Below are 54,877 nucleotides of genomic sequence, written 5' to 3'. Positions count from 1 at the left end.
GAAGAATTTACCGTGAACATCGCCCTGATCGAAAACGGGCGGGTGGTGTTTGGCGTGGTCACGATGCCGACCAATGGCCGCTTCTATGTCGGCGGTGCCGCTCTCGGCGCGTGGCGTGGGGACAAAGGTGGTTCGCCGGTGGCGATTCAGGTGCGTGACGTGCTCGCGCCCGGTGAAGCGTTCACCGTGGTGGCGAGCCGTCGGCACTCGAGTCCGGAGCAAGAGCGGCTGCTTGCCGGTCTGAGCGCCAGTTTGGGCGAGTTGCAACTGGCAAACATCGGCAGTTCGTTGAAGTTTTGTCTGTTGGCCGAAGGGGCGGCGGATTGCTACCCAAGACTGGCGCCGACGTCGCAATGGGATACCGCTGCGGCGCAGGGCGTGCTCGAAGGTGCTGGCGGCGAAGTGTTGGATCTGCAGGGCGAAGCGTTCTGTTATCCGGCGCGGGAATCGCTGCTCAATGAGTTCTTTCTGGCGTTGCCGGCGAAGGCGGCGTGGCGCTCAAGACTGTTGGAGCTGGCTCGGGGGTAAGTGGGTGGATTCTCGATTCCCCTCACCCCAGCCCTCTCCCGGAGGGAGAGGGCGCCGATTGGGGGATGCTGGTGAGGTTCACCGACTTGAGCCAGTTCTACTGAATCCATAATCGCTGCCGATCTTTCAGGTCGATGCCTGACGCAAGACGCCTCGGTCAGTCCGTTCTCCCTCCGGGAGAGGGTTAGGGTGAGGGGCTGTTGACGTTCAGCGGTGCAGAACGTATTGCCCGCTGAACGTCACTGCATTCTCATCACTGCCGGCGTTGACGATTCGCGTATTGAGCGTCAACCGTGCGCGCCCATAACGCTGATACATCGCCAGAAACTTCTTCCAGACCGCCGCTTCCGGTGGCGGACAAATCGCTGTGGCATCATCGGTCACGGGCAGCGGATAACTGATCTGGCCTTCCTGAATCACGATGTGCCCGTCGTCGATGCCTTCTTCCTTCAGGCGCAAATGCAGCCAGCCCCAGCCCGCCAGCACCGCGCCACAATAGAGGCTACCGCCGAACATGGTGCTTTTGTGATTGACGTTCGGCTCCAGCGGCAGGTGCAGGCTCAACTGCTGCTCGTGCCAGGCGAGGACCTTGAGGCCCATCTCGCGGGTCAGGGGAATGTCGTGATGCAGCACCGACTCCAGATAGCGACTGTCGCGGCTCATTCGGCTTCGTCTCCATTGGCGTTACTGTCGGCGAAATTCAAGCCGTGCTTGCGCAGTTTGTCGTGCAGGGTCTTGCGCGGAATACCCAGGGCTTCGGCGAGGCTGCGCACCGAACTGTGCGAGCGCGCCAGCTCGGCGGCAATCAACGACTTCTCGAAGTTTTCCACTTGCTCGCTCAGGCCACCACTGATGACTTCCACGCTGGTGCCGCCGCTTTCGCTTCCACTGTTGTCCAGCGCCAGTTCCAGACCGAGGGCGAAACGCTCGGCAGCGTTCTGCAGTTCGCGCACGTTGCCCGGCCAGGTGTGGCGCAACAGCAAGGCGCGTTGCGCCGGCTGCAGTTCATGCGGTGGCAAGCCATGTCGGGCGCTGGCTTCGTCGGCGTAATGCTGGAACAGCACCAGCGCATCTTCGCCGCGTTCGCGCAGTGGCGGAATACGCAGCGGTGCGACGTTCAGGCGGTAATACAAATCGGCGCGAAAACGCCCTTGATCGGCAGCCTGACGCAGGTCTTCCTTGGTCGCGGCGATGACGCGGATGTCCAGCGGGATCAACTGATTGCCACCCAGACGTTCGACCACGCGCTCTTGCAGCATGCGCAGCAGTTTCACTTGCACGTCCATGCTCATGCTTTCGATTTCATCGAGGAACAGCGTGCCGCCGTTGGCGAATTCGAACTTGCCGATCCGGCGTTTCTGCGCGCCGGTGAACGCGCCCGGCTCATGCCCGAACAGCTCGCTTTCGACCACCGATTCGGCCAGTGCCCCGGCGTTGATCGCCACGAACGGGCCGTTGCGCCGGCTCGACAAATCGTGCAGCGCACGGGCCACGACTTCTTTGCCCGCGCCGGTTTCACCGAGGATCAGCACGTCCGCCTTGGTCGCCGCCAGCGCGCCGATCTGCTCGCGCAGGCGCAGCATCGGCGCCGAGTGGCCGACCAGTCGTGCGCTCAGTTCGTTGCGATCGCTCAGGGCCAGGCGCAGGCTGCGGTTGTCCAGCACCAGCCGGCGCAGAGCCAGGGCGCGGCGCACGCTGTCGAGCAGCGCGTCGCTGGCGAACGGTTTTTCCAGAAAGTCATAGGCGCCGGCACGCATCGCCTGCACCGCCAACGGCACGTCGCCGTGGCCGGTGATCAGCAGCACCGGCAGCTCCGGATCCTGAGCGTGCAATTCGCTTAACAGTTCCAGGCCGTCCATGCCCGGCATGCGGATGTCGCTGACCACCACGCCGGGCCAGTCACGCTCCAGTTGCCCGGCCAGACCTTTGGCTTCGGACAGCGGAAGGATTTTCAGCCCGGCCAGGTCCAGGGTCTGGCCGAGGGCCTGACGCAGGTGCGGATCGTCGTCGATCAACACCACCTGAATGCGATTGTCGATGGTCATGCACTTCGATCCTCGGACGGTTGCAGGCTGACCCCGGGCGCACCGGCGCGCAGCCGCAGGGTGATCAAGGCGCCACCTTGCTTGTGGTTGGCGAACGACAGTTCACCGCCGAAGGCGCGCATCAGGGTTTCACAGATGGCCAGCCCCAGACCAAGGCCCTGAGTACGGGTCTTGGTGGTGTAGAAGGGCTCGCTGGCGCGGCCGAGGGCTTCCATGCAGAAACCCGGACCGTTGTCGCGAATGTACAGATTGACGCCCTCGGCGGTGGATTCGGCACTCAGCCACAGTTTGCGCGGCGGGCCTTTTTCGGTCAGCGCATCGAGGGCGTTGGCCAGCAGATTGCCGAGCACCTGACGCAAACGGGTTTCCCCGGCCTCGACCCACAGCGTGGCGGCGGGCAGATCGCGGATCAGCTCGACTTCCATACTGCGGCGCCGTTTGGCCAGCAATGCGAGCGCATCGTCCAGCGCCGGTTGCAGGGCCACGCTTTCCGGGGCATGGCGGTCGCGGCGGGCGAAGGCACGCAGGTGAGCGATGATCGAGGCCATGCGCCCGGTCAGTTCGCTGATCAGTTTGAGGTTGCCGCGAGCATCGTCGGTGCGTTGATGATCGAGCAGTACTTCGGCGTTTTCCGCATAGCTGCGGATCGCCGCCAGCGGCTGGTTGAGCTCGTGGCTGATACTCGCCGACATCGTACCCAGCGCCGAGAGTTTGCCGGCCTGGACCAGATCGTCCTGAGCGCGCACCAGCTCCTGCTGGGCCTGTTCGCGCTCCAGCACTTCCTGCTTGAGTCGGCGGTTGAGGCCTTCCAGATCGCTGGTCCGCTCGGCCACCCGACCTTCCAGTTCACGACGGGCCTTGGCTTCAAAGGCGATGCGTTCCAGATAATGCCGACGGCGCTGCATCATCAGCCCCAGCAACAGCATCACCACCAACAGCGTGGCGCCGCCGATTGCGACCACGGTGCGCACCGGACGATCGATCAGCGTGCGCGGGGCAAGAATACTGACGCTCCAGCCGGTTTCGGCGATATCGACGGTTTGGGTCAGCCAGGCGCTGTCGCTGAGGTTCAGCGGACGTGGCTCGCGGGTCGGATAAGGCAGGATGGCGGTGATTGCCGAGCGCTCGGTGTCGCTCAAAATGCGGGTTGAACGAAAGCGCCATTCCGGGCGCGAGGTGAGAATCACCACGCCGTTGTGGTCGGTTACCAACAGTTGTTCCGGGGTTTTGCCCCACAGGCTTTCGGTGTGGTCGAGATCGACTTTGATCACCAACACGCCGATGATTTTTTCGCCGTTGCGCACTGCGGCGGCGAAGAAATAACCGCGTTTAGCCGACGTGGTGCCGAGGCCGAAGAAACGCCCCAGACGTCCGGCCATCGCTTCGCTGAAATACGGACGGAAAGCGAAATTGCGTCCGACGAAACTGTCGTGTTTGTCCCAGTTCGACGCCGCGAGAGTCTGGCCGCTGGTGTCCATCAGGTACATGACCTCGGCGCCGGTCTGTGCGGCGATGTTTTTCAGCAGGCGATTGGCGTTGCCCTGGGTGACACCGTCGTCCGGTGCACCGAGCACGGCGCGCAGGGCCGGCAGGTCGCCGAGAATCTGCGGCAACACTTCATAACGGTGCAGGGTGCCCAGCAGGTTGGCGACGTAGAGGTCGAGGGTCTGGCGGTTTTGTCCGGCCAGTTCACTACGGTAATAGCGCTCGGCCAGATGCTCCAGCGGCCACAGCAGCGGCGCCAGGCACAGCGCCAGCAGGGCGAGGCTGCGCCAGCGGGGTCTGCGGGGAAGGGTAGGTTTCATGAGCCGGATGCGCCTGAGTGAACAGGCGCATTATGCCTAGGCTCAGGCGAAGACGTCAGCGTCCTTGAGCAGCGCCCCGACCTGATCCTTGGCCGACAGCTTCGGCGCTTCGTCCAGTTGCCAGTCGATGCCCAGAGCAGGGTCGTCCCAGCGAATGCTGCGTTCGGACGATGGATCGTAGTAGTTGGTGGTCTTGTAGAGGAATTCGGCGAACTCGCTCAGCACCACGAAACCATGGGCAAAGCCTTCCGGAACCCACAGTTGACGGTGGTTCTCGGCCGACAGGCGTACAGCAACCCACTTGCCGAAGTGCGGCGAGCTGCGACGGATGTCCACGGCTACATCGAGCACTTCGCCGGCGGTCACCCGAACCAGTTTGCCCTGGGTATTTTGCAGCTGGTAATGCAGGCCGCGCAGCACGCCTTTCTGCGAGCGCGAATGGTTGTCCTGAACGAATTGAGTGTCCAGACCGGTTGCATCCTGGAACGCCTTGGCATTGAAACTCTCGTAGAAGAAGCCGCGCTCGTCACCAAATACCTTGGGTTCGATGATCAGAACACCGGGCAGATCGGTGGTGATTACATTCATGAGGTTTTTTCCAGATAGGGGTGAATGGCCGACATTCTTGCGCAAAGTGCCGAAGGATGCGAGCGCTTGAATATCTCCGGTCGGGGGTTGCGCATCCACTGCAGCAATGGCGATATAGGCACCTGATAAAATCTCAGGGGTCGTCCCATGCCGCTCGCCACGTTGATTCATCGCGCCAGTTTGCCCAGCCCGCAGGTTTCTGAAGCGCAGGCCCGGCAGTGGTTGGCCGAGCATTACGGGCTCAGCGGCACGCTACAGGCGCTGGGCAGTCAGCAGGACCTGAATTATCGGGTCGACAGTGAGCGTGGGCGCTTTGTCCTGAAAATCTGCCGCGGCGATTATGCACTTGTGGAGTTGCAGGCTCAGCATGCAGGCCTCAAGTACCTTGCCGAGCATTCGTCGGTGCACGTGCCCAAAGTGGTCCCGGCCAGTAACGGCGAGGATCTGTTGTCGCTGGAAGCCGACGGCGAGCCGGTGCACGTGCGGTTGCTGGATTACATCGAAGGCCAGCCGCTGACCCATCTTGAGCATTTGGGCCATGACGTGGTGGCCGGATTCGGTCGGTTGTGTGGCGAGATGGACCTGGCCCTGGCCGGCTTCGATCACCCGGGCCTTCAGCGCACGCTGCAATGGGACGCCCGCCACGCCAGTGCGCTGATCAGCCATCTGCTGCCGGTGATTCAGGATGAGCGCCAGCGCACCTTGATCGCGCATGCCGCCGAACAGGCCGAACGTCGCTTGCAGCCGTTGCAGGACAAGCTGCCGGTGCAGGCGATCCACATGGACATCACCGACGATAACGCTGTCTGGCAACGCGATGCCAAGCGTCATTGGCAATTGCAGGGCGTGATCGACTTCGGTGATCTGGTGCGCACCTGGCGTATCACCGATCTGTCGGTGACGTGCGCGGCGCTGCTGCACCATGCCGGCGGTGATCCGTTTGTGATTCTGCCGGCGGTGCAGGCCTATCACGCGGTCAATCCACTGCAACATGAGGAATTGCTGGCGTTGTGGCCGTTGATCGTGGCGCGGGCGGCGGTGCTGGTGCTCAGTGGCGAGCAACAGGTCAGCATCGATCCGGGTAATACCTATAGCCGCGACAACCTTGGCCACGAATGGGAAATTTTCCACGTGGCCAGTTCTGTACCCCTGGCGCTGATGGAAGCGGCGATCCTCACGTCAGTCGGCCAGCGTCTGCCGACGGTCGGCAGCGAGGGTTTTGCGCCACTGTTGCCAGAGCTGGTCGGGCGCGAATTTGCGCTGATCGATCTTGGCGTCCTGAGTCCGCATTTCGAGGCGGGCAACTGGGAGCAGGAGGGTATCGATCAACGACTGCTCACTGAAGCCGCGTCCGCGCATGGCTTGGCGGCCAGTCGTTACGGGCAATATCGCTTGTCGCAGACGCGAGTGGACACAGCAGTGGAACCGGAGACGTTCCCGCTGCACGTTGAGTTGCGCGTGCCGCAGGGCTCGGCGGTGGAAGCGCCGTTTGCCGGTGTGCTGCATCGCGCGGCGGATGGTGTGCTGCAACTCGACGGACCACAGCTCAGCGTGCGCTTATGGGGCGTGAACGCCTCGCTGCACAGCGGCGCGGCGCTGGTCAAAGGTCAGGTGCTGGGTTCGGTCGACGGTCCGTTGAAGGTGCAGTTGAGCCGCGTTGCATCGCTGGATGCGCCATTGTTCTGCAGTCCTGCGCGCGCTGCAGCGTGGCAGGCCCTGTGTCCATCGCCAGCCACTTTGCTGGGTCTGGCCTGCGATGCCGAGCCGGAGCTGGATGCGAAAACCTTGCTCGAACGACGCGACGCCAGTTTCGCCCGCACGCAAAAACATTATTACGTCGACCCGCCGCGCATCGAGCGTGGCTGGCGCAATCACCTGATCGACATGCAGGGCCGTTCCTACCTCGACATGCTCAACAACGTTGCAGTGCTCGGCCATGGTCATCCGCGCATGGCTCAGGTGGCGGCGCGACAGTGGTCGCTGCTCAACACCAACTCGCGTTTCAACTATGCAGCCGTGGCGCAGTTCTCCGAACGCTTGCTGAAGCTGGCGCCGGAAGGCATGGATCGGGTGTTTCTGGTCAACAGTGGCAGCGAGGCCAACGACCTGGCGATCCGTCTGGCATGGGCCTACAGCGGCGGGCGCGACATGCTCAGCGTGCTGGAGGCCTATCACGGCTGGACGGTCGGCGCCGATGCGGTGTCTACGTCGGTTGCCGATAACCCTCGTGCTCTGGAAAGTCGTCCGGACTGGGTGCATCCAGTCACCGCGCCGAACATCTATCGCGGTGAGTTCCGTGGCCTCGATTCTGCGCCGGATTATGTACGCAGCGTCGAAGCGCAACTGGCGCATATCGCCGCGCAGGAGCGCCAATTGGCCGGTTTCATCTGTGAACCGGTGTACGGCAACGCCGGCGGAATTTCCCTGCCGCCCGGTTATCTGAAGCAGGTTTACGCATTGGTGCGGGCCCAGGGCGGGGTGTGCATCGCCGACGAAGTCCAAGTCGGTTACGGGCGCATGGGTCACTTTTTCTGGGGCTTCGAAGAGCAGGGCGTGGTGCCGGACATCATCACCATGGCCAAGGGCATGGGCAACGGCCAGCCGCTCGGCGCGGTGATTACGCGTCGGGAAATCGCCGAGGCGCTAGAGGCCGAAGGCTATTTCTTCTCGTCGGCCGGTGGCAGCCCGGTGAGCTGCCAGGTCGGTATGGCGGTGCTGGATGTGATGGAAGAAGAAAAGCTCTGGGAAAACGCCCAGGTGGTTGGCGGGCATTTCAAGACGCGGCTGGAGGCGTTGATCGATAAACACCCGCTGGTGGGCGCGGTGCATGGTTCCGGGTTCTATCTGGGGGTAGAGCTGATCCGCAACCGCGAGACGCTGGAGCCGGCCACCGAGGAGACCACGTTGTTGTGCGATCGCCTGCGCGAGCTGGGGATCTTCATGCAACCGACCGGGGATGACCTGAACATTCTCAAGATCAAACCGCCGATGGTCACCTCGCGGCGCAGCGTCGACTTCTTTGTCGACACGCTGGATCGGGTACTCGAAGAAGGTTTGTAAACGCTGCTTTTGTGGGAGCGGGCTTGCTCGCGAATACGGTTCTTCATTCAAAGGTGATATCGACGGATGTGCCGCCTTCGCGAGCAAGCCCGCTCCCACATGGGGGGGGCAGTGCTAATTCGATTTGTATCGGTATTTAACTGTTTTTTTTAGACGAGCGTCATTTTAAAGCATTTAAAATACGATATTTATCGGTTATAAAGTCGCCATCGCTTTGCAACCCTTCGACGGTTCCCAGGAGTCCTGATCCGATGACCACTTTGAAAAGTACCCCGCGTGACGATGGCTTCTACATGCCGGCCGAGTGGGCGCCGCAGACCCAGACCTGGATGATCTGGCCAGAGCGTCCGGACAACTGGCGCCTGGGTGGCAAACCGGCACAGGCCGCGCACGTTGCAGTGGCCAAGGCCATCGCCCGTTTTGAACCGGTGACGGTTGCCGTGTCGGCCGGTCAGTACGAGAACGCACGCGCACGTCTAGACGTGCCGAATATCCGCGTGGTCGAGATGTCCAGCGATGATGCCTGGGTACGTGATACCGGCCCGACGTTCGTCATCAACAAAAGCGGCGAAGTGCGCGGTGTGAACTGGGATTTCAACTCCTGGGGTGGTTTTGAAGGCGGTCTGTATTCGCCGTGGAACCGTGATTCGCAGGTCGGTGGCAAGATTCTCGAAATCGAGCGCAGCCCGCGTTATCGCACCGAAGGTTTTGTGCTTGAAGGCGGTTCGATTCACGTCGACGGCGAAGGCACGCTGATCACTACTGAAGAGTGCCTGCTCAATCACAACCGCAACCCGCACCTGGGCCGCGAAGAGATCGAAGCGGTGCTGCGCGACAATCTGTCTGTGGATAAGATCATCTGGCTGCCGGATGGTCTGTTCAACGACGAAACCGACGGTCATGTGGATAACTTCTGCTGCTACGTGCGCCCGGGCGAAGTGCTGCTGGCGTGGACCGACGATCCGCAGGATCCGAACTACCCGCGCTGCCAGGCCGCAATGAACGTGCTGCAAAGCAGCACCGACGCCAAGGGGCGCCCGTTCACGGTGCACAAGATGCCGATTCCGGGGCCGCTGTACGCGACCGAAGAGGAGTGCGCCGGTGTCGATCCGGTCGACGGTACGCAGGAGCGCAACCCTTCCGTGCGCCTGGCCGGTTCCTACGTGAATTTCCTGATCGTCAACGGCGGCATCATCGCGCCGAGCTTCGACGATCCGATGGACGCGCCTGCGCGGGAAATCCTGCAGAAGCTGTTCCCGCAACACGAAGTGGTGATGGTGCCGGGCCGTGAACTGTTACTGGGCGGCGGCAATATCCACTGCCTTACCCAACAACAGCCAGCCCCGCACAAAGAGTGAGTTGAGACGTAACAGCTTGAGTTGATTCATAAATCGGCCAGGCAAAGATTAGCTTGCTACACATTCAAACAAGCCCGCGGCCCTGTTGGACCGCGGGCTTGTTTGTATCCGCCTGTCGACAAATCGGAAACCTTGGCATAGCTCTTGTATCGGACAAAGTGCACTAGGGAGAGGGGGGAACTTCAACAGTTCTGTCATATACCTTGGATAACGTAGCCGCTCACGAACGGGGAGAGAGCGCTGAAATGAACGCCGAAGTGAACGTAGTCAGCGAGCGGACTTTGCATCCCATGGCCGTCAACGGCGAATCGCTCCAGATTGTCGCGCACTTTTTGAAGTCCAATGGAACGCGTCAGATCAGGGAACCTGATCCGCGCCGGATGATGATCGAGCGCTACCCCGCTGGCCTGTTCAGCGAGGCCGAACTGGAAGCGTTATGGGCTGTGATGGAAGGATAAGAAAAACAACAGGGATTGGTAAAAGCGCTGCCGGGATGGCGGCGCTTTTTTATGCACGACACAAAAACCATTGCGAACATTGAACCTGTGGGAGGGGGCTTGCTCCCGAATGCAATCAGTCAGTGACGATGGTGTTGCCTGACATGACGCCTTCGGGAGCAAGCCCCCTCCCACAGGATTTGTGTGCATTCAGAAACTGTAGGTACCGGTCATCACCACACTGCGCGGTGCGCCTGGCTGGATCTGATATTGGCTGGTGGCCGAGGCGTAATACTCGCGGTCGGTGATGTTGTTCAGTGCCGCGCGCAAGTCCCAGTCCTTGAAACGGTAGCCGACCAGCGCATCCCAGCGGCCGTAACCCGGCAGCACGGTGGTGTTGGCGTTGTCGGCATAACGCTGGCCGACCAGGGTCAGACCGGTTTCGCCGTACCAGCCCATCTCCGGTTTCCAGGTCAGAAACAGGCTGCCGTTGTGTTTGGCCACGTTGTTGACGCGTTTACCTTCCAGGCCGTTGTTATCCTTTTCGATGGTGGTGTCCTGCACGCCGACGCCACCGCGCATGTACCAGTTGCCGACCAGTTTGCCGGTGGCGGTCAGCTCCACACCCCGTGAGCGCTGAAGACCGGTCATGACGGTCAGGGTCGGATCGTTCGGGTCGCTGGTGCGGCGGTTGTAGAGTTCCAGGTCGTAGACCGCCAGCGTGGTGCTCAAGCGATCATCCAGCCAGTCGCTTTTCACGCCGATTTCTTTCTGTTTGGTCAGCTCCGGACTCAAGTCGTTGCTATTGCCGGCAGCCCCCGGGGTGATGCCGATCAGGCCGCCGCCAACCGGCGAGAAAGTCTTCGACCACGAGGCATAGAACGAATGATTCTGCAGCGGCGTCCAGACAATCCCGAAGCGCGGGCTGGTGCTGTGGCTGTCACGATCCTCAGTGAGGTTCTTGAGCTGGTTGGTCGACTCGATGTCGAACGTGTCGTAGCGCAGGCCGGCCAGCAGTTGCCATTGATCGTCAAGGCGCAGTTGATCCTGCACGTAGACCGCGCGACTTTCGACTTCGGTGTGGCTGTCGCTGAACACCTGCATGCTGCCGGTATGACGGAGCTCGCGGTTGGGGTTGAACAGGTCAAGGGAAGGCACCGACTGCGCGCCCGGGGTCCTGCCGGTCGCGGCGTTGTACAACTTCGGATCGCGGCGCTGGCTGCCGATCTCGACGCCGGTCAACAGGCGATGCTCAAGGCCAAAGGTATCGAAACCACCTTCCAGGTCGAGGTTGTTGTAGACGTTGCGGGTGGTCAGATCCTGCTGCCAGTGCTGGCGCGCGACCTTGTTGGTTTTCGGATCGAAGCTGGTCAGGTAGGTGTTGTCGAAATCGCTGTCGAGCTTGAACACGCCGAGGGTCTGGCGCAGCTGCCAGTTGTCGTTGATCTCGTAGGTGAGTTTCGAGCGCAGGGACTGCGCCTTATCGTCGATGAAATCGTGATCGTTGCCGTAGGTGGTGTCGCGACCGACATCCGCCGGGCGGCCATTCACACCGGGAATGCCGCGATCCGGTGTGCGGTTGTAGCGGCTGTATTCGTATTGCACCAGCCAGTTCAAGTCTGGGGTCAGTTGCCAGCTCATCGACGGCGCGAACAGCTGGCGGTTGCCGCTGACGCCGTCGCGGAAGCTGTTTTCATCCATGTTGCCCATGTTCAGGCGCAGGCTGAGGTTTTCGCTGGGGTCGGTGCTGAGGTCGGCGTACAGGCTGCGCAGGTCGTCGCTGCCGCCCTGGGCCTCGATGGTCGAACGACGACCGAACTCGGGCAGCTTGCTCACGCGGTTGACGATCCCGCCCTGGCTGCCACGGCCGTAAAGTACCGCCGCCGGACCTTTGAGCACTTCGACCCGCTCGATGTTGTGCAGGTCGCGCTTGTACTGGCTGTCGTCGCGGATGCCGTCCAGATAGAAGTCGTTGCTGGCGTCGAAGCCGCGGATGCGCAGGCTGTCGAAGCGCGTGTCAGCGCTGCTGCTGACGTTGGGAATCCCGCTCAGGGCGTCACCGATGTCATTGGTGCCGTAGTCGGCGACGTTCGTGGTCTTGATCGAGTCGATGGCCTGCGGCACGTAACGCACCGGGGTGGAGGTGCGAGTCGCGGTGTTGCTGATCTTGACGCGCGGGTCCTCGGCTTGTTCTTCGGCGCTGATCGCGGTGGCGGGCAGTTCGGTGGCGGAGTAAGCAAAACCGCTGGACAGAAAGGCAGACAATCCAAGGGTGACAGGCGTGAGGCGGAACGGGGCAGGCATGGAAAAGCGCATCCGAAAGGGTAAGGAAATTCAAACGCGCGAATGGTAATGCTTTGCATTTGCTCCCGTAATTTATTCCTGAGAAGTTCCCCTGTCAGATTGTTTCAATTTATGTCGATTTCGATACATCCTGACCGGTCGATCCATTCGACCGATTCTCGAAACAGTCTGAGAGCCATTCCGGCGTTTTTCCCCAACACGCGCAGGAATAGTCTGCCGGCATCGAATATTTCTACTTTGTTGCCGGAGTTCTCCCATGATCCTTCACTACATCTACGACCCATTGTGCGGCTGGTGCTACGGCGCCAAACCGCTGGTGCAAGCGGCGCAGCAAGTACTGCCGGTCGTCGCCCATGCGGGCGGAATGATGAGCGGCGCGAATCGCCAGCAAGTTTCGCCGCAACTGCGCGATTACGTCATGCCCCACGACCGGCGCATTGCCGAATACACCGGACAACCCTTTGGCGAAGCGTATTTCGAAGGTCTGCTGCGTGATCACTCGGCGGTCTTCGATTCGACGCCGCCGATTGCGGCGGTGATGGCGGCAGAGTCCATCGACGGTCGCGGTTTGCAGATGCTCGGACGTTTGCAGACGGCGCATTACGTGGAAGGACGGCGGATTGCCGATGAATCCGTACTTTTCGAACTCGCCCGGGAGTTGGGCTACACCGAGGACACCTTTGCGGCTGCGTTTAAATCCGTTGATACGACAGCGCATGTAAAAGCCAGCCGAGAACTCTTGGCACAACTGGGCGGCCAGGGATTTCCGACATTGGCGCTGGAGCGGGACGGGCAATTCACCTTGATCGACATCAGCCCATGGCTTGGCAAACCGCGGGCCTTCGCCGACTGGTTGGGGCAAGCGGTTGTCACTGTTGAGTCGGGGCAATCCCCCGCGCAATGCGGTCTCGACGGTTGCGCGTAATCGCACTGGATTCACTGGCTGAGCGCATTTCCGAGCAATACGCTATCGCAAAATTTACGATTCTTAGACGATTTTTACCTATTTAAAGACGATTCTTGAAATTGACACATTATTGAGGGCGCGGCTACGATTCGGCCCAACGCCTGTGGCCAACCGCCATGACTCAAAAATAATAAAAGGGCCCGACACGGTTTTGCCGTGGGTGGGTCTTTTTGTTTCGGGGTGAAAAAAGAGTGCAATAGCGCCGTTTCAGCCGTTCGACACAGCGCGTTTCAACCCGTAATAAGGAAAACAAAATGTTGAACAAGCGAATCAGTCTGATCGCACTGGGGATGTTGAGTGCCACTTCGGCAATGGCTGACGGCCAAGCCGAATCCAAGGGTTTTGTAGAAGACAGCAGCCTCAAAGTGCTGCTGCGCAATGCCTACATCAATCGTGATTACAAAGACGGCAACCCGGACAAAGCCGAGTGGGGCCAGGCGGCCATCGGTACGTTCTCTTCCGGCTTCACCCAAGGCACCGTGGGTGTGGGTGTCGATGCTTTCGGTCTTTACGCACTGCGTCTGGATGGCGGCAAGGGCCGCAGCGGCGCCGGTGGTATCGACTTCTTCAAACAGGGTGACAGCGGCAATGCGGCTGACGACCTGTCCAAGGGTGGCGCTGCGGTCAAATTCCGCGTGTCCAACACCGTGCTGACCTACGGCGACCAGATGCCGGCCCTGCCGGTGCTGAACTACGATAACTCGCGTCTGCTGCCGGAAAGCTACACCGGTACCTTGATTACCTCCAAAGAGATCAAAGGCCTGCAACTGGACGCCGGTCGTTTCACCGCCGAATCGCGTAAAAGCGCTGAAGGCCGTGACAGCGGTGGTCTGAAGTCGATCAACGTGTTGGGCGGTAGCTACCAGTTCACCGAACAGTTCAAGGCGGCGTTGTACGCTTCCGACGTTGAAGACGTCATGAAGAAGCAGTACGTGAACGCCAACTACGTGTTCCCGATCGACAAGGATCAGTCCCTGACCCTGGACTTCAACGGCTATCGCACCAAGCTCGACAAGTCCTATGCCGACATCAAGAACACCGGCGGCCAGGACAACAAGATCTGGAGCCTGGCGGCCACATTCGCCACCGGCCCGCACTCGTTCACCGTGGCGCACCAGCGCAGTACCGGTGACAGCAACCTGGGTTATCCGTACGGCGGTTATCAGAACGATGGTCGTCGTCAGGGCGACGGTGGCAACACCATTTACCTGGCCAACTCGTACTGGTCGGACTTCAACGCTGAAGACGAGCGCAGCTGGCAACTGGGCTACGGCCTGGACTTCGGTGCCTTTGGCGTACCTGGCCTGAGCTACAACTTTGCTTACGTGCGTGGCGACAACATCACCACCGACACCAGCAGTGGCGGCACCGAGCGTGAGATCTTCAACCAGGTCAAATACGTCGTGCAAAGCGGTCCGGCGAAAGACCTTAGCGTGAAACTGCGCAGCTCGATTCTGCGCGTGTCGCAGAAATCCGCCGACTACAACAGCAGCGGCAACGAAGTGCGTGTGTTCGTGGACTACCCGATCAACATCTTCTGATGAACGATCCGGTGTAAGAAACATGAGAAAACCCCGACTGGCTCGGGGTTTTTTTTCGACGTCTTTTTCGCAAAAACCGTAAAAAACCCGTGTTTTTGTCACGTAAAAGTTGTTTTGAAGCGTCTTCAAGTACCGTTTCAAGCAAGGCTTTAAATGCCTGAAATTCTTTCTCATGGACGCAAATTCTCCACCTAATAGATTAGGCCGCTCAACGCAGCGGAGAATTTGGTAATGATCGTTTTGAACAGAGAAGTGGGCGAATCGCTACGGCGCGACAAATATGTCAACGTCCAGGGTGGTGACTTCAATCTCTACGGTCATTTTGCCGACTTCGTCAGACTGACCAAAAGTTGGGAAAACATGGAGCCAGACAGTTACTACGGTCAGGCCGAAGCCGGCATGCGTTACCGTCGTTACAGCGACTTTGAGTACAACCCGAAAACACGTGAATTGAAGCAACTCGAGCATCGCGCGTACGTGCAGTCGAAAGAGAACAACGCCTACGTGGGCGGTGTTGTGCGGCACTTTCAGGACTTCTCTGATGAAGTGATCACTTCGCCGGTAATGCGCAGCCTGATCGACACCGATTTTGAAGTGTACAAAAGCGTGTTGCCGGAAGAATTGCACGATGAGATTTGGCAGTGCCAGATTCATCAGATCCGCATCGAGATCAAACCCGGCAAGCAACTGGAAATCACCCCGGAAGGGATTCACTGCGACGGCTATCCGTTCAGTGGTGTGCACTTCTGGGGGCGCAACAACGTCGAGGGCGCGGAAAGCCGTTTGTACGATGTTCACGAGCATCAACTGGCGTCGACCACCTACAAGGAAATCCTCGACACCACGTACTTCCTTGATCGCGACATGCGCCATTACGTGACTCCGGCGCGCAACACCCACACGCATGCCATGGCGTACCGGCAGATTCTGGCGATTTCCTTCTCGCGGCCCGGGACCGCTTTCGACATTGTTCGCTAATCAGATCACCCCAATCGATGGCGTCGAGTGCTCGACGCCGGTGGTGCTGCGACGCGCCACCGCCAAGGACGCGCAGCGCATGGAGCGCTTCTTCCGGCAGTTCGACGAAGTGTCGTTCTGCGAATGGCAGGACGCCAAATGCCTGCGCGGTGTATTGATCCAGAAGACCACCACGGCCTATCTGGCCTTCGACGTAGAAGGCGAAATCGTCGGTGCGGTGCTCGGCGGCATGCTCGGCAGTCGCGGCACCATCAACCACTTGGCGGTCAGCCCGCGCTACCGCAGCCAGGGCGTCGGCCAGCGGCTGGTGGAAGCGGCGTCATCCGACATGAAACGGGTCGGTGTATTACGGATGTTTCTGTTCGTCGACGATGCTAACCTCGCGGGCAAGCGATTCTGGGCTGCCCAGGGTTTTTGCGAACCCCACGGCGAGCGGACATTTGAGAGGGATCTATGAATGAAACGTCCGGCAGTGCGCCGCTGATGGCTGCTCATCAGCCATCGCGCACGTTTGCCGAAGCCAGCCCGGTGGTGGCCGGTTACTTCACGGTGTCGTTCGTGTTCGGGCTGATGGCGGTCAACGCCGGGCTGCCGATGTGGCTGCCGGTGGCGATGTGCTTGTTCGTCTACGCCGGCGCTTCGCAATTCGCCGCACTGGCGCTGATCTCCAGCGGCGCTTCGCTGACCACCATCGTGCTGACCACCTTCCTGATCAATGCACGGCACATGCTGATGTCGGTGTACATGGCCAAGGCCCTGCGCGCACTGGGGCTCAGCCGCATGGAGCGCTGGGCCTACGCCGGTGGCCTGACCGACGAATCCTTTGCGTTCCACAGCGTCAAACTGGGCACCGGCGCGCCGGTCAACATCCGTTACCTGATCGGCTTCAACCTGTTCTGCCACACCTCTTGGGTGCTGGGCGGATTGTTGGGCGCTATCTGCGCGCAATATGCATCGCACCTGATCAAATATCAGCTCGACTACGCACTGACCGCGATGATGCTCTACGTGCTGGTGTCGCTGTGCAACACCCGCAACAAACTCATCGCCGCCGCGGCTGCCGTCGTCTGCATGGGCGCGCTGAGCCTGGTCGGTACTTCGCCGTTCAACGTTTTCATCGCCACGTTCGTGGGCTGCGGAGTGGGTGTATGCCTGACCAAACGTTCCTGATTCTGGTGGTCGCGCTGATGATGGCCGTGACCTTCCTGCCACGCGCGCTGCCGCTGCAAGTCAACACCGAGCACTGGCCGCCGTTCGTTGCGCGGGCGCTGGAATACCTGCCGGTGGCGATCGTCGCTGCGATCAGCCTGACACCCTTGTTGATCAAGGATCAGCACCTACAGCTCGATCGCCCGGAATTTTATGCAGCCATTCCGACGTTGTTATGTGCGTATTTCAGCAAAAACCTCTTTCTCAGTGTGGCGGTTGGGACGGCTGCGTACATTGCGCTCGGCTCGTTCATGTAGCGGCAGATCGACCACGTCATTCAGGGCCTGCCCCGACAGGTTCGGGTTGTTCACCGCCAGACGCACTTCGAGGAAATCCTCGAATCCGGGGAAAATCGTCAGGCCGTTCTTTTGCGCGGCCTCACGAGACACCATGCCCACCGCGTCCATCTGCGTGATCAGCGACAGGGTCAGGGTTTCGCTGCAGGAATAGACCATGCGTTGACCGTTCTCGTGATTGCCCAGTCCGGCGTCGAGAAAACGCAGGAAACTGTGGGAATACGGACAATCTTCCGCAGGACGCACCTGAAACTTGTTGCCCAGCAACGTCAGTGGATCGTTTTCCTGCCCGCAATGGGCACCGACCACCTGCACCTGCACATCCGGCAAAACAATGCTCGGCAAACCCGGCCGCTGCGGGCCGATCAACACCGCAAGATCAAAGTCTTCATTCTTCAGCTTGCTGAGGTTCTCCATCGACTCGGCGTAGCTGAATTCCATCTGGTAATCGGGAAACACCTCGATCAGGCGTCCGATCATTCGCCGGTTGAAGTCAGACGACAACGTGTTGTTCAACGCAACCTTCAATGTGCGCTGGCCCGGCACCTTGAGCGCCTCGACCTTTTCTTCCATCTGTCGCGTGGCAATCAGCACTTTGTCCATGTAGGGCGTCAGCTCCGTGCCTTGCGGCGTCAGCGTCAGCCCTTTGTTGGAACGACGAAACAAGCGGAAACCGAACTGCTCTTCGACCTTGTTCAACTGTGCGGCCAGGGCCTGCACGGTCAGGCACGAATGCTCGGCTGCGGCCGACAACGAGCCGGTCTGCACGATGCGCATGAGGTTGCGTAAGGTTCTGCTATCCATGGGTAATGCCCTCTGAAGTGGGCTGGGTATTGTTGTTTACGAGACTGCCGATCCGGCGTCATATGCCGGCTATATTCCAGCACCTGAGCATAGTTGTCGCGGGTTTAGTAGCGAATTGATGTCCCCGCCGATGGCTGGAAGCTGACACAGGATCGGGATTTTTGATGACGTGGGGGTGATTGGGGTCAAGAAAAGTGCGTGGTTTTGGTGCGCAGGGTGGGTTTTTCGAGGAAAAACGGCTTATGGCTCCTGTAATTTCCCCGGCGACATATGCGGATATTTTTCAGCTATGAGCGCGAGTGCCCTTAGCATCAGGGAGGCTTTCCAATTTCTTCGCCACCGGGTTGTTGCGACTCTGGAGCTGCCATTTACGGGGCGCTGAAGAGCGTCCGCATGTGAATGCACATAGGGAAAGTTCGCCAGCACTCCGACCAGGCAAGCGAAATGCTCAAGTAAAACAGGCAAAAAAACCGACATTGTTGTCGGCTTTTTGCTCCCTTGAACGGGGGAAGAGGTCTCACCCGAGCGCTGATTTTCAGGTCATCAACGGGGTTCCTAACGCCGACTATCGCCACCTGATGGCAGTCGGTTTCGCGCTCTTGAGGCAGATCCTCTGCCACGGGACATTAACGTGTCAACTTGGGATTCTCAGGCGTTTATTCGTATATGAATATTTTCATAGAAAATATTCATTTTTGTACTACGCTCAGTTGCGCGACAGTTAAAAAGGACGACCATGCCTACCTCATCCCCAGCCCTCACCCCGCGTGAACAACTCGACGTCCCCGAAGCCGGGCGCGTCGCGCTGAAGTTTTTCTTCAATCTCATGGAGCGCTGGGGTTGCAACGCCGAACAGCAGCGCACGTTACTTGGTGGCGTCGGCAACACCACGTTCTACAAGTACAAACACCTGCCGCCGAATATTCGCCTGCCGCACGACACGCTGGAGCGCATCTCGTATCTGATGGGCATTCACAAGGCCTTGAGCATCATCTTCAGCAACAGTCGCGAGCGTGCTTATACGTGGGTCAGCAGCCCAAACACGGCTGCGCCATTCAATGGTCGAACGGCGCTGGATTACATGCTCGCGGGGAGGGTGGTCGATATCGCCGACGTGCGCCGCTACCTCGACGGGGTGCGCGGTTGAAGGCCCCGCCCCTGGCTGAGCCGCAATGGCCGAAGGCCTACCGGATCGTCAACAGCAGCTTCCCGCCGATTGCGCTGTTCGAAGACGTACTCGACCCCGAAGACCTGGAAATCGCCTACGCGCTGGAAGCACTGACCAACGATCGCCTGATCGAGCAGGCCGGCGTCCTCGCCCGCGTGCGTCCAGAAGACCGACTCTCCGGCCCCGGTTCAACCCCGGTGATGGCGGCGTTCACCCACATCGGCAAAAGCAGCCGCTTCACCGATGGCACCTTCGGCGTCTACTACGCCGCCAGCAGCCAGGCTGCGGCTATCGCCGAGACTTGTTATCACCAGGAACGTTTCCTCGCGGCCACCAACGAGGCGGATCTTGAGTTGACCATGCGCACTTACGTCAATCGTGTGGTTAAGCCGCTGCATGATGTTCGTGATGACTTTCCCGATTTGCATCAACCCGATCCAGACGCCTATGGCCCATCCCAGGCGTTTGCCCGACAACTGCGTGAGTCTGAATCGTGGGGGATGCTCTACAGCAGCGTTCGCCTGCCGGGCCACGAATGTGTCGCCGCTTTCCGGCCGCCAGCGGTGTCGATTCCGAAGCAGGGCAAACATCTGCGTTATGTGTGGAGTGCGAGTCAACGCAGGATTTCGTTTGTGTTTGAGATCAGTCAGGTTTGAAACACAAGAAGCCCTCGCGGTATGCGAGGGCTTTCTTTTGGCGGTTTACGTCAATGGCTTGCTGTTGGCGCATCCAGAACTTTCACCACATCGTCAATCAGCGCCTTGCTCAACTCCTGCAGATACTGCGAGGCGTAAGCGTGAAGGTCAGGATCGCGAGAAACTGTGGAATCTGCAGTCAGTAACTTGGAAATGTGAAGCAAGTGTGAGGCGTGCGAGAGGGCGGCCATCACTGGAACACCACGATTGGTGCGGAACAGCGCTTGATTGGCCTGGAAGGAAAAGTGCGTAAGGCCTGGTGTTTTCAAATCGAGGTAGTCGGTCATTTCGCTTCACCTGCCGTACGTAAGGCGTGGTGTGAGGTGACCGGTGTGGCAGCGCGGCGGATTACGGATGGATCGATGGCATTCATTTGTGAACTCCCTGTATCAAATGAGAGCCGCCATTTTCGTTCTCAGGCGAAAGGGTGGCAGCTATGCGCAGGCTGAGAAACCGGAGATACAGGAACCCGGCAGACCCGAAGGTCTCCCACGCACAGCCGCCATTACACGTGAGTGCGGACACAAAAAAGCGCCGGCAATCGTGATTTTGGGCGCTGGTGCGCCTGTATCTTACGCGGGTTCTCAGGCCCGGTCGCTGAATTGGCAGCGACGGGTTTGACGGTAGCTTGCGGAGGACGGGTGCGCAATCGTGGCCAGGTGGTGGCCGTTGCCATCTCTGTGTAGTGCAACACTTATGTTGCGCTCGCAGCAAATATGTTGCACATTCGCTTCACCGAAACGGCGAGTGATGCACATGAAGTACAGCGAGTTTCGGCGATGGTTGAAAGCCCAAGGCGTTGAGTTTCAAACCGGCAAGGGAAGTCACTTCAAGGTTTCCTTGAATGGCAAATCAACTGTGTTTCCCGACCATGGAGCCAAGGAAATGGGCGAAGGGTTGAGAAAATCGATAATCAAGCAGCTGGGCCTCAAGGATTGAGACCCGGCTGTACCCATCTGAGGAAGTGTGATGTTCGAATATGCGTTGGAAGTTCACGAAGAGCCGGGCAGTGTCTGGCTGACCTGCGCAGAAATTCCTGAGATGCACGCCGTTGGCGACACCCTTGAGCAAGCGTTGGACACCGCCATTGATGCAATCGAGACGGCGCTCTCGATATACGTTGATGATCGCCGGTTGATTCCGACCGGGCAGGCAGGAGAACAGGCAAGTGGCGTCGTATTGCGTCTGCCTGCGCTGACTGCAGCAAAGGTTGCTCTGTGGAATACGCTTTTGGAGTCAGGTTTAAGCAAGGCCGAGTTGGCACGTCGTCTCGGCGTACAACGGCCCCAGGTCGATCGCTTGGTAGATTTTCTGCATCACTCCAAAATCGAGAATGTTGAGCGTGCGTTGCAGCAACTTGGAAGGCGGATTTCGCTTTCGGTTCAAGCTGCATAAGTTCAGCAAGCGAGCGTTGGAGAAAATAGCTGAAGGCGAAGAAAAGGCATGGCAAATGAGCTAGAGCGATTTCAGACGGACTTGATGGAGTCTGTACGACAGATGAAGGCTGGAAAGGCCTCGCGCGTAACGCTGCTGCCGCTCTCGGCGGCCACTGAAGAGCAAAGGAAGGCCGGGGTTTCTCAAAGCGTTTTCGCCAACCTAAGCTCCGTAGTGACACGAGCAAAATAAGGTGGGGAAAAATAGAGTCAGACCACAGTCTCAGCTCAAAAAGTGGTCTGTCCCTTATTTCCTACTTATTTCCCTGCTTTGGTCTGTTCAGGGAGGAAGTTGGCTCGTGCCTCGTCTTGACTGCGCAACCAGCGTTCGGCGTCCTCAAAGGTGTTCATGCAGGTTCTGCCATAAGCCGACAAGGCCAGTATGCTGCGTTGGGTGAGTTGAATATCAGATGTGCACAGATCGATGAATAACGAGAGCGCGTTTCCGGCCTCCTCAAATGCTTCGCGGATTTCCAAGGCTTTTTTGCATGTAGACATCAGTTGACTCCCTGTTCCATGTTGTCGGCGGCGAGTTTATGCGCAAAGCTCTGCGTCAAAATCAACTTCGCGTATCAACTTGTGACGGACCTTCAGCGCTCGCTTATTTGAATTTTGTCGGTGGGGGAGTTCGATATCTCAACTGCTGGCGAGGTGCTGAATGGCGTGTCTGCAGATTGTTGGCTTTGTTCCATGGGGAGGCCTTTTGCGCTGATGAAGTCAGGCGGTCTTGTGTGGGTTGCCGCGATCTACAGCAAAGATCTTTTAGATAGGGTGAGCGCTCATAACCTCATGGTCAAAGTCATGAACACTCAGCTGTTGCGCTTTTCATATTCAAACGCCAGAAACGACAAAGCCCCTGCATTTCTGCAGGGGCTTCGTTTTGTATGGTGCCGGCACCAGGAGTCGAACCCGGGACCTACTGATTACAAGTCAGTTGCTCTACCAACTGAGCTATACCGGCGTGTGGGCGACGATTATAGCGATTGGGTTGGTTCTGTAAACCCCTGAATTCAGACTATTTTTACGCAGGCGCTGGATCAGGCTTTGCGTGAGCGGTGTCGCCGAGTTTTTAGCCGCAAAACCGAGGTGCTACGCGATCAAGCCAGAATGAGCGTGAGGGCAGGATTTCTGCACCGTTCAAGCACCCATTTCACCCGTTTATGTCGTTTTGATTGGAAGCTTATGCACAACGGATCGACGCAACTGCAGTATTGCAGGGGATTTTGTGGACACGTTCTCATTTTGTGCGCAAATCCCTGTTTTACAGGTTTTTTATCAATATGAACAAAAAATGACCAATGCTGTTTAAGCGGTCTAACGGCCGTGAATATTGGATCCACGGGAAAACCATCAACAGAGTTATCCACAGGCTGTAAAGATTTTAAGCGCGTTCGGCCAGCAGCAGGAAATTACGCGGTGTCAGTGGGGTGTCGCAAAAGGTGCCGAGGCGTACGACATACCCCTGTTCACCGAGGAAAATCGCTCGATCAAGGTTCAGCCAAAGCTCCAGCGGTCGTCGGAACAGTCCGCGCAGTAGTTCCAGGTTGCGAACTTCGGCCAACCGCTGCCAACCGGCGGCTTCCAGTGCCTGCCAGTCTGGCGTGCCGATTGTGGATAACTCTTTCAGCGCTGCCAGGTCGCGGCAGTAATCGGCGAAGGGTTTGTCCAGCCAGACGCTGGGCAGGGACGGGGTGGGCAGGTATTCGTCGACGCCGCGCAGTTGCCGTTGCAGCAGGTCGAAGGCCAGGCGCCGGGCCATCGAGGTGTCGCGCTGACGTCGGACGCGTGCGCCGGCGGTGACGGTTTCGCTCATTGGCAGTGCCAGATCTTCGAGCGAGAGCTGTAGGGCGGATCGCATGCCGGCGCAGGACAATGCCTGATACTCGCTGCGATCAATCCGGTTGTAACAGCACGGGGCGATGGCCATCTGCTGACATCCGTCAGCGCTTGCCAGTTGCATCAAGCGCACATGCAGATCGCCGCAGGCATGCAGGGCGACCGGGGTGTGCTGAGCACTTATAACGCTCGCTGCGTCTGCCGCCAGTACATCCTGCTCGACATGCAGGGCGTGCAAATGATGCCGCTGACTTAATGCCTGACCACTGGCGACCAACGCCGGATCGTATTCGACACAAGTCAGTTGTTGCCCCGTACCCAACAGGCGTCGGCCCAGATGTCCCTTGCCGGAACACCAGTCCAGCCAGTGCGTCGGCTGCGAGGCAAAAGACAAGCGACTGGCGAACGCCTCGATCTGCTGCCACTTGCGCCCCGGCACATCGACATTCAATCGATGGCCTGCCGCTTCCAGCGCATGTCCCGGCAACTCTCCGACTGCGCTCAGCGCAGCCGACAACGCCGCCAATGAAGCGAACGGCTCCGGCGCATCGATGAGATCGGCAGGGTGGTTATGCACAAGCTCTGCATCTTCCAGCGATCGTCCGCGTAGCCACGAAGCCAATTCGGGGTAGGCGGTTTCCCATGGAAGCGATAGATGGGTGAACGGACGAGGTTTCCACAGCGCCTGATGCTCAATCAGAAAAGCATCCAGCGCAGTGAAACGGGCGAGTAGGTCCTCGCCCGTCAGCACGTGGGAAGTTTCAACGCCCTTGGCAGGCATCGACGCGCAGCCAGCGCTCCAGCAGCTTGAAGCCGCGCACCAGCACGTAGGACATCAGCAGATAGAACACGCCAGCGGCGAAGAAGATTTCCACCGGCAGGTAGGTGCGGGCAATGATCGTGCGGGCCATGCCGGTCAGTTCCAGCAGGGTCACGGTACTCGCCAGCGCGCTGGCCTTGAGCATCAGGATCACTTCATTGCTGTAGGCCGGCAGGCCGATGCGCGCCGCTCGCGGCAGCATGATGTAGAACATTGCCTTGGGTTTGGACATGCCCAATGCCCGCGCCGCCTCGATTTCGCCGGGCGGAATCGCCTGGATCGCGCCGCGCAGAATTTCGGCGATGTACGCCGCCGTGTGCAGGGTCATGGTCGCGGTAGTACACCAGAACGGATCGCGCAGGTATGGCCACAGTGCGCTGTTGCGCACCGCATCGAACTGCGCCAGGCCGTAATAGACGAGGAACAGTTGCACCAGCAGCGGCGTGCCACGGAAAAAGAAGATGTAGGCGTAGGGCAAAGCGCGCACGTACCACAGCTTCGAGGAGCGGGCGATGCCCAGCGGAATGGCCAGCAACAGGCCGGCAATCACGGCAATCGCCACCAGCTCCAAGGTCAGGGTCGCGCCCTGCGCCAGTTTCGGCAGCCACTTGATGATCACTTCCCAGTTCATGAAGCGCTCCTCGCAAAGCCGCGAGCGGCGCGTTTTTCCAGGAAGTGCATGCCGGTCATCGCCAGCACGGTGAGGCCCAAGTACATGACCGCCGCCACCAGATAGAAGGTGAACGGTTGTTTCGATACGGTCACGCCGATCTGCGCGTGACGCATGATTTCTTCCAGGCCGATCACCGACACCAGCGCGGTGTCTTTCATCAGGATCATGAACAGGTTGCCCAGGCCGGGCAGGGCGATGCGCCACATCTGCGGCATGATCAGCTTGGTGAAGATCCGCCATTTCGACAGTCCCAGCGCCACACCCGCTTCGCGATGGCCTTTGGGAATGGCAAGGATCGCGCCGCGGAACACTTCCGTGGCGTAGGCGCCGAAGCACAGGCCCAGCGCAATCACGCCGGCGGCGAAGGCGCTGAGTTGCAGGTCGGGATTGCCGAAAAACTCACCGAGGCTGCGCATCAGGTTGACCGTACCGAAGTAGATCAACAGCACCCAGAGCAATTCCGGGACGCCACGCACCAGCGTCGAATAAGTGCCGCCAAGCCATTGCAGCGGCTTGTACGGGGAAGTCTTGGCCAAGGCGCCGAGCAGACCGAGCACCAGTCCCAGGCACAGGGCCGTCAGAGCCAGTTTGACGGTCATCAGCGCACCGGCGGCGAGGGCCGGGCCGAATCCGTAGAGGTCGATAATCATGGATTTCTTTTCAAATCGCGGCAGGCAAGGCCGGGAGCCGGCGCCGTCGGATCACGGTGCCGGTCCCGCAGGTCAGATCAATAGATGCTGAACGGGAAGTACTTGTCGTTGATCCTCTTGTAGGTACCGTCAGCGACGATTTCCTTCAGTGCGGCGTTCAGCTTCTCACGCAGCGGATCACCTTTACGCACGGCGATGCCGATCTTGTCGCTTTCCACGACAGCATCGCCCTTGAACTCATAGTTCTTGCCGGCGTCGCTTTTCAGCCAGTCGTAGTTGGCGTACTTGTCGGCCAGGATGGCGTCGACACGACCGGAGGTCAGGTCCAGGTAGGCGTTTTCCTGAGTGTCGTAGAGTTTGACTTCGATATCGCTACCGTAGGTGTCCTCCAACCAGGTACCGGCGAGCGTTGCGCGCTGGGTGCCGATGATCTTGCCTTTGAGCGAATCCTTGTCGGTTTTGAAGTCTTTATCTTTCGGTGCGATGAACTGCAGTTTGTTCGAGTAGTACGGGTCGGTGAAATCCACCGCGCCCTTGCGCTCTTCGGTGATCGACAGCGAGGAGACCAGGAAGTCGAACTTCTTGGCGTTCAGCGCAGGAATGATGCCGTCCCAATCGGAGGTGACCACGCTGCACTCGACTTTCATCTTGGCGCACAGGGCGTCGCCGATGTCTTTGTCGAAGCCGACCACGTTGCCGCTGGCGTCTTTGTTGTTGAACGGCGGGTACGCCGCTTCGATGCCCATCTTCAGGGTCTCGGCCATGGCTCCGGCGCTGAACGCGAGGGTGACGGCGGCGGCCAGGAAGACCTTTTTAAAATTCTGCATGCATGTTGCTCCGTTAGCGGTTGCTGGACATGAATTGTTTGCAGCGCGCCGAAAGCGGGTTTTCGAACACCTGCTGAGGCGATCCTTGCTCTTCCACCAGCCCCTGGTGGAGGAACACCACTTCGCTGGAGACCTGACGGGCAAAGCCCATTTCGTGGGTCACCAACAGCATGGTGCGGCCTTCTTCGGCCAGTGCGCGGATGACACTAAGTACTTCCTGAACCATTTCCGGGTCAAGGGCGGAGGTGGGCTCGTCGAACAGAATCACCTTCGGCTGCATCGCCAGCGTGCGGGCAATCGCCGCGCGTTGTTGTTGACCGCCGGACAGTTGCGACGGGTAGGCGTGGCGCTTGTCGGCGATACCGACCTTGGCCAGCAGCGCTTCGGCGACTTCGATCGCCTCGGCCTTGCTCTGGCCGAGCACGCGGCGCGGGGCCTCGATGATGTTGTCGAGCACACTCATGTGCGGCCACAGATTAAAGTTTTGAAATACAAAACCTATCTCGGAACGCAGGCGGTTGATCTGTTTGCCATCAGCGGCAACCAGTTCGCCATTCTTGGCGGGCTTGAGCTTGAGTTCTTCACCGGCCACCAGAATCTGACCCTGGTGCGGGTTTTCCAACAGGTTGATGCAACGCAGGAACGTGGACTTGCCGGAACCGGAGGAACCGAGGATCGAGATCACATCGCCGTCGCGGGCGGTCAGCGAGATGCCTTTGAGCACCTCAAGCTGTCCGTAGCGTTTGTGCAAGTTGCGGATTTCAAGCGCGGGCGTGGCCTCAGCCATGTGCGTTCCTCATATATGTTGCGCTCCTGCTGTTGGCGGGCCTTCCTGGCGAGGCGGCCAAGCTAGCATAGCGTTTCAATGGCAGCCAACAGCGCTACGGGCGGTAAGCGGATGGCGTGTGGCAGGTTGTCGCATCGGCACAGCAGACTGTCGCCCCATCAACAACCGAACGGGTGTTTGATCGTGCAAACCCGTGGGCGTCGCGTAAAAAAAGGCGCGATGTTGCCAGCTTTGGCGGGGTGTTGGAAGCGCTATCCGGCCGAACGTTCCTGAATCGCCCTTTTATTGTGCATCCCACACTTTTTCAGTGTGTTTCTGGTGCGCTGAATCGTCTGAAAAGTGAGTCGCAGGGTAACGCTCTGGCGAATTGCCATTCATTCCAATGACTTGCGATGACTGTCCGGTCTCGCTGAAAACCGCGGCCCAGAAGAGTTTGAAACATTTTGGCGCATTTATTGCGTGCAGAATCTGGAACGCCCTGTTGGTTTCTTTTTACGAGAAGGAAAACCAGACAGGACGGACGCAATCGCTTTCCTCGCAAAGGTAGTTCCGATGAGCAGTACCCCAAGCTCCAATGGCCTCGAACAGGGGCTCAAACCGCGTCATGTGACCATGTTGTCGATCGCCGGTGTTATCGGCGCAGGTCTGTTCGTTGGCTCCGGCCACGCGATCGCTGCCGCCGGCCCCGCCGTGCTGCTGGCCTACGCCGCCGCCGGTACCCTGGTGGTGCTGGTGATGCGCATGCTCGGTGAGATGGCTGTCGCCTCGCCCGACACCGGCTCGTTCTCGACATACGCCGACCGTGCCATCGGGCACTGGGCCGGTTTCACCATCGGCTGGTTGTACTGGTGGTTCTGGGTGTTGGTGATTCCACTGGAAGCCAACGCCGCCGCGACCATTCTCCATGCCTGGTTCCCGGGGATCGAGATCTGGGCGTTTGCACTGATCATCACCATGCTGCTGACGGTCACCAACCTGTTCAGCGTGAAAAACTACGGTGAATTCGAATTCTGGTTTGCCTTGATCAAAGTCCTGGCGATCATCGGCTTCATCGCGCTGGGTCTTGCGGCCGTTTTCGGCTTCCTGCCGAACAGCCAGGTCAGCGGTGTTTCGCACCTGTTTGATTCCGGCGGCTTCCTGCCAAACGGCATGGGCGCGGTGCTGGGCGCAATCCTGACCACCATGTTCTCGTTCATGGGTACCGAAATCGTGACCATCGCGGCTGCGGAATCGAAGAACCCGGGCAAGCAGATTTCCAAGGCCACCAACTCGGTGATCTGGCGGATCGGCCTGTTCTACCTCGTATCGATCTTCATCGTTGTGGCCCTGGTACCGTGGAACGATCCTACGCTGGCCAACCTCGGTTCCTACCAGACCGTGCTTGAGCGCATGGGCATTCCGAACGCGAAAATGATCGTCGACATCGTGGTGCTGGTCGCGGTAACCAGCTGCCTGAACTCGGCGCTGTACACCTCGTCGCGCATGCTGTTCTCCCTCGGCAAGCGCGGTGATGCACCGGCCATGTCGACTCGGGTCAACAAAAGCGGTACGCCTTACTGGGCCGTCATGCTGTCGACCGGCGCGGCGTTCCTCTGCACCTTCGCCAACTACGTGGCCCCGGCTGCCGTGTTCGAATTCCTGTTGGCCAGCTCCGGCGCCATCGCGCTGCTGGTGTACCTGGTGATCGCGTTCTCGCAACTGCGCATGCGTAAACAACGCATGGCCCGCGGCGAGAAAATCGTCTTCAGCATGTGGCTGTTTCCGGGCCTGACCTACGCGGTGATCATCTTCATCGTCGCGGCCCTGACTATCATGCTGTTCCAGGAAGCCCACCGCGTGGAAATCCTCGCAACCGGCCTGCTGAGCCTCATGGTCGTTGCCGCAGGCCTGCTGGTGGCGCGCCGCCGCAAGCTGGAAAACCGTGGTGCGGTGGTGTTGAACTGATCCGTAACGCGTAATGCAAAACGGCCGCTGTCAGTGATGACGAGCGGCCGTTTTTGTTTGTGCGCGGGGTTTATTCGCCCTTGTCTTCCTGGGTGTCCAGCGACTTGCCGTAAGTATCCAGCGCAATCCCGAAGTCGGTGATGAACTGTGGCTCGGTCAGCCAGGCCTGGGCGGTTTCGATGTCCATGCCGTCGGCCCACATGCGGTAGTCGATCAGCATGTCGGCGGCCAGGTGAGTGGCGGCCATGCCTTCGTTCTCGGCATTTTCCATGTCCAGCAGCTCTGGATGGTCAACGATGATGAACGCCAGTTCGCGCAGCAGGGTCAGCAGCATTTCGTTGCGGCTGACGGCTTCGGCGTCGCGCATTTTGCTGAACATTGCGAGGGTGTATTCCGGGATCGGCTCGTCCAGATGCCCGAGGTTGTCGTCCTGGTCCAGCGGCTTACGGCCGACCATGCGGATGTGCTTGGCTTTGGCCTTGGCGCGCTTGGCGCGTTTCTGTTGCTTGTTCAGGGATGCCATGGGAACTCAGTTCTTCTGTTGGGTTTGTGCGGCGATCGCGTCGGACGCCGCCACATAGTCGGCCTGGAAGGCCGGGGATTCGATCCACGCCAGGGCGCCGGCTTCGTCGGTTTCCTGGGACCACTGGCGATACTCGATCAGCGCGGCGAGGATGAAATCCATCGCGCCTTCTTCGCCTTCCTGCTCGTAGACCAGTTCCAGCAGCGGGTCTTCGAGGAACGCGGTGCACATGGCTTGCTGGCTGATCTTCTCGGCGTCGATCATTTTCTTGAACAGCTCGGTCAGGTCCACCGACTCGAAGTCGATACGGTCATCGTTCGGGTCGAGTTCGACCGGCGCCTCGGCGCGTTTGCTGCGGTTCTGCTTGGCCTTGGTCTTGGCCCGGGCGGCGCGTTTTTGCTGCTTGTTGGCGGAGGCCATGGTGTGTTCCGTCGTGCGTTGAAAGGGCTCAGCTGCGTGGCACTGGCCGCCCGGGTGTGTCGGGGGCCAACTCGCCGGTTTGCAGCCAGGTCAGAGCGATGGGCCATAGTGTGGCTTGGTATGCGCTACGAAAAAAGGCGAAATGTCCGACTTGTTGTTCGCCGATGTCCTGCGGCTCGATGCGCAAGTGGGTTTTGTGCGCATGACTGAAGTAGCCGAGCAGGCGTTCGATGGCCGGGATCGTGCCGTAAGGGTCGTCGCTGATGCTGATCGCCAAGGTCTTTGCGCGGACATTGGCGAAGGGCAGGCGACCGCTTGCTTTCAGCAGTCGGCGGCCGCTCGGACGCTGCTCGTAGCGCGCGGCAGGCGTGCTCCAGTCGCGTACGACGCCTGTTGGCGTGTCCTCCAGCCAGCCGAGGCGTTTGCCCGGGAAATAGCCACAGAGCCGCGTCAGCAGCGGCATCAGCAAATGCCATTTACCAAACATGCGCCAGCGCTGTGCCGGTGCATAGTCGCGCCAGTAAGCGAACTGCGCGCCGACCGTCACCAGTCGACGAATGACCTGCCCGGACTCGCCGAGCCCAGCCGCGCAACCGCCGAAGCTGTGGCCGACCACATCGATTGGCTGGCCGGGAAACTCCCGTTGCGCGCGTTTGACCATCGCCTCGAAATCCAGCGCGCCCCAATCGGTCCATGAAGCCTCAAGGCCTTTCAGGGTTGCCGGACGCGATTCGCCGATGCCTCGGTAGTCGTAGGTGATCACGTCGAAGCCATTGGCGAACAGGTAATCGGCGAAGCGCGAGTAGTGTCGGCAGCGTACCGAGGTGGCGGCGTTGATGATGACTACGGGGCGTTGCGCATCGGGCAGGGCGTGACGCCAGGTGAAGCCGCCCAGGGCAAAGCCATCCTCGGCGGCTTCCGTGAAGGGTTCAACTTGCGCCGCGGTCAAAATTGGCAACCTTGACTGCATATCCTGCATCGCGGGCGTGTCCTGACAGGTCATGGCTTTCCACCTTTGCGGTTAAGTTGCCAACGATAGTCTCGGCGCCGCCCGGCAACAATCCAGAAGGTTTATTCAGTCGATTGAATGAGCAGGCGTTCTTCGATCAAGGCCTGTTCCCGATTGAGTTCTGCGCGTAATTCTTCCTCACTCGGCAGAATCGTCTTGTAACTGCTGGCGAACAGTTGCTCATTGCCCTTGAGCATCGAGTAACGCGCGACCGAATCATTGCTTTCTGCACACAGAATGATCCCGACTGTCGGCTTGTCGCCCTCGTTGCGCTTGAGTTCGTCGTACATGCGTACATACATGTCCATCTGTCCGACATCGCCGGCGCTGAGCTTGCCGCGCTTGAGGTCAATGATCACGAAGCATTTGAGCAGGTAGTTGTAGAACACCAGATCGATGTACAGATCGTCACCATCGGTACTGATGCGTTGTTGCCGAGCGACAAAGGAAAAGCCTTTACCCAGCTCCAGGAGAAACCCCTGCAGATGGTCGATGAGGGCCTGTTCAAGACGGCTCTCCCTGACCTTGCCGGCCGACGGCAGCCCAAGAAACTCGAGTATGACGGGGTCGCGAATGAATTCCCGAGGATGGGGTTTCATGGCTTCAATGTGGGTGGTGGCCTCTTCGATCACATCGGCTTTGTCTCGACTCATCAGCAGTCGCTCGTAGTAAAGCGTATTGATCTGTCGATCAAGGGCGCGACTGGACCAGGTCAGATTGGCAGATTCTTCCATGTACCAATGGCGAGCCTTTTCACTGGTGACGCCCAAAAGCCGCCGATAGTGGGTCCAGCTCAATTCGTGACGCAGTGCGTCACGAATTGGAAATGCCTGATAAAAGAGGCGCATATAGCGCAGGTTGGAAGCATCAAACCCCTTCCCGAACTGCGCCGTCAGATCCTTCGCCAACAAGGCCAGCAACTGCTTGCCATACCCCGCCCGCTGCGCCCCTTGCTGTTCAAACTCGACAATATGCCGGCCGATCTGCCAACAGGTCTGGACTTGAATCGTATCAACCGCACGCAGCACTTTTTGCCGCGCCTGGCGAATCAGTTCGCCCAAATCCCCCAGCAATGAATCGATTTTCGGGTCTTGCGCATCAGTAGGTTTTACCTGGCTCATCGAGTCTTCCGCATCAGTGGAAACAGACGCAAAGCATGCCGGGATTCGCCGCTCGGCGATGTCGGGCGAGCCCTGTATAGGCGGCAGGAAGAAGGGATGGGTATTGCAGGACGTTGCCGGCAAAAGGTGTTTCAGTGAGTGATGGTCTGTAGTCCATTTCGTACACAGGCCAAGTTCCAATCAATCTAAAACGCGTGCTTCCCTGGCTGGATCAAATAAGGAGTCACGGTTGGGCTCTAAAAGAGTCCGGGAGTAGAGATTATGAAGCGCATTCTTTCATTCATGCTGCCAGTCGCTGCGGTCGCTGTATTGGCTTTTCCGGCGATGCTGCAGGCGGCCAGCCTTGAGCCCGTCGACAGCGCAGGCGTACAGGCTCAACAACAGCAGCAAAACGGCATCAACTACTTGTCCGGCGGGATTGGCGTTGATGAGGCAAAAGCCATTCAACAATCCACCGGTTACAACCTGCACATGACGTTCGCGGTGGGGGCGCAAGACCAGTACACCGCTGATGTCGATGTGATGATTCAAAAGTCACCGGGGCAAACCGTACTGACTCTCACCCAAACGGGTCCGCTGGTTTACGTGCAACTACCACCCGGTGAGTACACGGTGGTCGCCACGCGCAATGGCGAAACACGGCGCGATAAGACAGACATTGGCAGCGGCGCTGCCCGCAATCTGGTGTTCCACTGGAATGACGCTGGATAGTGTTGGGTTCAATTGAAAGTCGAGGCGCGGGTACAATCCCGCGCCTTATGTTTCTGTGATGCAAGGAAGTGCTGGTTTGAAAGGGATTGTGCGTATTGGCTCAGCGGTGAGCCTGGTTTTGCTGTTGGCTGGTTGTGGAACGATGATGGGGCGCCTGAACGGTGATTCTGCAGAGCCGTACTACAAAGGTGTCGATGGCAACCTGCACTTGCTTGGCGTGAGAGGGGGAGACGGCATGCCCTCCGCGGTCATCTGCTACATGATGATCGTTTGCCCGGTGATTACCGTGGTATCGCTGCCGGTAGACGCTGCGCTCGACACGGTTTTGTTGCCGGTCGACTACGTCAACACCCTCTGAGGGCCAACCGTCATTTACCCCCGCGTACGCTTGCCCTTCTGCTTGTCAGTGGGTTCTTGCGCCATTCGGTGAATCCATAGTCCGATCCAGCCGACGGCTATCAGGAATACGGTGCCGATGCATTGCGACACGATCTCGAACCAGAACATTCGCGGTTGCAGCGCAAGGGTGTAGGTGTGGCGTGGACCGGAGCGGTTCCATGTGGTGATGGAGCCGCTGATCAAGCTGTGGATGATCAGATAAGTCGACGCGGCGATGAGGAAGGCGATCAATACGCCGACCAGTACCGTCAGCCAGAATGCAATGCGACTCTGGCGATAGGGTGGCGGATGGGGCAGGGGGATGCGGGTTCTTTTCTGGTTCATCGGGCGGATGACCCTCTTCCATAAGGTGCGGCCAAAGTAGCGCGGATCGCCTTTGTTCGAAACCCGTAGCGCATTTGCGCAGCCTAGAAAAAAGACTGGATTGAGCCGCCATCAAATCGCAGGCATAAAAAAACCCTGAATCTTGCGATTCAGGGTTTTCGGTATTTGGTGCCCAGAGACGGAATCGAACCGCCGACACGGGGATTTTCAATCCCCTGCTCTACCGACTGAGCTATCTGGGCAACGGGGCGCATTAAAAGGGTTTTTCGGATTTACGTCAACGACTTTTTTAAAATTTCTTAAATTAATTCCGTCGCTTACGATCCGCCCCCCGATTTGGCGGGTTTACTCCGCAGGCGGAACGTAGCCTTCCGCCTTGGCGTAATCCTCGCCGGAGAAGTACTTGTCCATTTCGCCCTGCAGATATTTGCGGTCTTCGGCGTTCATCATGTTCAGGCGCTTTTCGTTGATCAGCAGGGTCTGGTGTTTCTGCCAGTCAGCCCAGGCTTTGGCCGAGACGTGGTCAAAAATATCCTGACCTTTGGCGCCCGGGAAAGGAGCGCGTTCCAGCGCGGGCAGTTCTTCTTTGTACTTGCGGCACATGATGGTGCGGGTCATGACGACTCTCCTGCGTTCAATACGGCGGCCGCGCGTTCGAGCAAGGTTTTGACCGGGGCGGCAAGGCCCAGGCGCGGCGGGGTGGCGAGGTTATACCAGAGCCAGTCGGCCTCGGCCACGTGATGGCTGGCTTCCTGTACCTGAACCAGCCAGGGTTCGATGGACAGCTGGAAATGGCTGAAGGTGTGAACGAGGCTTGGCAGCGCCTGCTGCTCGCCCATGGTCAGCGAGTGCTGATCGGCCAGATGTTGCAGGTCGTCGAGGTCGTCGAGTTCCGGCAGGCTCCATAAGCCGCCCCACAATCCCGAGGACGGGCGGCGATAAAGCAGAATCGCGCCTTCTTCGTTGGCGAGCATCGGCATCAGCGTGCGTTTCTGCGGGATGGCCTTGCGCGGTTTGGGGATCGGGTAGCGTGTCTCCAGCCCGAGCATGTGCGCCTCGCAGCCCTTTTCCAGCGGACACAGCAGGCAGCTCGGTTTGCTGCGCGTACACAACGTGGCGCCGAGATCCATCATCGCCTGGGTGTAGGCGTTGACCCGATCGTGCGGCGTAAAACGCTCTGCATTGGCCCACAGCTGTTTGGCGACCTTCGGTTCCCCCGGGTAACCCTCCTGCGCGGTAAAACGCGCCAGAACGCGTTTGACGTTGCCATCGAGGATCGGCGCGCGCAGGCCCATGCTGATGCTGGCGATAGCCCCGGCGGTGGACAGGCCGATCCCCGGCAGATCCGTCAGCTTTTCGACGTCCCGCGGAAATTCGCCGCCGTACTGGCTGACGACGATCTTCGCGGTTTTTTGCAGATTGCGCGCGCGGGTGTAGTAACCGAGCCCGGTCCACAGGTGCAGCACTTCGTCCTCCGGCGCTTCGGCCAGCGCTTGCACCGTTGGCAGCGCGGCCATGAAGCGGTCGAAGTAATTGAGCACGGTGCTGACCTGGGTCTGCTGCAACATGATCTCCGACACCCACACCCGATACGGATTGATGTCTTGCTGCCAAGGCAAATCGTGGCGGCCGTGGCGGTCGAACCATTCCAGCACCGCCGTGGAAAACTGCTCCGCTGTCATCGCTTGAACAGCCCCTTCAATGCGTTTTTCAATTCCGGGCTGACCTTGTCGCCAAGTTTTTCATCGATCTTCTCGCTGAGTTTGTCACCGGCCATTTTGGTCGCGACCTGGCCGAGGCGTTCGTTGTCCACACGGCAGGCCTTGGCGCCCAGTTCCAATGGGCCGCGGCAGCGCAGCGGCCACTCGATGCCGACGAATTTCTCGCCGACCTGACAGGCCGGATCCGGCATGGCGCTGGTGTCGCCTTCGACGATGATGCCGACGCGGTAATCCATGCCCAGCACCCGCAGGTCGATGTCGCCATCGCCGTTGACGGTCATGCCGGGGATGCGCACTTTCAGGTCCGGGTTGCTGGCGATACCGTTGCGGAAGGTCAGGTTGCCCTTGAGTTCCTGGAACGGCGTGTCCTTGCCCCGTGGCTCGCCGCTGAGGGTTTTGCGGTTGAGGGTGGCGATGCCTTTGCACAGTTGCTGTTCAAGGTTGGCGTTGAGCAGCACACCGTTGTTGATCACGAAACTGGCGTTGCCGTTGAGGGTTTCGATCAGCGCCTGCTGGCTGTTGCCGCTGCCGGTGAGGCTGCTGGTCAGTGTGACCAGGCCTTTGACCGGCGGATTCTTGCCTTGGCTTTCGAGGATTTTCTCGGCCGGTACGCGGTTGATCCTGGTTTGCAGGTTCAGCACCGGCGCACTCGGGCGTACGTCGAGGGTGCCCTTGGCTTCGAAATCGCCGTTGTACAGGCCGCCGCGCAGGTTTTCCAGAGTCAGCAGGCCGCCCTGGCCAGTGGCTTTGAGCGCGGCGTTCTGGATCGGCAGTTTGTCGAGGGTCAGCTGGCCGAAGGTCAGGTCGGCATCGACGTCGAGTTTGGCCAGACGCTCGACCGGCAGCAGACGCTCGGTGCTCCAGGCGCTTTTGCTTGGTTTGTCCGGCAACGGTGTGCTGCCGGCGCCGGCCATGGCATCGGCTTCGGTGCTGGCGACTTCGGCCTGACGCACTTGCGTGGCGTTTTTGGCTTTTTCCGATTTCGGCGGCAGGTAGCGGTCGACGTCGAACGTGTCAGCCTTGAGGATCGCGCGCAGCGACTGCTTGGCGAAATCTTCCACGGCAATGCGCCCGCTGAAGCTGCTGTCGTCGAGTTTCAGGTTGATGTTGTCGAAGGCCACGCTGGTTGGCGTGGCGGCCACGCGGCTGACCAGTTCGACCTTGCTCAGGCTGCCGGGCGCCATGGCTGGCAACGTCTGGCCGATGCTGTCGACAAATTTCGCCAGATCGAACTGGGCGATCGAGATTCCGCCAGTGATCTGCGGGGTCTTGTCGAGGTCGTTGGCTTTCAGCTCACCGAGGGCACGCAACTGGTTGGCGGAGATCTTGATACCGGTCCATTCGGCGACGTTCGCCGCCTTGTCCAGGGAAATCTGGCCTTGGGCGGAGAAGGTCATGGCCTTGCCCTGTAGTGGGTCGCCGGTCAGTTCGCCGGACAGTTTCATGTCTTCGAACTTGTAACGTTGCAGGGCGCGTTCGATGCGCAGCTCGCCGTTGAGCTCGGTGCGCACCCGCAGCACAGGCTGATTGGTGCTGAGGAACGCCGTGGCTTTCAGCGGAATGTTGGTCGAGTCGTGTACTGCACCGGTGCTCAGCTGGATGCTTTCGGCGCTGTACTGCTTGCCGGTCTGCTCGTCGGTGTATTCAACACGGGCGTTGTTGACGGTCAGGCTGTCGATGTCGAGGCGGATCGGCTGCGGCGGTTTTTCCGGCTGGACGGGGGCCTCTGCAACAGGCGGGCTGGCAGGCGTCGGGCTGCCGGCAGGCGTGGCGGGAGGTGGCAGCTTGCCGATGTCTTCCCAGTTGCCGTGGCCGTTTTTGTCGCGTTTCAGGCGCAGGTTCAGGCCTTCGACGCGCACATCGCTCATCTGCACTTCGCGGCGCAACAGCGGCAGCACGCGCACGGACAGGCCGAGCATCTGCAGGTCGGCATACGGTTCGGTCGGGTTGATCAGGGTGGCGATGCTGGCCTCATGCAGTTCCAGGCCGAGCCACGGGAACAGGCTCCAGCCGATATCGCCATTGAGCGTCAGCTCGATGTGGGCCTTGTCGCGGGCTATCTGGCGGATCTCGTCTTTGTAGTCGTTGGGATCAAACAGGTGGGTCAGGGCGAAGCCCGCCGCCACAATGATCAGCAACAGCCCGAGAAGTACCAGACCCAGGATTTTGCCGAACGCTTTCATGGGCGAGTCCTTGTAGTTAGTCGAATTCGTAAATTAGCCGGGGAGTATAGCGCTGCATCCGCCCGGTTCGGGGCGCTGTCATGTCGCGATGACGTCCAGCGGCAATTGCAATTTGGCGGCCAGCGCCTGGATTTCAAGGTGCCCGGCCGGTGCCAGCAGGCGCAGTTGGGCACCCGCTTGCGACGCCATTTTCTGCGCTTGGTTCACCAATCGCTCGGCTACCCCACGGCGCCGGGTGACTTTTCGTACACACAAATGTGACAAGTACCAAATCCTGTCGTGCCTTGTCAGGCGCGCCGCACCGAGCAGTCGGTCGTTGAAACGTCCTGTAATCAAAGACCCGTCCGCCAGGCTGCTTTCGATCAACTGGGCGTCACCGGAATACGGCGCGAACAGCCACTGCGGAGCGTCACGATAGATCTTCTGCAAATCCTGTTGATCCTGATAACTGGCATCGTTCAGCGCTTGGACAACGATCGGCATGGCTTTTTCCTGAGGGGGCGAGATCAGATGACACGAAAAAGGTGATATCAGTTTGGTTTTTCTGTCACGTGCAAATGGTAACCTTCGCCGGTTCGTCCGTCCTTCTGCGACTTAACGTCGCGCCTTCAAGGAGCTTCACCTGAAAAAACGGTCATGCCTGCGTGCATAAAGGCCGAGGGTGAGCAGTGGCTGGCGAACCATACTAATAATTGGGGGATACACAATGAGCACGCGCATCACGGCGGACGGCCTGCGCGCCGACCAGCCTGCGTTCCTGTCCAAGGAACGCATCATCGCCAAGCCCGGTTTCAACCGTTGGCTGGTTCCACCGGCCGCTCTGGCCATCCACCTGTGCATCGGCATGGCCTACGGCTTCTCGGTGTTCTGGTTGCCGCTGTCCAAGGCGCTGGGCGTCACCGCGCCTTTGGCTTGCGCGCCGGACATGAGCTTCATCGCTCAGGTCTTCTCTTCGCAATGCGACTGGCCGATCTCCATGCTCGGCTGGATCTACACCCTGTTCTTCATCTTCCTCGGTTGCTCGGCAGCGATCTGGGGTGGCTGGCTGGAACACGCCGGGCCACGCAAGGCCGGTGTGGTATCGGCACTGTGCTGGTGCGGCGGTCTGCTGATCTCTGCACTGGGTATCTACACCCACCAGATCTGGCTGATGTGGATCGGCTCCGGGGTGATCGGCGGTATCGGTCTGGGCCTGGGCTACATTTCGCCGGTCTCGACCCTGATCAAGTGGTTCCCGGACAAGCGCGGCATGGCGACCGGCATGGCGATCATGGGCTTCGGTGGCGGCGCGATGGTCGGTGCACCGTTGGCCACTGCGCTGATGAGCCACTTCGCTTCGCCTGCCGGTGTCGGCGTCTGGCAAAGCTTCGTGGCCATGGCTGCGATCTACTTCGTGTTCATGATCGGTGGCGCCCTGGCTTACCGCGTGCCGCCAACCGGCTGGAAGCCTGAAGGCTGGACCGCTCCAGCGAAGAAAGCTTCGAACGCGATGATCACCCACCGTCACGTGCACGTGAATGTGGCGTGGAAAACCCCGCAGTTCCGTCTGGTGTGGCTGGTGCTGTGCCTGAACGTATCCGCCGGTATCGGCATTCTCGGCATGGCTTCGCCACTGCTGCAGGAAGTGTTCGGCGGCAAGTTGCTGGGCGTTGACGTGCCGTTCGGTCAACTGGATGCCGGGCAACTGGCTTCGATCGCCGCGATCGCTGCCGGCTTCACCGGTCTGCTGAGCCTGTTCAACATCGGTGGCCGCTTCTTCTGGGCTTCGTTCTCGGACTACCTGGGTCGCAAAAACACTTACTTCGTGTTCTTCGCCCTCGGTTTTGCCCTGTACGCGCTGATCCCGAACATGGGTCATCTGGGCAACGTTGCGCTGTTCGTGGCGGCGTTCTGCATCATCCTGTCGATGTACGGCGGTGGTTTTGCGACCGTTCCAGCGTATCTGGCCGACCTGTTCGGCACGCAAATGGTCGGTGCAATCCACGGTCGTCTGCTGACTGCCTGGGCCGCCGCCGGCGTGCTCGGCCCGGTGCTGGTGAACTACCTGCGTGAGTATCAGTTGAGCATCGGCGTTGAACGCGCTGCCGCTTACGACATCACCCTGTACATCCTCGCCGGCCTGCTGGTGCTGGGTTTCCTGTGCAACCTGCTGGTGCGTCCGGTGGCCGACAAGTACTTCATGACCGACGCCGAACTGGCCGCCGAACAGGCGCTGGGCCACGACAAAGGGGCTGATGCCAGCACCGTACTGGAGTGGAAAGCCGCACCGGGCAGCAAGCCGCTGGCAATTGCTGCATGGCTGGCGGTGGGTATTCCGTTGGCGTGGGGCGTGTGGGTGACCCTGCAGAAGACGGCGGTACTGTTTCACTAAGTAAAAACGTAATACCCCTGTAGGAGTGAGCCCTGCTCGCGATAGCGGTCTGACAGTCGACAGAAATGTTGACTGTGAGGCCCTCATCGCGAGCAGGCTCACTCCTACAGTTGTTTTGGGGTGCCTGTAATGGCTTGTATGGACATGTCTACCCGCGACAGCCGGGCGTTCTATCCGTCAGCCATCTCACGTCGCGTGTTTCTGTTTCGGCCCCGCGTGCCTATAATGGCTGCCTTTTTCGCCCAATGATTTTGCGGAGCTGGTGATGGCCGAACGTAAGGCGTCTGTCGAGCGCGACACTCTGGAAACCCAGATCAAAGCCTCGATCAACCTTGATGGCACCGGAAAGGCCCGATTCGATATCGGTGTTCCTTTTCTTGAGCACATGCTGGATCAGATCGCCCGTCACGGGTTGATCGACCTGGATATTGAATGCAAGGGCGATCTGCATATCGACGACCACCATACCGTGGAAGACGTCGGTATCACCCTCGGCCAGGCCTTCGCCAAAGCCATCGGCGACAAGAAAGGCATCCGTCGCTACGGTCATGCTTACGTGCCGCTCGATGAAGCGCTGTCGCGCGTAGTGATCGACTTCTCCGGCCGTCCAGGCCTGCAGATGCACGTGCCCTACACCCGCGCCACCGTGGGCGGCTTCGACGTCGACCTGTTCCAGGAATTCTTCCAGGGCTTCGTCAACCACGCACTGGTCAGCCTGCACATCGACAACCTGCGTGGCACCAACACCCACCACCAGATCGAAACCGTGTTCAAGGCTTTCGGCCGCGCGCTGCGCATGGCCGTCGAGCTGGATGAGCGCATGGCCGGGCAAATGCCATCGACCAAAGGCGTCCTGTAATGCAGACGGTTGCAGTTATCGACTACGGCATGGGCAACCTGCACTCGGTGGCCAAGGCCCTCGAGCACGTCGGCGCCGGCAAGGTGCTGATCACCAGCGATGCCGACGTGATCCGCGAAGCCGACCGCGTGGTGTTCCCCGGCGTTGGTGCGATTCGCGATTGCATGGCGGAGATCCGTCGTCTCGGTTTCGACGCGCTGGTGCGTGAAGTCAGCCAGGATCGTCCGTTCCTCGGCATCTGCGTCGGCATGCAAGCCCTGCTCGACAGCAGCGAAGAGAACGACGGTGTCGACTGTATCGGCCTGTTCCCGGGCGCGGTGAAGTTCTTCGGCAAAGACCTGCATGAAGACGGCGAGCACCTGAAAGTCCCGCACATGGGCTGGAACGAAGTGCAGCAGAAGGTCAGTCACCCGCTGTGGCACGACATTCCGGACATGGCGCGCTTCTACTTCGTGCACAGCTACTACATCGCTGCCGCCAATGCGCGGCAGGTAGTCGGTAGTGGTCATTACGGGGTCGATTTCGCTGCCGCGCTGGCCGAAGGCTCGCGTTTCGCCGTGCAATTCCACCCGGAGAAGAGCCATACCCATGGCCTGCAATTGCTGCAGAACTTCGCCGCGTGGGACGGTCGCTGGTAAATGGCTGCCAAGAAGTCCAAACCGCCGATCCTGACCCTCACTCCCGAACAGGAGAACGAGGCCAACCGCAAGATCCAGCGGTTCATGGAGGATCGGTTCGAACTTGACCTGGGTTCGTTCGAGGCGGCGGAAATTCTTGAGTTGTTTACCCGCGAAATTGCTCCGCACTATTACAACAGGGCGATTTTCGATGTGCAGACCCACCTCAAAGAGCGGTTTGAAAGCATCGAAAGCGACCTGTGGGCGCTCGAGAAGAACTGATTTCCGAGCCAAGCTGAACATTCAAATTTGAAGGTTTGCCAGATGCTGATTATTCCCGCTATCGATCTTAAAGACGGTGCCTGCGTACGTCTGCGCCAGGGCCGCATGGAAGATTCCACAGTGTTCTCCGAGGACCCGGTGAGCATGGCTGCCAAGTGGGTGGAGGGCGGTTGCCGTCGTCTGCATCTGGTCGATCTGAACGGCGCATTCGAAGGCCAGCCGGTCAATGGCGAAGTGGTCACCGCAATCGCCAAGCGCTATCCGAACCTGCCGATCCAGATCGGTGGCGGTATCCGCTCGCTGGAAACCATCGAGCACTACGTCAAGGCGGGCGTCAGCTACGTGATCATCGGCACCAAAGCCGTTAAAGATCCGGCGTTCGTCGCTGAAGCCTGCCGCGCGTTCCCGGGCAAGATCATCGTTGGTCTGGATGCCAAAGACGGTTTCGTCGCCACCGACGGCTGGGCGGAAATCAGCACCGTGCAGGTCATCGATCTGGCCAAGCAGTTCGAAGCTGACGGTGTATCGTCGATCGTTTATACCGACATCGCCAAAGACGGCATGATGCAGGGCTGCAACGTACCGTTCACCGCTGCACTGGCGGCAGCGACGAAGATCCCGGTGATCGCGTCCGGCGGTATCCACAATCTGGGTGACATCAAGTCGCTGCTCGACGCCAAGGCGCCGGGCATCATCGGTGCAATCACTGGCCGGGCGATCTACGAAGGCACCCTCGACGTCGCCGAAGCGCAAGCTTTCTGCGATGCGTACCAAGGCTGAGGACTGACCATGGCGCTGGCCAAACGCATCATCCCTTGCCTGGACGTGGACAACGGCCGGGTCGTCAAAGGTGTGAAGTTCGAGAACATCCGCGATGCCGGTGACCCGGTGGAAATCGCCCGTCGTTATGACGAGCAGGGTGCCGACGAGATTACCTTTCTCGACATCACCGCCAGCGTCGATGGTCGCGACACCACACTGCATACCGTCGAGCGCATGGCCAGCCAGGTGTTCATCCCGCTGACCGTCGGCGGCGGCGTGCGCACCGTGCAGGACATTCGCAACCTGCTCAATGCCGGTGCGGACAAGGTTTCGATCAACACCGCAGCGGTGTTCAATCCGGAGTTTGTTGGCGAAGCGGCGCAGCATTTCGGCTCGCAGTGCATCGTCGTCGCCATCGACGCGAAGAAAGTCTCCGGCCCGGGCGAAACCCCGCGCTGGGAAATCTTCACCCACGGCGGGCGCAAGCCAACCGGCCTCGATGCAGTCGAGTGGGCGAAGAAGATGGAAGGCCTGGGTGCCGGCGAGATCCTGCTGACCAGCATGGATCAGGACGGCATGAAAAACGGCTTCGACCTCGGCGTGACCCGCGCGATCAGCGATGCGCTGGGCATTCCGGTGATCGCTTCCGGCGGCGTCGGCAACCTGCAGCATCTGGCCGACGGCATCCTTGAAGGCCACGCCAGCGCGGTACTGGCGGCGAGTATTTTCCACTTCGGCGAATACACTGTGCAGGAAGCGAAAGCGTATATGGCCAAACGCGGCATCGTGATGCGCTAAACCGTACAGGCCAGTGGACAGCATGGCGTACCCAAGGCACTCTTGGGCACGCCATGGATTCCGGTAGCCCGACATGATCAAACGCCTGCTTCTTGTTCTCGCCAGTGCCTCTGTGTTGCTGCTCAGCACGGCGCGGGCCGAAAACAGTCCCGACACCGATCTGGTGCTCCTCACCGAAAACTTTCCGCCCTACAACATGGCGAAAGACGGCAAGAATTTCGCCAAGGGCGAGAACATCAACGGCATTGCCGCCGACATCGTGCGCGAAATGTTCAAGCGCGCCGGGCTCACCTATAGCCTGACGCTGCGCTTCCCATGGGAGCGCGTCTACAAACTGGCGCTGGAAAACCCCGGTTACGGTGCCTTCGTGATGGCCCGCCTGCCGGACCGCGAAAACCTGTTCAAATGGGTCGGCCCGATCGGTCCGGACGACTGGATCATGTTGGCCAGGGCCGACAGCAAAATCACCCTCGACACCCTCAACGATGCGCGCAAATACAGGATCGGTGCCTACAAAGGCGATGCGATTGCCGAGACGCTGGCCAAGCAGGGCTTGCAGCCTATGGTCGTACTGCGCGATCAGGACAACGCGAAAAAACTGGTCAACGGCCAGATCGACCTGTGGGCCACGGGTGATCCTGCCGGGCGTTATCTGGCGCGGCAGGACGGGGTCACTGGGCTCAAGACCGTGTTGCGCTTCAACAGCGCCGAGTTATATCTGGCGCTGAACAAGGATGTGTCGGACGCAACGGTCGCCAGGCTGCAGGCGGCGTTGGATCAGATGCGCAAGGACGGGGTTGTCGACGAGATCATGGGGCGCTATCTGTAGTCGTCGGTAACGACTGGTCCGCTGCGTCGTGGGTGCATTCTTGCGGCGGATACTGCAGCAGACTCAGGTTATCGTTCTGGGTGTAAGCCAGATTGATCCCCGCTTGCGAGCCGTCAGCACGACGCAGCTCGTAGAAACTCTCCAACTGATAAACCGCGACAAATTTGCCTTTGCCGGCCATCGCGATCACATGGGTAACAAATGAAGTCTGCCAGCCACTGGTTGACGTCTCGCTGTGAGTGAACTGGCTGTCCAGTCTTGCCGAAAATGGGAGTGACGCAGGAGCGTCTGCCTTCGTTGCCCACGGGTTCACAAAACTGATCGCGGTAAGTTGAGTGAACAGACGCAACGTTTTCGGATTCTGCAGCCGCTGTGCAGTCCACTTGAAAGCCCGTGCCTCCTCGCCCGTGTTGTGTCCGCTCCCAACCAGATAGTACTGGTCGGTTCTTTCCAGGCGATAAAACGGCGTGGTGCGCAATTGATCAATTGGCGACAAGTCATCCTTGACCACGAACCATGGCAGCTCGATGACTTGGGCGAGGGTGGCCGCTCCCTTGGTTTCGGGGGCATCCGCTGCCAAGAGCATCGGCAGCTGTGGCGATGACTGGATCAGTGGCGCGATCTGCATCCGTAGTGAATAGGCACCGACATTGCTCTCTGGCCGGTTGAAACTGCTTGCCCCAACAAAGGTGCCTGGTGCGAAATGAATCTCTCCCGGCGGCGCATTCGTCGGTGTGACGCTCCAGGCGCTGAAACTCTGTCTGGCACCGCTGCCCCTGTCATTCCAGATCAGTTCGCCAACGTCCGAGGCGATCACCAGATCGGCCCGTACACAGCGAACCGCGTTGAGTGAAGGTTTTTCGTGATCATTGGAGCAGACCGCGCCCATGGCCACATAACCTTGCGGGGCGATCGGTCGCCATACGGCACCGTCTTTCTTTGAGCCTGAGCCGGAATCTTTCCAGATCAGTTCGAAATCCTCCGGGCGCCTTAATGCCGGGCCTCTGGCCGGATCTGCACTGGGTGCATCGGCTTCACAAACCACAGCTACCACGGTGCTGCCGTTAATGTTGTCGTGCCCGGCGACGAACACGTCGCCGAGCGGGAAATAGCCCGGCAATACATCCGGCGCCGGAGTCGGGCGCCAGAAGGCCGCGGGTTTAGCCCGTGAGCCGGTGCTGTCCCAGATCCGGTGAAATTCCGTGGTGAAATGGATCAGCAGATTGTCGTGTCGGATCGGCGCGATTTGCCTGGATGGCGCTGCGGCCTGGTCATGAATGGTCATGGTCACTCCTGATAGTTGAACGGCGACTCGAGGGAGTCGCGACCCGTTGCAGGTCTCACTATCGGTAATCGCAACCGGTCTCTGGCGGTAACTATGTATGACGTCGTGACCAGTTATTTCCAAAAAAACCGTTCCTTGCCATGGGCAGCCTTGCGCTCCTGTTTTGCCTATTGATGCAGAAGCACAAGGCCGACGTCACTGATCAGCTCAGGGGGCGCTGTTTTCGAGCGCTTCCCATTCCAGGATGTATTCCTTCAATTCTGAGCGCTGATTGTTGGGGTCGACAGCGTAAACGCAGAGTTTGAGGGGGAAGTTGCTTTGCGGACGTAGCCAATTGGAGGTCACATGCCTATAACCCTGTGGGTCTTCGCAACTGACTTTTTCAGCAAGGCCGCCTTTTACCTCGTATCGATCAAGACCCTCGTTCTTGCGTTCCGGCCACAGAATCAGCGCCCTGTTTATCTCTTTGTTAAACGAAGTCTCTATGGTCGGAACAGGCGTCGGGCCCGCCTCAACCAGATAAGTGGGAACAGTGACGGCATTGCGATAAGTGCCTGCGGGTAATATGTCCTCAGTACTGTTTGTGGCGATGATGCAAAGGTTGCTAGGCCCGGTTTCAGGTCCCATCGGAACATTTAATCGAGTCGGCGCAGTGCCGGTGGTGATTGGCTGGCTGTAGTCTTGCGGAACTTCGCATTCGACCGGGTCCGACGTGCGTTTGGTCCGGATAAACCGGGTGCTGGCGGTTATTTCAAAGTTCCATTCTGGATAAACGTAGTTGCCCTGAGCGTTTACGCTGATCTTTGCATGCGTTGGCAGTCGGGCAGGCAGTCTGATAGAGGCTGCCGGAAATAATTCGCACACCTGCGGATCCGTATTGAGTTTGCCATCGATAAAGCAGTTGTTGAAAACCGAGGTGGGACTGCCGTAACTGCCGCTCGGCATCTGACCGTATCCAGGCAGCGGCGTCAGATGGTGAGCCAAGGTCCCAAGGACGCCATAGACCTCGTTGGTCGCTCGAACGATGACCGGACTCCCCGAGCTTCCGGAAGCAATATCTTTGCATTGGTTGCTGACGGTATGCCGCCAAACCCAGGGCTTTTCGAAAATCGCCGGGGAGGGCATGTGGGTGCAGGCTGACATTTGTAATGGAGCACCAACGGGTTTGTGCACAATCAGAATGTCGCTATCTTCTGCCGGCGCCTGCCGGGTCAGTTTCATGGGCGTGATGCCCTGTGCCAGAAGTTCGCCCTGTGATACTCCAAGCTCCAACAGAGCCAGGTCGACACCCTGAATACTGCTCCAGGCTACTTTCTTCAGAGGCACAGTCCTGGAGGCAGCAGTCGTATCGATGAAGTTGTTGAAGGTAATGCTGGCTTCGATAGGGTCATCCATTCGCATGACCCCGTTTTCCTTGCCCACGCAGTGCGCACTGGTCAATGCATAGGCGGAATCAGAGGGGCGAGAGCTGTTTGTGTCGATCAGGAAGGCGGTGCAGGAACCGTGCTCGCGGCTTTTGTACTCGCCGATTCCCATCCAGTGGTTATTTTCGCCATCTTTGTTAGTCAGGTGTTGCGACGGTGAGAAGTTTTCAGCGCCCTTGCCGTAATCGACAGGGCTGGAACAGGCAGGAAGTGAGAAGGCAGTCAGTAATAAAAAGCTTGGGTGGATATATTTAAAGTTCATGGCCAGTCCTTGGCTAATATATGGGTGCAAGACTGGCGCAGAATAAGACAGTTAGGTTTGAGTCGGTTCTATAAGTTATTGCTGCTTATTTTGGACGTAGAGGCTTATGAGAATTTAATCAGTTGATAGCTTAACGATAAATTCCATTTTTCCCGTGTGCAGCTGTCGCTTTGTTACTCCGCACGCTGATCATCTGCTTGATATCGATCCACTCGATGCCTTGCGCCTTGAGCTTCGGCAATTCACGTTCCAGCACCGCCAGCGTCTGCGGGTAAGGGTGGCCGATCATCACTGCCGAGCCCTGCTTGCGGGCCAGGCTGATCGCCGTCTGCAGCTGGTTGAAAATGGCGGCTTCGGTGCGTTCGTCATCGAGAAACACATCGCGCGAAACACTCGCCAGATCGATCTTCTGTGCTTGCTGCGCCGCCACGGTCTGCGCGCTGGTGCGGCTGTCGACGAAGAACTTGTGCCGACGCTGCAACTCACCCATCAGCCACGCCATCGCCACCGGCTGGGCGGTCATGCGACTGCCCATGTGGTTGTTGATGCCCGCGGTGTAAGGGACCATTTTGAACGCGGCGTCGAGGCGCTTTTGCAGCTCTTCGAGCGGCAGTTCGGGGTGCCAGGCGTACGGACCGGTGGCCGGATCCATCGGCATGTGCAGGATCACGATCTTGCCGGCGCGATGGGCTTCGCGGGCGAATTCGGTGGCGTGCGGGGTGTCGGGCATGATCGCCGTGGTCACCGGGCCGGGCAGGGCCAGCACACGGCGATCCCGGGGCAGGTTCTGCCCCAGGTCGTCGATGATCAGCGTCAGGTAGGCTTTTGGCGGTGGCGTCCTGGCGGGTTCTGCGTGAGCAGCACCCGCCAGACAGCACAGCAGGACGAAGAGCAAACGCAAAGACATCCTCAACGGCCGGACGTGATGCTCAAGCCCTTAAGCAGGCTCAGGGCCTGGGCCAACTGGTAATCGTCATCCTGCGGCATGGCCTTGGCCTTGGCGCCGGAACCGGTCGGCTTGTCTGCGCCGCCGTTGCCGTTGCCCAAGTGACCTTGCAGGTCGGCTTCCTTGAAGTAATCGCCGTCCGCTTCGTTGGTGATCTTGGCCTTGCGCACTTCGATGTCCGGGACGATGCCCTGGGCCTGGATCGAGCGGCCGTTCGGCGTGAAGTACAGTGCCGTGGTGATCTTCAGCGCGCGGTCGTTGTTCAGCGGCAGCACGGTTTGCACCGAGCCTTTGCCGAAACTGGTGGTGCCCATGACTACCGCGCGTTTCTGATCCTGCAGGGCGCCGGCGACGATTTCCGAAGCCGAGGCGCTGCCACCGTTGATCAGCACGACCATCGGCACCGCTTCGCTTTCGTCTTTGCCGGTGGCGGAGAAGCGCAGTTCGGAGTTGGCGATCCGGCCTTTGGTGTAGACGATCAGGCCTTTCTTGATGAAGTGGTCGACCACTTCCACTGCCGCCTGCAACACGCCGCCCGGGTTGTTGCGCAGGTCGAGGATGATGCCGTTGAGCTTTTTGCCGTTGTCCTTGCGCAGCTTGGCCAGGGCCTTGGAGACCTCTTCGCCGGTCTTGACCTGGAACTGGGTGATGCGGATGTAGCCGTAGCCCGATTCCAGCAGCTGCGCCTTGACGCTCTTCACCTGAATCACGGCGCGGGCCAGGGTCACGTCGAACGGCGTGCCACCGTCGCGCACCAGGGTCAGGGTGATTTTCTGACCGATCTTGCCGCGCATCTTGTCCACGGCTTCGGTCATGGTCTGGCCGCGAGTTGGCGCACCGTTGATCTTGACGATGAAGTCACCGGCCTGGATGCCAGCCTTCGACGCCGGGGTGTCGTCGATCGGCGAGACGACCTTGATGAAACCGTCTTCGGAGCCGACTTCGATGCCCAGGCCGCCGAATTCGCCGCTGGTGCTTTCCTGCAGTTCGGTGAAGTCTTCAGGGCCGAGATACGCGGAGTGCGGATCGAGGTTGCTGAGCATGCCCTTGATCGCGTTTTCCAGCAGGGTCTTGTCATCCACCGGCTCGACATACGCCGCCTTGATCCGGTCCATGACCTCGGCAAAGGTGCGCAACTCTTCCAGCGGCAACGGGGCCTTGGCGGTCGCGGCAGTGCCTGCCGGAGCGACGGCCGGGGCCGGTTGAGCGGCGAACGCCAGAGGCGCGCCGATCACCAGGGCGATCGTCAGGGCCAGCGAGGTAAGGCGGGACAAATGCAGCATGTCGAACGAACTCCTGAATTAGGCGACGCGCTTATCCTTGCGCGTGGCACCATTGCGCCGGATCACTCGGGTGACCCTGCTGACGAATTGCGAAATACAGCGCTGGTGTGTCCTGACCGCCACTGTTACCCACAGTGGAGATCGACTCACCGGCTTTTACCACGTCACCGGCCGACTTGAGCAGTGTCTGGTTGTGACCGTAAAGACTCAGATAACCATTGCCGTGATCAAGGATCACCAGCAGCCCGGCGCCACGCAACCAGTCGGCGAACACCACACGCCCGCCATGCACGGCATGCACTTGGCTGCCGGCAGCGGCGCTGATCATCACGCCATCCCACTTGGTGCGGGCATCGTCGCCACGGCTTTCGCCGAAGCGTGCCAGCAATCGACCATCAACCGGCCACGGAAGTTTTCCCCGGGTTGCAGCAAAAGGGCCACCGAAGGTCTCACCGCTGCTGGACACCAGCGCGCCGGGGGTTGATTTGACGGTTTTTCGTGGGGCGTCGCTGTTTTCAGCCTGCGCCTCACGCAAACGCTTTTTTTCCGCTTCCTGCTGGGCGATCAGCGCTTTCTGCCGCGCTTCTTCTGCCTCACGGGCCTGACGGGCCAGGGTTTCTTCAATGGTTTTAAGGACTTTAGACAGGTCTGCCTGATCCTGCTCGCGGGCGGCCAGTTTCTGGTCGCGGGCTTTCACGTCATCGTTGAGCTTGGCGAGGACTTGCTGGCGCTCCTTGCGGACTTTTTCCAGCTCGTCGCGCTGGCTGTCGAGGCTGCTTTTCTGTACCAGCAATTGCGCCTGCTGCATGGCGATGTCTTTTTCGACATTGGCCAGTTGGCGCAGGGTTTCGTTGAAGTTCTTCAACTGCTCCAGGCGGGCCTGGCTCAGGTAATCGTAATAGGTGAGGGTGCGGGCGAATTTCTCGGGATTCTGCTGGTTGAGCAGCAGCTTGAGGTATTCCTGACGGCCATTCTGGTAGGCCGCGCGGGCCTGGATGGCGATCAGTCGCTGCTGTTCAGTGCGCGCGCTCTGGAGTTTTTTTTTCTCCGCATCGAGTCGCTGCAGCTCGGATTCGCTTTTCTTCAGCTCTTTCTGCAGGGCGTCGACCTGCTTCTCGAGCTTGCCCATCTCGGTTTCGGTGCCCTTGAGCTCTTTCTGCACACCGGATTTTTCTTCCTGCAGCTTGCCCAGCAGCTTTTTCAGCTCGGCAATGTCCTGACGCGTGGCATCCAACTGCTGTTGGGTTTGCGCGCGCTCGTCAGCGAAGGCCGGTTGGAGCAGGCAGGTCAGAGCGAGGGCGATCAGGACGCGGAGCATAGAGGCGGGCGGCACCAGGGTAATGGACGGCCTAGTATGCCCGCCCGAGGCTGCAAAAAAAACGCCCAATTGGGCTTGTGTGATAACTGGCTGGAGATACAGCTGAAAATAATCTTTGAAGCCACCATAAACAAATGTAGGAGTGAGCCTGCTCGCGATGGTGTTCTCACATTCAACAGAGTAGTCGACTGTCAGATTGCTATCGCGAGCAGGCTCACTCCTACAGGGTTTTGCGGCGTTTTATGGATTCGTTCAGACCAGAATCGAGGTACCAGTCATTTCCGCCGGTTTCTCCAGACCCAACAGCATCAGCATGGTCGGTGCCACGTCCGCCAGTACGCCGCCTTCACGGACCGTGAGGTCACGCTTGCCGACATAAATGAACGGCACCGGCTCGGTGGTGTGCGCGGTGTGCGCCTGGTGGGTTTCTTCATCGGCCATTTTTTCGACGTTGCCGTGGTCGGCGGTGATCAACGCTTCGCCGCCAACCTTTTCCAGCGCCTCGACGATGCGTCCGACGCAGGTGTCCAGGCATTCCACGGCTTTTACCGCAGCGTCGAACACGCCGCTGTGGCCGACCATGTCGCCGTTGGCGTAGTTGACCACGATCACGTCGTAACGCTGATGCTCGATGGCGTCGACGATGCGGTCGGTGACCTCGGGTGCACTCATTTCCGGTTGCAGGTCGTAGGTGGCGACTTTCGGCGACGGGATCAGGATGCGCTCTTCACCCGGGAACGGCTCTTCGCGGCCGCCAGAGAAGAAGAAGGTCACGTGCGCGTATTTTTCGGTTTCGGCGATGCGCAGCTGAGTCTTGCCGTTTTTTGCCAGGTAGTCGCCAAGCACGTTTTCCAGGCTGCCCGGAGCAAAGGCTGCAGGGGCTGGAATGCTGGCGGCGTATTGGGTCAAGCCCACGTACTGCACTTTTGGCTGGCGCGCGCGCTCGAATTCCTTGAAATCGTCTTCGACAAATACTCGGCTCAGCTCGCGGGCACGATCGGCGCGGAAGTTCATGAACACCACGGCGTCGCCGTCTTCGACCTTGACCGGCTCGCCGATGGTGGTGGCTTTGACGAATTCGTCGCTCTCGCCACGGGCGTAGGCGGCGTCGAGGCCTTCCTGAGCGGTGGCGGCGTTGAATTCGGCGTTGCCGTCGACGATCAGGTTGTAGGCCTGAGATACGCGGTCCCAACGGTTGTCACGGTCCATCGCGAAGTAGCGACCGATGAGGCTGGCGATGCGGCCCTTGCCGAGCGCCTGGAAGGTCGCGTCGAGCAGTTCGATTGACGACGCGGCGCTTTTCGGTGGCGTGTCGCGACCGTCGAGGAAGGCGTGCAGGTAGATTTTCTCGGCGCCGCGCTTGAAGGCCAGTTCGGCCATGGCGATCAGGTGATCCTGGTGGCTGTGCACGCCGCCATCGGACAGCAGACCCATGAAATGCACGGCTTTGCCGGCGGCCACGGCTTTATCCACGGCAGCGCAGATGGTCGGGTTGTCGAAGAACTCACCGTCGCGGATCGCTTTGGTCACGCGAGTGAAGTCCTGATACACCACGCGCCCGGCGCCGAGGTTCATGTGGCCGACTTCGGAGTTGCCCATCTGGCCGTCCGGCAGGCCGACGTCCATGCCGCTGCCCGAGATCAGGCCGTTCGGCACCGTGGCCCACAGACGATCGAGCACAGGCTTCTTCGCCGCATACACGGCATTGGATTCGTGGCTGTCACTGTGACCGAAGCCGTCGAGAATCATCAGGACCAAAGGTTTAGGCGTGGTAGTCATGGAATCCACTCGTGGCTAATAAAGAAGAGGGCGATGGAAAAGGGAGTGGCGAGTTTAATGCTTAGTTCCGACCACGTCACCGCCGGACGGGGTTTGGCCCACCATAGTGGCTGTGTATACTGGCCGACATTTTAACGCCCTGGAACCTCCTTCGATGGTTGCTCACCTGATTGAATTTGCCACTAACCACTACATTCTTGTCGGTATCTTCGTCGTACTGCTGGCTCTGCTGCTGGCGCACACGATGCAGGGCGGCGGTAAAAGCCTGAGCACCGGCGAACTGACCGCACTGGTCAACAAGGACGCAGGCGTGGTGGTGGACATCCGTCCGGCGAAAGATTACGCCGCCGGCCATATCGTTGGCGCGATCAACATTCCTCAAGACAAGCTGGCTGCGCGTACCGGCGAGCTGGAAAAGCACAAGGCCAAGACCATCATTCTGGTCGACGCCCTGGGCCAGACCGCTGGCACCCACGCTCGCGAGCTGATGAAGTCCGGCTTCACTGCCGCCAAGCTGTCCGGCGGGATTTCCAGCTGGAAAGGCGACAACCTGCCGCTGGTGAAGTGATATGAGCGAAGTCATCGTCTACTCCAGCGATTACTGCCCTTATTGCGTGCGAGCCAAGCAATTGCTCGTGAACAAAGGTGTGGCCTTCGAAGAGATCAAGGTCGATGGCAAGCCGCAGATTCGTGCTGCCATGAGCCAGAAGGCCGGACGCACGTCCGTGCCGCAGATCTGGATCGGCGAAAAGCACATCGGCGGTTGTGATGATTTGTATGCCCTGGAGCGCGCCGGCAAGCTCGACGCGCTGCTCAAGGCCTGAACGGCTGCACCCACGTACAGCAATCCCTAAAAGACCCAAGATCAGAAAGGATCTGAGATGACTGACCAACAGAACACTGCAGCCAGCGAAGAAGAAACCGCACCGCAATTCTCCTTGCAGCGCATCTACGTACGCGATCTGTCCTTCGAAGCCCCGAAAAGCCCGGCGATCTTCCGCCAGCAGTGGGACCCGACCGTCGGCTTGGACCTGAACACTCGTCAGAAAGAGCTGGAAGGCGATTTCTACGAAGTCGTGTTGACCCTGTCCGTGACCGTGAAAAACGGCGACGAAGTGGCCTTCATCGCTGAAGTGCAACAGGCCGGTATCTTCCTGATCAAGAACCTCGATGCGGCTTCGATGAGCCATACTCTGGGTGCGTTCTGCCCGAACATCCTGTTCCCGTACGCTCGCGAAACCCTGGACAGCCTGGTGACCCGTGGTTCGTTCCCGGCCCTGATGCTGGCGCCGGTGAACTTCGACGCTCTGTACGCACAAGAACTGCAGCGCATGCAGGAAGCTGGCGAGACGCCGACCGTTCAGTAAGTATCTGAGCGACGACGCAAGTCCAATGTGGGAGCGGGCTTGCTCGCGAAAGCGCAGTGTCAGGCGACATCAATGTCATCTGATCCGACGCCTTCGCGAGCAAGCCCGCTCCCACATTTGTTATGTGCACTTATTTGAAGTCGTTCTGCCGCCACGCTTCGTACACGGCCACCGCCACGGTGTTGGACAGGTTCAGGCTGCGGCAGCCTTCACGCATCGGCAGACGCAGGCGCTGTTCGGCGGGCAGGGCGTCGAGCACTTCCGGCGGCAGGCCACGGCTTTCCGGGCCGAAGATGAACGCATCGCCCGGGACGAACGCGGCGTCGTGAAACGGCCGCGAGCCCTTGGTGGTGAACGCGAACAGCCGTGGGTTGCCGAGGCTTTCCAGGCAACTGGCGAGGTCGGCGTGGCGCTGCAACGTGGCATATTCGTGGTAGTCGAGACCGGCCCGGCGCAAGCGCTTGTCGTCCATCTCGAAACCCAGCGGTTCGATCAAATGCAGGTGGCAGCCGCTGTTGGCGCACAGCCTGATAACGTTGCCGGTGTTCGGCGGAATTTCTGGTTGAAAAAGGATGACGTGAAACATGCACGGCTCCGAAGGTAAAGATGACGCGCATTCTACGCCGCAAGCCGACCCGCGTTCGAAACTATTCCCGCGGGTGATCGGTTCGCTGGCGATTGTCGGCGTGATGGTCGGTTTGATGATCGGTCGCCTGACCACGCCGGACCCCAGCGTGCTGCAGCAGGTCGACGTGACCGGTGACGGCCTGGTGGTGTGGTTCAACAACGAACCGAAGCTGCACGGTGAAATCATCGATGGCACCGTGGCCCTGTTGTTTCAGGCAGAGGGCAAGGCGCAAAAGGGTCAGCTCAAGCTCAACGGCAAGGACGTGAACTGGCGAACGCGCGTGAGTGACGGTGGGTTGTTGCTGACGGTGCTGGCGGCGCGGCCGCTGCAAGGGGAGTGGGCCGGGAGCAAGGTCGATGACCGCTGGCGGCTGGAGATCCATCTCCGGGAGCAATAAAAGCGGGAATCCCCGGCCTGCCTGTACCAGGGTTCCCAAAACGGGGTGGACTTCGCTGAGAGCGTCGGTCCGGTGTAAAGAGGGAACCCCCGGCCTGCCTGTACCAAGGATCCCAAAAGGGTGGGTTCGCCGCGTTGCGGTTTGAACCCGGTGTAAAGAGGGGAATCCCCGGCCTGCCTGTACCAAGGTCCCCGAAACGGGTGGTGAATCGAATCACCTGTGAGGGTTATTGCAGGCGGCGTGCCAGTTTTAGTATTTGGAAACAGAAAAATCCCTCAAATGCACGAAAGCCCCGTAAATCGGGGCTTTCGAGTTTTTACTGGCCGGTTTTTTCAGTCTTGCCTGGATGGTTTTTGCACAGGTTGCGATGCCCGATCACGGGTCAAAGTGCATTAGGTTGGTGCACGGCGGGGCCACTGTGGGAGATTCTATGTTGCTCAGCAACCCTAGAATCTCAAACTGATCGGTATTCGCCCTGATTCTTCATCAGGGTGAATGCCACTCGG

57 protein-coding genes and 2 tRNA genes (1 of these 59 cut by a window edge) are annotated in these 54,877 nt (G+C 59.4%); 28 read left to right on the top strand and 31 right to left on the bottom strand.

Features of this window, described 5'->3' with window-relative positions; all coding sequences use genetic code 11:
- A protein-coding gene (gene cysQ, locus J1G18_RS24320; protein WP_223008853.1) for a 3'(2'),5'-bisphosphate nucleotidase CysQ crosses the window boundary here: on the top strand, positions 1–528 show its 3' portion. It extends 306 nt beyond the left edge of the window; 528 of the gene's 834 nt are visible here — the last part of the coding sequence; its start codon lies off the left edge, out of view; the stop codon is at positions 526–528.
- Positions 529–735: 207 nt separating this feature from the next.
- On the opposite strand, the gene J1G18_RS24315 is transcribed toward cysQ, so the two are convergent.
- Genes J1G18_RS24315 through rfbC form a run of 4 tightly spaced genes read right to left on the bottom strand, consistent with a single transcriptional unit; the run spans position 736 to position 4,966 of the window.
- On the bottom strand, positions 736–1,191 hold the full coding sequence (locus J1G18_RS24315) for a YiiD C-terminal domain-containing protein (protein ID WP_134785197.1): 456 nt from the start codon (positions 1,189–1,191) through the stop codon (positions 736–738).
- On the bottom strand, positions 1,188–2,573 hold the full coding sequence (locus tag J1G18_RS24310) for a sigma-54-dependent transcriptional regulator (RefSeq protein ID WP_098966712.1): 1,386 nt from the start codon (positions 2,571–2,573) through the stop codon (positions 1,188–1,190). Before J1G18_RS24310 ends, J1G18_RS24315 begins: the two co-directional genes overlap by 4 nt.
- Positions 2,570–4,378 carry an ATP-binding protein gene (locus J1G18_RS24305; protein ID WP_027611227.1) on the bottom strand — a complete coding sequence of 603 codons (1,809 nt, stop codon included), beginning with the start codon at positions 4,376–4,378 and terminating at the stop codon, positions 2,570–2,572. Before J1G18_RS24305 ends, J1G18_RS24310 begins: the two co-directional genes overlap by 4 nt.
- A gap of 42 nt (positions 4,379–4,420) precedes the next feature.
- Complete coding sequence (rfbC, locus tag J1G18_RS24300) at positions 4,421–4,966, bottom strand: dTDP-4-dehydrorhamnose 3,5-epimerase (protein WP_103368291.1); 546 nt, start codon at positions 4,964–4,966, stop codon at positions 4,421–4,423.
- A gap of 147 nt (positions 4,967–5,113) precedes the next feature.
- Between rfbC and J1G18_RS24295 the strand changes: the two genes are divergently transcribed.
- The 3 genes from J1G18_RS24295 to J1G18_RS24285 all read left to right on the top strand — a co-directional run bounded on the left by J1G18_RS24295 (position 5,114) and on the right by J1G18_RS24285 (position 9,842).
- Positions 5,114–8,026, top strand: a complete 2,913-nt coding sequence (locus tag J1G18_RS24295) for an aminotransferase (RefSeq protein ID WP_223008824.1) — start codon at positions 5,114–5,116, stop codon at positions 8,024–8,026.
- Positions 8,027–8,277: 251 nt separating this feature from the next.
- Complete coding sequence (gene aguA, locus J1G18_RS24290) at positions 8,278–9,384, top strand: agmatine deiminase (protein ID WP_139053592.1); 1,107 nt, start codon at positions 8,278–8,280, stop codon at positions 9,382–9,384.
- Positions 9,385–9,629: 245 nt separating this feature from the next.
- Entirely contained in the window at positions 9,630–9,842 is a 213-nt protein-coding gene (locus J1G18_RS24285; protein WP_007961849.1) for a hypothetical protein, read from the top strand.
- Between the two features lie 189 nt (positions 9,843–10,031).
- Here J1G18_RS24285 and J1G18_RS24280 read toward each other — a convergent pair whose 3' ends face one another.
- The gene (locus J1G18_RS24280) at positions 10,032–12,125 is read right to left on the bottom strand and encodes a TonB-dependent receptor (RefSeq protein ID WP_223008822.1); all 2,094 of its coding nucleotides are present in this window, start codon (positions 12,123–12,125) and stop codon (positions 10,032–10,034) included.
- A 256-nt stretch (positions 12,126–12,381) separates the two neighbouring features.
- Here J1G18_RS24280 and J1G18_RS24275 point away from each other — a divergent pair, with 256 nt between their 5' ends.
- The 6 genes from J1G18_RS24275 to J1G18_RS24250 all read left to right on the top strand — a co-directional run bounded on the left by J1G18_RS24275 (position 12,382) and on the right by J1G18_RS24250 (position 17,077).
- Positions 12,382–13,050: a DsbA family protein gene (locus tag J1G18_RS24275; protein ID WP_223008820.1), complete on the top strand. Its 669-nt coding sequence runs from the start codon at positions 12,382–12,384 to the stop codon at positions 13,048–13,050.
- Positions 13,051–13,346: 296 nt separating this feature from the next.
- Entirely contained in the window at positions 13,347–14,633 is a 1,287-nt protein-coding gene (locus J1G18_RS24270; protein WP_027611233.1) for an OprD family porin, read from the top strand.
- A 231-nt stretch (positions 14,634–14,864) separates the two neighbouring features.
- Entirely contained in the window at positions 14,865–15,611 is a 747-nt protein-coding gene (locus tag J1G18_RS24265) for a 2OG-Fe dioxygenase family protein (protein WP_003220699.1), read from the top strand.
- 79 nt (positions 15,612–15,690) lie between these two features.
- A complete protein-coding gene (locus tag J1G18_RS24260) occupies positions 15,691–16,068 on the top strand; it encodes a GNAT family N-acetyltransferase (RefSeq protein WP_130887682.1) in 378 nt (125 codons plus the stop codon).
- Complete coding sequence (locus tag J1G18_RS24255; RefSeq protein WP_223008818.1) at positions 16,065–16,781, top strand: AzlC family ABC transporter permease; 717 nt, start codon at positions 16,065–16,067, stop codon at positions 16,779–16,781. The genes J1G18_RS24260 and J1G18_RS24255 overlap by 4 nt, the downstream gene beginning before the upstream one ends.
- On the top strand, positions 16,760–17,077 hold the full coding sequence (locus J1G18_RS24250) for an AzlD domain-containing protein (RefSeq protein WP_003220702.1): 318 nt from the start codon (positions 16,760–16,762) through the stop codon (positions 17,075–17,077). Before J1G18_RS24255 ends, J1G18_RS24250 begins: the two co-directional genes overlap by 22 nt.
- Here the strand turns inward: J1G18_RS24250 and J1G18_RS24245 are convergent.
- The gene (locus tag J1G18_RS24245; protein WP_007961685.1) at positions 16,994–17,920 is read right to left on the bottom strand and encodes a LysR family transcriptional regulator; all 927 of its coding nucleotides are present in this window, start codon (positions 17,918–17,920) and stop codon (positions 16,994–16,996) included. The two genes, J1G18_RS24250 and J1G18_RS24245, sit on opposite strands and share 84 nt — an antisense overlap.
- A 736-nt stretch (positions 17,921–18,656) precedes the next feature.
- On the opposite strand from J1G18_RS24245, the gene J1G18_RS24240 reads away from it, so the two are divergent.
- Both J1G18_RS24240 and J1G18_RS24235 read left to right on the top strand, forming a co-directional pair.
- Positions 18,657–19,067 (top strand): MbcA/ParS/Xre antitoxin family protein, encoded by a 411-nt coding sequence (locus J1G18_RS24240; RefSeq protein ID WP_007961687.1) that lies wholly within the window; start codon positions 18,657–18,659, stop codon positions 19,065–19,067.
- A complete protein-coding gene (locus J1G18_RS24235) occupies positions 19,064–19,744 on the top strand; it encodes an RES family NAD+ phosphorylase (RefSeq protein ID WP_135294757.1) in 681 nt (226 codons plus the stop codon). Before J1G18_RS24240 ends, J1G18_RS24235 begins: the two co-directional genes overlap by 4 nt.
- A 50-nt stretch (positions 19,745–19,794) precedes the next feature.
- On the opposite strand, the gene J1G18_RS24230 is transcribed toward J1G18_RS24235, so the two are convergent.
- Complete coding sequence (locus tag J1G18_RS24230; RefSeq protein ID WP_115985254.1) at positions 19,795–20,070, bottom strand: DUF3077 domain-containing protein; 276 nt, start codon at positions 20,068–20,070, stop codon at positions 19,795–19,797.
- A gap of 469 nt (positions 20,071–20,539) precedes the next feature.
- Here J1G18_RS24230 and J1G18_RS24225 point away from each other — a divergent pair, with 469 nt between their 5' ends.
- Both J1G18_RS24225 and J1G18_RS24220 read left to right on the top strand, forming a co-directional pair.
- The gene (locus J1G18_RS24225) at positions 20,540–20,722 is read left to right on the top strand and encodes a type II toxin-antitoxin system HicA family toxin (protein WP_041071532.1); all 183 of its coding nucleotides are present in this window, start codon (positions 20,540–20,542) and stop codon (positions 20,720–20,722) included.
- Between the two features lie 30 nt (positions 20,723–20,752).
- Positions 20,753–21,178, top strand: coding sequence for a type II toxin-antitoxin system HicB family antitoxin (locus J1G18_RS24220; protein WP_139053587.1), 426 nt, complete (start codon positions 20,753–20,755; stop codon positions 21,176–21,178).
- A 296-nt stretch (positions 21,179–21,474) separates the two neighbouring features.
- On the opposite strand, the gene J1G18_RS24215 is transcribed toward J1G18_RS24220, so the two are convergent.
- From J1G18_RS24215 to J1G18_RS24185, 7 genes are all read right to left on the bottom strand, one after another.
- Entirely contained in the window at positions 21,475–21,714 is a 240-nt protein-coding gene (locus J1G18_RS24215; RefSeq protein WP_095137947.1) for a hypothetical protein, read from the bottom strand.
- Positions 21,715–22,101: 387 nt separating this feature from the next.
- A tRNA-Thr gene (locus tag J1G18_RS24210) sits at positions 22,102–22,177 on the bottom strand.
- 420 nt (positions 22,178–22,597) lie between these two features.
- The gene (locus J1G18_RS24205; protein WP_223008816.1) at positions 22,598–23,833 is read right to left on the bottom strand and encodes a methyltransferase; all 1,236 of its coding nucleotides are present in this window, start codon (positions 23,831–23,833) and stop codon (positions 22,598–22,600) included.
- Positions 23,814–24,503: an ABC transporter permease gene (locus J1G18_RS24200; RefSeq protein ID WP_007961692.1), complete on the bottom strand. Its 690-nt coding sequence runs from the start codon at positions 24,501–24,503 to the stop codon at positions 23,814–23,816. The genes J1G18_RS24205 and J1G18_RS24200 overlap by 20 nt, the downstream gene beginning before the upstream one ends.
- Positions 24,500–25,195 carry an ABC transporter permease gene (locus J1G18_RS24195; protein ID WP_007961693.1) on the bottom strand — a complete coding sequence of 232 codons (696 nt, stop codon included), beginning with the start codon at positions 25,193–25,195 and terminating at the stop codon, positions 24,500–24,502. The genes J1G18_RS24200 and J1G18_RS24195 overlap by 4 nt, the downstream gene beginning before the upstream one ends.
- Before the next feature lie 77 nt (positions 25,196–25,272).
- On the bottom strand, positions 25,273–26,022 hold the full coding sequence (locus tag J1G18_RS24190) for an ABC transporter substrate-binding protein (protein ID WP_223008813.1): 750 nt from the start codon (positions 26,020–26,022) through the stop codon (positions 25,273–25,275).
- 13 nt (positions 26,023–26,035) lie between these two features.
- The gene (locus J1G18_RS24185) at positions 26,036–26,809 is read right to left on the bottom strand and encodes an ABC transporter ATP-binding protein (protein WP_041071351.1); all 774 of its coding nucleotides are present in this window, start codon (positions 26,807–26,809) and stop codon (positions 26,036–26,038) included.
- 552 nt (positions 26,810–27,361) lie between these two features.
- Here J1G18_RS24185 and gabP point away from each other — a divergent pair.
- A complete protein-coding gene (gabP, locus tag J1G18_RS24180) occupies positions 27,362–28,753 on the top strand; it encodes a GABA permease (protein ID WP_027611243.1) in 1,392 nt (463 codons plus the stop codon).
- A 70-nt stretch (positions 28,754–28,823) separates the two neighbouring features.
- Here gabP and J1G18_RS24175 read toward each other — a convergent pair whose 3' ends face one another.
- From J1G18_RS24175 to J1G18_RS24160, 4 genes are all read right to left on the bottom strand, one after another.
- Positions 28,824–29,276: a hypothetical protein gene (locus tag J1G18_RS24175; protein ID WP_027611244.1), complete on the bottom strand. Its 453-nt coding sequence runs from the start codon at positions 29,274–29,276 to the stop codon at positions 28,824–28,826.
- A gap of 6 nt (positions 29,277–29,282) precedes the next feature.
- The gene (locus J1G18_RS24170; protein WP_123585613.1) at positions 29,283–29,696 is read right to left on the bottom strand and encodes a hypothetical protein; all 414 of its coding nucleotides are present in this window, start codon (positions 29,694–29,696) and stop codon (positions 29,283–29,285) included.
- Positions 29,697–29,724: 28 nt separating this feature from the next.
- Positions 29,725–30,699 (bottom strand): alpha/beta fold hydrolase, encoded by a 975-nt coding sequence (locus J1G18_RS24165; protein ID WP_223008812.1) that lies wholly within the window; start codon positions 30,697–30,699, stop codon positions 29,725–29,727.
- Between the two features lie 68 nt (positions 30,700–30,767).
- The gene (locus tag J1G18_RS24160; RefSeq protein ID WP_223008851.1) at positions 30,768–31,826 is read right to left on the bottom strand and encodes a YhcG family protein; all 1,059 of its coding nucleotides are present in this window, start codon (positions 31,824–31,826) and stop codon (positions 30,768–30,770) included.
- 261 nt (positions 31,827–32,087) lie between these two features.
- Here J1G18_RS24160 and J1G18_RS24155 point away from each other — a divergent pair, with 261 nt between their 5' ends.
- The gene (locus tag J1G18_RS24155; RefSeq protein ID WP_098966736.1) at positions 32,088–32,537 is read left to right on the top strand and encodes a hypothetical protein; all 450 of its coding nucleotides are present in this window, start codon (positions 32,088–32,090) and stop codon (positions 32,535–32,537) included.
- Positions 32,538–32,613: 76 nt separating this feature from the next.
- The gene (locus J1G18_RS24150) at positions 32,614–32,895 is read left to right on the top strand and encodes a YceK/YidQ family lipoprotein (protein WP_098966737.1); all 282 of its coding nucleotides are present in this window, start codon (positions 32,614–32,616) and stop codon (positions 32,893–32,895) included.
- 14 nt (positions 32,896–32,909) lie between these two features.
- On the opposite strand, the gene J1G18_RS24145 is transcribed toward J1G18_RS24150, so the two are convergent.
- The 6 genes from J1G18_RS24145 to J1G18_RS24120 all read right to left on the bottom strand — a co-directional run bounded on the left by J1G18_RS24145 (position 32,910) and on the right by J1G18_RS24120 (position 37,647).
- On the bottom strand, positions 32,910–33,260 hold the full coding sequence (locus J1G18_RS24145) for a hypothetical protein (RefSeq protein WP_098966739.1): 351 nt from the start codon (positions 33,258–33,260) through the stop codon (positions 32,910–32,912).
- A gap of 166 nt (positions 33,261–33,426) precedes the next feature.
- A tRNA-Phe gene (locus tag J1G18_RS24140) sits at positions 33,427–33,502 on the bottom strand.
- 103 nt (positions 33,503–33,605) lie between these two features.
- Positions 33,606–33,878, bottom strand: coding sequence for an oxidative damage protection protein (locus tag J1G18_RS24135; protein WP_003220737.1), 273 nt, complete (start codon positions 33,876–33,878; stop codon positions 33,606–33,608).
- On the bottom strand, positions 33,875–34,942 hold the full coding sequence (mutY, locus tag J1G18_RS24130) for an A/G-specific adenine glycosylase (protein ID WP_210556809.1): 1,068 nt from the start codon (positions 34,940–34,942) through the stop codon (positions 33,875–33,877). Before mutY ends, J1G18_RS24135 begins: the two co-directional genes overlap by 4 nt.
- Positions 34,939–37,164 (bottom strand): AsmA family protein, encoded by a 2,226-nt coding sequence (locus J1G18_RS24125; RefSeq protein WP_223008810.1) that lies wholly within the window; start codon positions 37,162–37,164, stop codon positions 34,939–34,941. Before J1G18_RS24125 ends, mutY begins: the two co-directional genes overlap by 4 nt.
- Positions 37,165–37,242: 78 nt before the next feature.
- Entirely contained in the window at positions 37,243–37,647 is a 405-nt protein-coding gene (locus J1G18_RS24120) for an acetyl-CoA sensor PanZ family protein (protein WP_223008808.1), read from the bottom strand.
- 223 nt (positions 37,648–37,870) lie between these two features.
- On the opposite strand from J1G18_RS24120, the gene J1G18_RS24115 reads away from it, so the two are divergent.
- The 7 genes from J1G18_RS24115 to J1G18_RS24085 all read left to right on the top strand — a co-directional run bounded on the left by J1G18_RS24115 (position 37,871) and on the right by J1G18_RS24085 (position 43,682).
- Complete coding sequence (locus J1G18_RS24115; protein ID WP_223008806.1) at positions 37,871–39,535, top strand: OFA family MFS transporter; 1,665 nt, start codon at positions 37,871–37,873, stop codon at positions 39,533–39,535.
- A 265-nt stretch (positions 39,536–39,800) separates the two neighbouring features.
- Entirely contained in the window at positions 39,801–40,394 is a 594-nt protein-coding gene (hisB, locus tag J1G18_RS24110; protein ID WP_007909204.1) for an imidazoleglycerol-phosphate dehydratase HisB, read from the top strand.
- Positions 40,394–41,032, top strand: coding sequence for an imidazole glycerol phosphate synthase subunit HisH (hisH, locus tag J1G18_RS24105; RefSeq protein WP_027611254.1), 639 nt, complete (start codon positions 40,394–40,396; stop codon positions 41,030–41,032). The genes hisB and hisH overlap by 1 nt, the downstream gene beginning before the upstream one ends.
- Complete coding sequence (locus J1G18_RS24100; RefSeq protein ID WP_003220751.1) at positions 41,033–41,293, top strand: DUF2164 domain-containing protein; 261 nt, start codon at positions 41,033–41,035, stop codon at positions 41,291–41,293.
- Between the two features lie 42 nt (positions 41,294–41,335).
- Positions 41,336–42,073: a 1-(5-phosphoribosyl)-5-[(5-phosphoribosylamino)methylideneamino]imidazole-4-carboxamide isomerase gene (hisA, locus tag J1G18_RS24095; RefSeq protein ID WP_096796693.1), complete on the top strand. Its 738-nt coding sequence runs from the start codon at positions 41,336–41,338 to the stop codon at positions 42,071–42,073.
- Between the two features lie 9 nt (positions 42,074–42,082).
- On the top strand, positions 42,083–42,853 hold the full coding sequence (hisF, locus tag J1G18_RS24090) for an imidazole glycerol phosphate synthase subunit HisF (protein ID WP_007909211.1): 771 nt from the start codon (positions 42,083–42,085) through the stop codon (positions 42,851–42,853).
- 73 nt (positions 42,854–42,926) lie between these two features.
- Positions 42,927–43,682, top strand: a complete 756-nt coding sequence (locus tag J1G18_RS24085) for a substrate-binding periplasmic protein (RefSeq protein ID WP_223008804.1) — start codon at positions 42,927–42,929, stop codon at positions 43,680–43,682.
- On the opposite strand, the gene J1G18_RS24080 is transcribed toward J1G18_RS24085, so the two are convergent.
- From J1G18_RS24080 to gpmI, 6 genes are all read right to left on the bottom strand, one after another.
- Positions 43,663–44,967 carry a Vps62-related protein gene (locus J1G18_RS24080; protein ID WP_223008801.1) on the bottom strand — a complete coding sequence of 435 codons (1,305 nt, stop codon included), beginning with the start codon at positions 44,965–44,967 and terminating at the stop codon, positions 43,663–43,665. The genes J1G18_RS24085 and J1G18_RS24080 overlap by 20 nt on opposite strands.
- A 207-nt stretch (positions 44,968–45,174) precedes the next feature.
- On the bottom strand, positions 45,175–46,653 hold the full coding sequence (locus tag J1G18_RS24075; protein WP_223008799.1) for a serine protease: 1,479 nt from the start codon (positions 46,651–46,653) through the stop codon (positions 45,175–45,177).
- A gap of 130 nt (positions 46,654–46,783) precedes the next feature.
- Positions 46,784–47,560 carry a divergent polysaccharide deacetylase family protein gene (locus J1G18_RS24070; RefSeq protein WP_098966753.1) on the bottom strand — a complete coding sequence of 259 codons (777 nt, stop codon included), beginning with the start codon at positions 47,558–47,560 and terminating at the stop codon, positions 46,784–46,786.
- A gap of 2 nt (positions 47,561–47,562) precedes the next feature.
- Entirely contained in the window at positions 47,563–48,882 is a 1,320-nt protein-coding gene (locus J1G18_RS24065) for a S41 family peptidase (RefSeq protein WP_047600888.1), read from the bottom strand.
- A 31-nt stretch (positions 48,883–48,913) separates the two neighbouring features.
- Positions 48,914–50,200, bottom strand: coding sequence for a murein hydrolase activator EnvC family protein (locus J1G18_RS24060; protein ID WP_134785220.1), 1,287 nt, complete (start codon positions 50,198–50,200; stop codon positions 48,914–48,916).
- Positions 50,201–50,452: 252 nt separating this feature from the next.
- Positions 50,453–51,979: a 2,3-bisphosphoglycerate-independent phosphoglycerate mutase gene (gene gpmI, locus J1G18_RS24055; protein WP_098966757.1), complete on the bottom strand. Its 1,527-nt coding sequence runs from the start codon at positions 51,977–51,979 to the stop codon at positions 50,453–50,455.
- A gap of 154 nt (positions 51,980–52,133) precedes the next feature.
- Here gpmI and J1G18_RS24050 point away from each other — a divergent pair, with 154 nt between their 5' ends.
- The 3 genes from J1G18_RS24050 to secB are packed head-to-tail and all read left to right on the top strand — an operon-like array spanning position 52,134 to position 53,346.
- A complete protein-coding gene (locus J1G18_RS24050; RefSeq protein WP_007961724.1) occupies positions 52,134–52,547 on the top strand; it encodes a rhodanese-like domain-containing protein in 414 nt (137 codons plus the stop codon).
- Between the two features lies 1 nt (position 52,548).
- On the top strand, positions 52,549–52,803 hold the full coding sequence (gene grxC, locus J1G18_RS24045) for a glutaredoxin 3 (RefSeq protein ID WP_098966759.1): 255 nt from the start codon (positions 52,549–52,551) through the stop codon (positions 52,801–52,803).
- Between the two features lie 57 nt (positions 52,804–52,860).
- On the top strand, positions 52,861–53,346 hold the full coding sequence (gene secB / locus J1G18_RS24040) for a protein-export chaperone SecB (protein WP_027611264.1): 486 nt from the start codon (positions 52,861–52,863) through the stop codon (positions 53,344–53,346).
- 130 nt (positions 53,347–53,476) lie between these two features.
- Here the strand turns inward: secB and J1G18_RS24035 are convergent, their stop codons facing one another.
- Complete coding sequence (locus J1G18_RS24035; RefSeq protein ID WP_003220777.1) at positions 53,477–53,932, bottom strand: tRNA (cytidine(34)-2'-O)-methyltransferase; 456 nt, start codon at positions 53,930–53,932, stop codon at positions 53,477–53,479.
- Here J1G18_RS24035 and J1G18_RS24030 point away from each other — a divergent pair.
- On the top strand, positions 53,931–54,371 hold the full coding sequence (locus J1G18_RS24030; RefSeq protein ID WP_098966760.1) for a hypothetical protein: 441 nt from the start codon (positions 53,931–53,933) through the stop codon (positions 54,369–54,371). The genes J1G18_RS24035 and J1G18_RS24030 overlap by 2 nt on opposite strands.
- The last annotated feature ends 506 nt before the right edge of the window (positions 54,372–54,877 follow it).

The sequence above is a fragment of the Pseudomonas sp. MIS38 genome, from assembly GCF_019891575.1.
Taxonomy (GTDB): Bacteria; Pseudomonadota; Gammaproteobacteria; order Pseudomonadales; family Pseudomonadaceae; genus Aquipseudomonas; species Aquipseudomonas putida_A.
The sequence above is the reverse complement of the archived record's forward strand: the minus strand, read 5'-3'. Positions and strand labels throughout refer to the sequence as shown.

Coding starts and splice junctions, on each gene's coding strand:
- J1G18_RS24305 (WP_027611227.1), bottom strand. CDS start 4,378: ATGAAACCTACCCTTCCCCGCAGACCCCGCTGGCGCAGCCTCGCCCTG.
- J1G18_RS24220 (WP_139053587.1), top strand. CDS start 20,753: ATGTTCGAATATGCGTTGGAAGTTCACGAAGAGCCGGGCAGTGTCTGG.
- J1G18_RS24125 (WP_223008810.1), bottom strand. CDS start 37,164: ATGAAAGCGTTCGGCAAAATCCTGGGTCTGGTACTTCTCGGGCTGTTG.
- J1G18_RS24265 (WP_003220699.1), top strand. CDS start 14,865: ATGATCGTTTTGAACAGAGAAGTGGGCGAATCGCTACGGCGCGACAAA.
- J1G18_RS24145 (WP_098966739.1), bottom strand. CDS start 33,260: ATGAACCAGAAAAGAACCCGCATCCCCCTGCCCCATCCGCCACCCTAT.
- J1G18_RS24085 (WP_223008804.1), top strand. CDS start 42,927: ATGATCAAACGCCTGCTTCTTGTTCTCGCCAGTGCCTCTGTGTTGCTG.
- J1G18_RS24030 (WP_098966760.1), top strand. CDS start 53,931: ATGCACGGCTCCGAAGGTAAAGATGACGCGCATTCTACGCCGCAAGCC.
- hisB (WP_007909204.1), top strand. CDS start 39,801: ATGGCCGAACGTAAGGCGTCTGTCGAGCGCGACACTCTGGAAACCCAG.
- gpmI (WP_098966757.1), bottom strand. CDS start 51,979: ATGACTACCACGCCTAAACCTTTGGTCCTGATGATTCTCGACGGCTTC.
- rfbC (WP_103368291.1), bottom strand. CDS start 4,966: ATGAATGTAATCACCACCGATCTGCCCGGTGTTCTGATCATCGAACCC.
- J1G18_RS24250 (WP_003220702.1), top strand. CDS start 16,760: ATGCCTGACCAAACGTTCCTGATTCTGGTGGTCGCGCTGATGATGGCC.
- J1G18_RS24160 (WP_223008851.1), bottom strand. CDS start 31,826: ATGAGCCAGGTAAAACCTACTGATGCGCAAGACCCGAAAATCGATTCA.
- J1G18_RS24060 (WP_134785220.1), bottom strand. CDS start 50,200: ATGCTCCGCGTCCTGATCGCCCTCGCTCTGACCTGCCTGCTCCAACCG.
- J1G18_RS24065 (WP_047600888.1), bottom strand. CDS start 48,882: ATGCTGCATTTGTCCCGCCTTACCTCGCTGGCCCTGACGATCGCCCTG.
- J1G18_RS24270 (WP_027611233.1), top strand. CDS start 13,347: ATGTTGAACAAGCGAATCAGTCTGATCGCACTGGGGATGTTGAGTGCC.
- J1G18_RS24280 (WP_223008822.1), bottom strand. CDS start 12,125: ATGCCTGCCCCGTTCCGCCTCACGCCTGTCACCCTTGGATTGTCTGCC.
- gabP (WP_027611243.1), top strand. CDS start 27,362: ATGAGCAGTACCCCAAGCTCCAATGGCCTCGAACAGGGGCTCAAACCG.
- J1G18_RS24170 (WP_123585613.1), bottom strand. CDS start 29,696: ATGGCCTCCGCCAACAAGCAGCAAAAACGCGCCGCCCGGGCCAAGACC.
- hisA (WP_096796693.1), top strand. CDS start 41,336: ATGCTGATTATTCCCGCTATCGATCTTAAAGACGGTGCCTGCGTACGT.
- hisF (WP_007909211.1), top strand. CDS start 42,083: ATGGCGCTGGCCAAACGCATCATCCCTTGCCTGGACGTGGACAACGGC.
- J1G18_RS24230 (WP_115985254.1), bottom strand. CDS start 20,070: ATGACCGACTACCTCGATTTGAAAACACCAGGCCTTACGCACTTTTCC.
- hisH (WP_027611254.1), top strand. CDS start 40,394: ATGCAGACGGTTGCAGTTATCGACTACGGCATGGGCAACCTGCACTCG.
- J1G18_RS24100 (WP_003220751.1), top strand. CDS start 41,033: ATGGCTGCCAAGAAGTCCAAACCGCCGATCCTGACCCTCACTCCCGAA.
- J1G18_RS24195 (WP_007961693.1), bottom strand. CDS start 25,195: ATGATTATCGACCTCTACGGATTCGGCCCGGCCCTCGCCGCCGGTGCG.
- grxC (WP_098966759.1), top strand. CDS start 52,549: ATGAGCGAAGTCATCGTCTACTCCAGCGATTACTGCCCTTATTGCGTG.
- J1G18_RS24260 (WP_130887682.1), top strand. CDS start 15,691: ATGGAGCGCTTCTTCCGGCAGTTCGACGAAGTGTCGTTCTGCGAATGG.
- J1G18_RS24240 (WP_007961687.1), top strand. CDS start 18,657: ATGCCTACCTCATCCCCAGCCCTCACCCCGCGTGAACAACTCGACGTC.
- J1G18_RS24135 (WP_003220737.1), bottom strand. CDS start 33,878: ATGACCCGCACCATCATGTGCCGCAAGTACAAAGAAGAACTGCCCGCG.
- J1G18_RS24120 (WP_223008808.1), bottom strand. CDS start 37,647: ATGCCGATCGTTGTCCAAGCGCTGAACGATGCCAGTTATCAGGATCAA.
- J1G18_RS24035 (WP_003220777.1), bottom strand. CDS start 53,932: ATGTTTCACGTCATCCTTTTTCAACCAGAAATTCCGCCGAACACCGGC.
- mutY (WP_210556809.1), bottom strand. CDS start 34,942: ATGACAGCGGAGCAGTTTTCCACGGCGGTGCTGGAATGGTTCGACCGC.
- J1G18_RS24115 (WP_223008806.1), top strand. CDS start 37,871: ATGAGCACGCGCATCACGGCGGACGGCCTGCGCGCCGACCAGCCTGCG.
- J1G18_RS24165 (WP_223008812.1), bottom strand. CDS start 30,699: ATGACCTGTCAGGACACGCCCGCGATGCAGGATATGCAGTCAAGGTTG.
- J1G18_RS24310 (WP_098966712.1), bottom strand. CDS start 2,573: ATGACCATCGACAATCGCATTCAGGTGGTGTTGATCGACGACGATCCG.
- J1G18_RS24070 (WP_098966753.1), bottom strand. CDS start 47,560: ATGTCTTTGCGTTTGCTCTTCGTCCTGCTGTGCTGTCTGGCGGGTGCT.
- J1G18_RS24285 (WP_007961849.1), top strand. CDS start 9,630: ATGAACGCCGAAGTGAACGTAGTCAGCGAGCGGACTTTGCATCCCATG.
- secB (WP_027611264.1), top strand. CDS start 52,861: ATGACTGACCAACAGAACACTGCAGCCAGCGAAGAAGAAACCGCACCG.
- J1G18_RS24275 (WP_223008820.1), top strand. CDS start 12,382: ATGATCCTTCACTACATCTACGACCCATTGTGCGGCTGGTGCTACGGC.
- aguA (WP_139053592.1), top strand. CDS start 8,278: ATGACCACTTTGAAAAGTACCCCGCGTGACGATGGCTTCTACATGCCG.
- J1G18_RS24200 (WP_007961692.1), bottom strand. CDS start 24,503: ATGAACTGGGAAGTGATCATCAAGTGGCTGCCGAAACTGGCGCAGGGC.
- J1G18_RS24185 (WP_041071351.1), bottom strand. CDS start 26,809: ATGGCTGAGGCCACGCCCGCGCTTGAAATCCGCAACTTGCACAAACGC.
- J1G18_RS24315 (WP_134785197.1), bottom strand. CDS start 1,191: ATGAGCCGCGACAGTCGCTATCTGGAGTCGGTGCTGCATCACGACATT.
- J1G18_RS24205 (WP_223008816.1), bottom strand. CDS start 23,833: ATGCCTGCCAAGGGCGTTGAAACTTCCCACGTGCTGACGGGCGAGGAC.
- J1G18_RS24075 (WP_223008799.1), bottom strand. CDS start 46,653: ATGAACTTTAAATATATCCACCCAAGCTTTTTATTACTGACTGCCTTC.
- J1G18_RS24215 (WP_095137947.1), bottom strand. CDS start 21,714: ATGTCTACATGCAAAAAAGCCTTGGAAATCCGCGAAGCATTTGAGGAG.
- J1G18_RS24155 (WP_098966736.1), top strand. CDS start 32,088: ATGAAGCGCATTCTTTCATTCATGCTGCCAGTCGCTGCGGTCGCTGTA.
- J1G18_RS24255 (WP_223008818.1), top strand. CDS start 16,065: ATGAATGAAACGTCCGGCAGTGCGCCGCTGATGGCTGCTCATCAGCCA.
- J1G18_RS24050 (WP_007961724.1), top strand. CDS start 52,134: ATGGTTGCTCACCTGATTGAATTTGCCACTAACCACTACATTCTTGTC.
- J1G18_RS24080 (WP_223008801.1), bottom strand. CDS start 44,967: ATGACCATTCATGACCAGGCCGCAGCGCCATCCAGGCAAATCGCGCCG.
- J1G18_RS24245 (WP_007961685.1), bottom strand. CDS start 17,920: ATGGATAGCAGAACCTTACGCAACCTCATGCGCATCGTGCAGACCGGC.
- J1G18_RS24225 (WP_041071532.1), top strand. CDS start 20,540: ATGAAGTACAGCGAGTTTCGGCGATGGTTGAAAGCCCAAGGCGTTGAG.
- J1G18_RS24190 (WP_223008813.1), bottom strand. CDS start 26,022: ATGCAGAATTTTAAAAAGGTCTTCCTGGCCGCCGCCGTCACCCTCGCG.
- J1G18_RS24295 (WP_223008824.1), top strand. CDS start 5,114: ATGCCGCTCGCCACGTTGATTCATCGCGCCAGTTTGCCCAGCCCGCAG.
- J1G18_RS24175 (WP_027611244.1), bottom strand. CDS start 29,276: ATGGCATCCCTGAACAAGCAACAGAAACGCGCCAAGCGCGCCAAGGCC.